The sequence below is a fragment of the Bradyrhizobium sp. USDA 3240 genome, from assembly GCF_054063295.1.
Genome location: NZ_JBSSGD010000002.1, coordinates 5,951,962 through 6,009,632 on the forward strand (window position 1 = coordinate 5,951,962; position 57,671 = coordinate 6,009,632).

The following is a 57,671-nucleotide window of genomic DNA, read 5'->3' on the forward strand; positions in this document are numbered from 1 at the left end:
GCCAAGGCGCAAGAAGCAAGCTGTGATGAAATTATGTCCGCACGAGCCGCAATCGCCTTTGGCAGTACAAGCGCGAGTCTCCTTTGCGTAACCGTGTGGAAATACGTCAGAGCCTGAGCTGGCTCCGGTTGTCTGAACAGATTTTCCGCGTCGATAAGTGGAGCCTCTGCCATGGTTAGGCTGCCAAGCGGAGTGGCAGCGGGTTGAAGTAGGCTTGATCGGGGGTGACGCCGTCAAGGCTCGAATGCGGGCGCCGACCGTTGTAGAAGTCGAGGTATCGGCCGATCGACGCGAGGGCCTCGCTGACGCTGTCATAGGCCCGCAGATACACCTCCTCGTATTTGACGCTGCGCCATAGCCGTTCGACAAACACGTTGTCTCGCCAGGCTCCCTTGCCGTCCATGCTGATCGCAATGCCGTTGTCGGCGAGCACGCCGGTAAAGGCCTGTCCGGTGAACTGCGAGCCCTGATCCGTATTGAAGACGTCCGGCTTGCCGTGACGAGCCAGGGCATCCTGAAGCGTCTCGACACAGGACGTCGCCTCCATGGTGATCGATACGCGCCACGACAGCACGCGGCAGCTGAACCAGTCGAGCACAACCGCCAGATAAACGAAGCCGCGGGCCATCGGGATGTAGGTGATGTCCATCGCCCACACCTGGTTCGGCCGCGTGATCTCCATTCCGCGCAGCAGGTACGGCTAGATCTTGTGGCCCGGCTCGGGCTTTGTCGTGCGTGGACGGCGATAGAGCGCTTCTATCCCCATCCGCCGCATCAACGTCTTCACATGCCGACGGCCGATCTTGCACCCATCGGCAGCCAGCAGCCCTCGCAACATGCGAGAGCCGGCAAAAGGGAACTCCAGATGCAGCCGGTCGAGGCGCTGCATGATCGCAAGGTCGGCGTCCGGCACCGGCCGCGGCAGGTAGTACACGCTGCCGCGGCCGATGTTCAAAGCCTCCGCTTGCCTGGTGATCGACAGCTCGTGCTCACGGTCGATCATCGCTTTGCGCTCAGCAATCCCGCCGCTCCTTCTAAAAAACTATGCGCGGCGCTGCGCTCCCCCTGTGGGATAGAAACGGACCGGCGCTAGATTGCCGACCGGGAGGGAGCGGCCGATACGATTTTGGTGGCACGTGACCCCGTTAAAAAACCTGGTCCATGGGTTGTCGCGCACTTGAGAGTGGTGACGCCATCCGGCGATCCCGTTTAGGAATCTGACGGATAGCGCAGCCCAGCCTTCCGCCGCCGTCAGCAGGAGGATTAGAGATGAACCCCAAAAGATCGAAGTCGAGGAACTGAGCTGCTGCCGGTTTGATGGAGATGAATCTTCAGCTGCACCACGTCGTCACCGACATCACCGGCGTGACCGGCCTGCGTATCATACGAGCGATCCTTGCCGGCGAGCGCGATCCTGAGGCGCTGGCGTGCTTGCGCCATTATAGTTGCCGCTCCAGCGCCGAGACGATCGCGAAGGTGCTCACCGGAAGCTACCGCGCCGAGCATCTGTTTGCGCTCGAGCAGGCACTTGCGCTTTACGACGCCTACCACGAGAAGGCATCTGCCTGCGACGCCAGAATTGAAGCCGTGTTGAAGGAACTGAGCTTCCATCGCGGTCATGGCCACGGATCAGCGCCGCAGGTCTCGCGGCGTCGGAATCGAATCGATCAGGCGAACGCTCCAGCTTTCGACGTCCGCGAGGCGCTGTTCGCGTTGCTCGGAAAGGACCTCACCGCGATCGACGGCCTCGGTCCTTTACCTCTCGCTGAAGCTGATCGCTGAATGCGGCGACGACCTCTCCTCGTGGCCAAGTGCAAAGCATTTTACCTCCTGGCTGGGACTGGCGCCGGCGGCAAAATGCTCTCGTCCCGAACGCGCCGATCCGGCGGCCGAGCGGCGGCACTTCTGCGCCTTGCTGCCGTGACCGTGGGGCGTACAGACACTGCGCTCGGCGCCTTTTATAGACAGCTCTCAGTGCGCATCGGCAGGGCCAAGGCCGTGACCGCCACGGCCCGGAAGATCGCAGTTCTGTTCTACAATGCTGTGCGATACGGCATGGACTATGTCGATCCCAAGGCCTCGTCCTACGAGACGCGTTACCGGACGCGAGTGGTCAACAATTTGCATCGGCGTGCCAAGCCATTCGGCTTTGTTCTCCATCCCTTGGAGCCGAAAAGTAGATGCTGCCGTTTCTTAGGAATCGTTCTCCAGCGTCAGTTCGCCGATCTTGGCGTGCAGCGACTTCACATCGATGGCTGCTTGTTCCGCTCCGGAGCCGCCGCCGGGACCGAACGCATCGGCGGCCTTGCTTTCAAGCTGAGCCTTCCACGCCGTGATCTGATTGGGGTGGACGTCGAACTGCTCGGCAAGCTGAGCCAGCGTTCGATCGCCCTTCACGGCGGCGAGCGCCACCTTCGCCTTGAAGGCCGGTGTGTGGTTCCGGCGTGTTCTTCTGCTCATTGTCGCTCCTGATTCGCAGGCACAGCGTGCCCGCTGTCAGGCCGAAACTCCACTTATCGCCCTGTGCAGAATTCCGGGGCCGGCTCCGTTGACTCTGAGTACGTGATCGACTGCGGGCGCACCTTCCCAAGCGTGAACTCTGCAAGCAGCCGCTTGGCTTCCGTCCGAGCTTGGGAGAGGGAAATCGTGGGGAAACGGCCGATCGTAATGAGCGAGTTCTTGCGGTTGAGGACGAATGTCTTGGAGCCGCCCTGCGACACACGAAAGCCAAAGGTCGGAAGCTTATCGTCCCAATAGCAAATCTGGCCCTTGGGAGGCGGCGATATGCTCCGGAGGCCAACATCAGAAAACGCCATCTTAGCCATCGGCTAGCTATTACCAACGAGGGGAATGGAGCGGCAATCTATGATGCACCAAGGCGGTAATTCTTCAATAGAATTAAAAAAGGTAGCGGTCGCTATGGCGCAGTATGTTTTAGGATGTAGATGCGAAAATTAGGAATCATAATCCTGGGGTCGGGGGACCAATCCCATTGAAAGCACCTTCGCCACCGTGCGCCACCACACGATCCGATCGAAGGGCTGCCTGTCCAACACGACCGCGCTAGCCCGTCCTATTCGTGAGAGTGCGTTTTTTTGGTCCGATTGATGTGGCCGCACATCTGCTCTGACGAGGCGCGCGGGATTGCCTTCGGCCTTTCACCGCCTGACGACCGGTACTTTGCAACGCGCTTGAGGTGTAGGTTGGGCGAACGGGGGGCGGACGCCCCGCCGGTCAAGGACCGAGCGGCAGCAGCGCGCCTGGCAAGCCGCGGATCAGGTCGGCTTCGGGACATGCCGCGGCAAACGCGGCTCGTGGTCTCGACGACACGGGCAGCGAGTTTCAAGAGACGAAGACGCAGCGTCGCGAACTCGGCTGTGGCCAATTCCCGGGCTTTGGGAATCGCGTCGCGCACGGTCAGCATCAGCCAATAAGCGGCGGTGTCGAGAACGAGGCGGACTTGATTGGCGAGCGCCGAACGGCAGCTGGTGCGATCGGAGGCGAGCTGCGTCTTATGCAGCTTGATCAGATTCTCGGCTTGGCCGCGCGCGCAATACAGGCTGTCGTAGATCCACTCGGCCGAGCCGACATCGAGGCTGGTGACGACGAAACGGATGTCGAGGCCGAGCATCGTCGCCTCAATACGGGCGACGGTACGTCGTTCGCGATCCCAGGACTTTGCCTTGTGGCGCGTCTCGGTATAGCCACGCAGAACCGGCAGGTTCTCGATGGCGCGTCGCGTGCGGATGCCGTCGGCGGCCTCGTCGACTTTTCTGGCGAGCGGCTTGGTGCCGGACAGACCGAAGATGTAGTCGATGCCGTTGGTCTCGCACCACGCTCGCCAGCCTCTCAGGCGCCCTCTGACGAATAAGACGGGCTAGGTGCCAATTGGTACACACACCGTTCGGACCCGGCTGCCAGGCCCTTAGCCGACATGACCAAACGCGCCTCTTTTGTCCGCTTCTGACGGTAATGCTGACGTCGTTCGGCGGGCAGAGTTATGGGTACACGGACCCGCTAGCGGCCGGCATCGTATCCGTGAGGGACAAACGCCATGGCTAAGAAGAACGAGATACTCCTCAGTATCGCGCTTGAGGGCGACGCGGAGGTCAAGGCCAAGCTCGAGGCCATCGGCGACGCCGGCAAGAAATCGCTCGGCGACATCCAAAAAAAATTGGCGATGCCGGTAAGACATTCGGCAAGGCGGCCGAAAGCGGGCGGCGGTGGCCTGAAGGAAGCCGTTGCGCCACTGCTGGAGAAATCTGGTCTCCAGGGTGCATTTGCCACGCCAGGCGCCTTCGCTGGCGTCGCGCGCGGGGCTTCATTGAGCGCGGCAAAAAGATTGTAGTGGCGGACGTACACAGCGCGACCGCTGTCGGTTCTGTGACTCCACTTCAAGGCTTGCCAACGGTCCGGACCGCCCCCGTGTGACCACGACTTCAAGTCACATTACGACACGCCGGGTCACGAGCAATCCTGAAGACTCAGAAGATTGTCGGGAAGAAAACGATCGTTCTCGGTCTTGAGGTACTCGCGACCATCGTGTTCTTCGACGATCACATTGACCGTCTTGCCCTGCTCAGTGACCTCATAAGCGCTTTTGTCGCGTTTGACGTTTGCAATGGCTCTTTCTTCCGAGTCTTGCCATCCTGAACCACCGACTGCTTGAATACGCCGATGGCGGTCTTGATGGGTAGGCAGCTTGATAATGCAGGTAATCCGGCGAGTCATGGCTCACTCCTATTCGTCTCCAGCGGCAGAACGGCATCACAGCAAATCCCGAATCAACCAAGTGAGGATACGGGGAGCAGCCTTACGGCCCAACGTGCGTCACTATTATCCCGACCAGCAGGACGGCGCTTAAGACCGCAAGGCCAATACAAACGCGAGTCGGGGTTGAATAAGAACGAGAAGTGTGGTTGTTCGAACATGCCGCGCACCTCTTGTCCTTGACGCGAGCGGGGTACCGCTCCTGTATTTGTGTCTCCATGCCGGCGAGTTCTTTCTTTGGGCGTCGCTGCTTCGGGATCGCGGCCTCTCACTGCGCTTAGCTCTCCCGCGTCTCGGCAAGGTCTCGTCCGAGAATACCGACCCGTTTGTTCAGCGCGTGGCGCAACGCATTGCCCTCACACGCCGTCATCCTGCCAGCAGATCGCTCGGACATACAGTCCATCATGACCCGTTGAATCTCGACTAGTGTCATACCTTCGATCTGGGCAATGCGCCTCTTAACTGCGGCGCGCAAGTGAGTAGTAGTTTTTCCAGACATCGACAGATTCCTGATGCTCCACGGGAGCCCAGCCCGAAAGGCTAACGGCGGCTGACGTTACTGCATCAACATTGGATCGGGCTCCTACCTACTTTAGGGGGCAGCCAGGCAGAGGGCAGGACGACAACCGACGCGACGGCTCACGCTATTCAAGGGGCAATCCGTTGTGTGGTGAGCCTTGGTGATGTCGTCCGGCAACGTCGTCGCCAAGGCTCTCACGTAGCTTCCGTCAATCGGCGCGGAAGCGGAAGGCGTCGTAAGCGTGGAGTGGGCCGCCTCAGGCGACGGCCTTGGCCTTGCCGCAAGGCGCCTAGGTAAGCTTACGCCGTTCGCTCTCAGCCCTATTTGCCGCCTTGAGCTGGCCTGCGATGTAGTCGGAGATATCGCCGATCTCAGCCTGCAAGTCCGCTTCCGGGATACCTTGTTCCTTAGCAGCATCGATGAGGCGGCGGGTCAGTTCGGTGACATCCTGCGACGCGCCGACAGTCCGATACTGTTCGATAGCGTGAACGCTATTCTCGATCCAGAAATCGACAAACTCGCGCGCCTTGCTCATCGTGCATCCTCTCCGCAAATCCCAAGACCAGCGTTAGCGCCGGTGAGCAAACGCAGCAAGGGCTACTCGAAGCTTCGGACGAGCCGACGTTCGGCAGTCAGCCGGAGACGCGCCTTTGGCGAAATTGATCACTTCGCACAGTCTGCGGCGGGCGGGGCTCGATCATTTAGCCCGTCTTATTCATCAGCGGCTTGTTGAGAGGCTGGCGAGCGTGGCGTAAGCCGCTGAGATGGCGTAGGATTCGGTTGCTGACACCCACCCTCCGCGCATCCGGGCCGCCACACTCGCCATGACCGATGATACGAGTCTGCCGTTCTCATTTCCAGCCGTTTCCCGCAAGAAGATCACAGCCTCGTTCGACGGCGGCAAGCTGACGTCGGATGGCGGCGTCATGCTTCTGGCCATGGCGGACCGGCGCCTCGGCTTGGCCGTGAAGTTGTCCTGCGTATTCCCCGAGCGGCGCGATCCGGGACGCATCGTGCACAGCCTTGCGGATATGATCCGCGCCCGCATCTTCGCCATCGCGTGTGGCTACGAGGATGGCAATGATCTCGATCGTTTACGCGGCGATCCGGCGTTCAAGCTGGCTTGCGGCCGACTGCCGGACACTGGCCGGGATCTGTGTTCGCAGCCGACCCTATCGCGCCTGGAGAATGCACCACACCTGCGCGAGGTGATCCGGCTGAGCTCTGTGCTGGTTGACCTATGGATGGACAGCTACGCGCGAGCGCCGAGCGCAATCACGCTCGACATCGACGACACGGTCGACGTGGTGCATGGCCGTCAGCAACTCTCGCTGTTCAACGCCCATTATGATGAACACTGCTTCCTGCCGATCCACGTCTACGACACCGAGCACAGCCGGCCTGTTGCGGTCATCCTGCGCCCCGGCAAGACGCCGAGCGGCCGCGAGGTGCGGGCACACCTGCGCCGCCTGGTTCGGCGCATTCGCCGGCGCTGGCCCGATACGCGTATCACCTTCCGCGGCGACAGCCATTACGCCGGCCCCGAGGCGATGACTTTTTGCGAGCAAAACGGCGTCGATTACATCTTCGCGCCAGCCGGCACGAAGCCGCTCGCCAGAAAGGTCGACGAGGTCTGTGATGCATTTCGAACCGAACGTGCGATCGAGAACAAGATCGTGGTTCGCGGCTACACCGAGACCCGCCACGCGGCCGGCTCCTGGCATCGTGAGCGCCGCGTCGTCGCCCGCATCGAGGCAACCCAACAAGGGCTCGACGTCCGCTACGTCGTCACCAGCCTGGATATCAGCTCGGCTGAGTGGATCTATGACAGCCTCTATTGCGCTCGCGGACAGGCCGAGAACCTGATCAAGCTGCACAAGACCCAGCTCGCCTCCGATCGCACCAGTTGCCGCTCGGCGCTCGCCAACGAGGTCCGCCTCGTCTTCCACACCGCCGCCTATTGGCTCATCCTCGCCGTGCGCGATGCCATCCCAAAGCCGCGCGATCTGGCAACGGCCGAGTTCAACACGATCAGGCTCAGGCTTCTCAAGATCGCAGCCCGCGTCATCGAGACCGCCACCCGCGTCCGTCTCGCCTTCGCTGCGGCGTGCCCCGACGCCGACCTGTTCCGCGACTTGGCAAACGCTCTGGTCCCGCAAGCACCCTGACGCGCGGGGCATGAGCCCCCGGTCACCCCGCTGCCGTCCTCCAACGCGTTCACGAAGTCGGGTCGAAAAGCGGCGAAAAAGCCGAAGCGTTCGCGCGCGCCTTCACCCCGACCGGAAATGTTCCAGCTGCCCCGCCCGGCAATCATGAATAAGACGGGCTAGCTTCTTCAAATTGCTTGAGGGCGCACAGAAAAGCTGGCGACGGCTCGACGGACACAACCAGTTGCCAAAACTCGTTCTCGGTGTGACATTCAACGACGAGATCGAGGTCATCGCCAAGCCGACCGACCGTCAGCCCGCAACCGCCGCCGCCTGACCGGCCCGGTCGTCTCCAAAAATTGGCGATAGCTCATTGCGGGCTTCTGCTAGCGTGGCGCCCGAAACCCTCAGAAGTTACTGAACATCAAGGCTGCGGTGAGATGTTTCCTCACCAACGACGCGCACGCGGCAGATAACTGCATTGTCCGGCTCGGCTACGGCCCTTTGGCCATGTCAGGTTCTCGAAAGCTTGCTCGAGTAGGAGGCCTGCTCAAGGTGATCAGACATGAGGTTAGCGTGGACCGTCAAAATTTTGACCCATTTAATCTACCGGCTTGGTTACAGGTGGAGCACGCTGTCTCGGAAGAGCCCCAGACGGACCAGGCCGGGCAAGACGGCTTTGAGCAACACTTGGCCGAGGCAAACCAGACCGATTCTGCTCCCGTCGCCAGTGAGGGACGAGACAACCAGTTTTACCCCCATCTGTCTGAAGAAGACCGGGACATTATCGATAGGGCGATTACTCAGTATGCGACTCAGAAAAATCCACAACCGAGCACGATTAAGTTTTATACTCAGGCACTTCGTCGATTGGGGAATGATCTCCGCGCTCGTGGCCAAACGACTGATCTAAGGGACCACCGGTCCCTGCTCGATCACGTAAATAGCTACTTTCCGAGAGACGTAAACATGAAGACAGGGGTGGGCGTCCTTCGCGCGTATCACGATTCCGGCCATATCGTTTCTCGCGGGCGGCCGCGCACGATCCCCTCAGCGAAAGACGCGTCTAGCGAAGGCCAGCCGTTCTGGGACGAGCCGATGGTTGCACTCGCCAGGAGCAACGTCCTGCCAAGCGAGGAGGTCCTCATCAACTTTGAGCAGGAGGCAGCTCAGTCGAGAGCAGCGAAGAGGCCGAGGAAGCTAAATAACTCGCAAACGGTTGTAATTGAGCGGCAGCCGACCGAGATCGCGACTTCAGGAGAGGGGGGTGGAGCAATGCCAGCGGCCTCGGCGCTGCAGCCGGCTGAGTCAACGGGAATTGTCGGGCAGAGGGACGAGCAGCCTCTTTATCCGGAGGATGCTCCAGATATCTTGAGGCTTAAGGACGCCCTCATCGAAGGCGGGATGACCTCCGCCGCGGCGAAGCAATATGTAAGCTGTCTTCTTGGCTTTAGCCGTTGGCTGTTCGCAAAAAACAGACCGAGCATCGTTGCTCGGATGGACAGCAAGTCGCTGAGCGACGGCGGTGACATACACGAGTTCGCCGGAGAGGGTACGAGGAAGAAACTCCTTGCAGCATTAGGGCATCTCCGCACCCTTCGGTCAACTGGTGCGCCGATCGTACGCCCAGGGCGCGCTCGCGCCAACCACAATCCTCCTCCCCCGAACGTGGTCCTCACTAATCCCGAAAGCACGGCACTGGTTGGTCCGAGGCGCCTCGACGATGCCGCCGCGCAGCGCAACGCGCCGCACGAAGCTGATAGTCGGCTAGAAGAGCTGCAGGAACAACAGGATGATCAACCCGCGCCGTCGGTTTTCGGCCAAGAGCTCGCCGCATTTGATCCAGAGCAGCTTCCTCAGGAGCAGCTTCGGCGAGTGCTGGATCATCTGGATGATAAACGCATTCCTTCGCCACTCTCCGTCGTTCCAGAGGAGCTTCAGCGACTGGAAAAGGACCTCCACGAGGAGCTTCACGGACGACGGGACAACCATCCCGCGCCTTCGTTCTCAGTTGATCCTGAAGAGTTCACTTTCAATCCAGAGCTGTTCGCCCCAGGGGAGCTTTGGCGACTGCTTGGTGATGAATCCGCCTCGGAGCTTGAGGGAGGGCGTGATGATCAATCGGCTCACCCGTCGGTTTTCGTCCAGAGGCAGGTCGCGCTCGATCCAGAGCAGCTTACTCCGGAGCAGCTTCGGCGAGTGCTGGATCATCTGGATGATCAACCCATTCCTTCGCCAGTCTCCGTCGCTCCAGAGGAGCTTCAGCGACTGGAAAAGGACCTCCATGAGGAGCTTCACGGACGACGGGACAACCACCCCGCGCCTTCGTTCTCAATTGATCCAGAAGAGTTTACTTTCAATCCAGAGCTATTCTCTTCAGGGGAGCTTTGGCGACGATGAATCCGCAGAGCAGGAAGGGTGAGATGATCACCTCGCCCCGTCCGCTTTGGTCCAGGGGGATGTCGCATTCGATGCAGAGCAGAGCTCTCAGGAGGGAGCTAGGGCAAGTGCTGGATCATCTGGATGACCATCCCCCTCGCCAGTCTCCGTCCTCTCAAAGCGGCTTCCCGGTCGCATCGTCCCCGGGGAACCAAAGGCGGCGTCCCGTTTCGGGATCACTTCCAGTCGGCGCGCCGTCAAATCCGACGCGAGCGTGGTATCGCTCCAGCGTAGGCCGCCTTGCGCGGTGTGGTGCTTAGCCCGTCCTATTCGTGAGAGTGCGTTTTTTTTGGTCCGATTGATGTGGCCGCACATCTACTCTGACGAGGCGCGCGGGATTGCCTTCGGCTTTTCATCGCCTGACGACCGGTACTTTGCAACGCGCTTGAGGTGTAGGTTGGGCGAACGGGGGCGGACGCCTCGCCGGTCAAGGACCGAGCGGCAGCAGCGCGCCTGGCAAGCCGCGGATCAGGTCGGCTTCGGGACATGCCGCGGCAAACGCGGCTCGTGGTCTCGACGACACGGGCAGCGAGTTTCAAGAGACGAAGACGCAGCGTCGCGAACTCGGCTGTGGCCAATTCCCGCTTTGGGAATCGCGTCGCGCACGGTCAGCATCAGCCAATAAGCGGCGGTGTCGAGAACGAGGCGGACTTGATTGGCGAGCGCCGAACGGCAGCTGGTGCGATCGGAGGCGAGCTGCGTCTTATGCAGCTTGATCAGATTCTCGGCTTGGCCGCGCGCGCAATACAGGCTGTCGTAGATCCACTCGGCCGAGCCGACATCGAGGCTGGTGACGACGAAACGGATGTCGAGGCCGAGCATCGTCGCCTCAATACGGGCGACGGTACGTCGTTCGCGATCCCAGGACTTTGCCTTGTGGCGCGTCTCGGTATAGCCACGCAGAACCGGCAGGTTCTCGATGGCGCGTCGCGTGCGGATGCCGTCGGCGGCCTCGTCGACTTTTCTGGCGAGCGGCTTGGTGCCGGACAGACCGAAGATGTAGTCGATGCCGTTGGTCTCGCACCACGCCATTGCCTCCGGCCGGGCATAGCGCCCGTCGCCACGGAACGTAATTCGCGTGTTGTGCCACCGCGTCCGGATATGCCGTATCAGGCGGCGCAGATGGGCACGCACCTCGACGCCGCCCGGCGTCTTGCCGGGCCGCAGCACGACCGCCACGGGCCGGCTCTTCTCCGTGTCGTAGACGTGGATCGGCAGGAAGCAGCGTTCGTCATAATGAGCGTTGAACAGCGAGAGCTGCTGATGGCCGTGGACGACATCGCAGGTATCATCGATGTCGGGCGTGACGGATGCCGGCTCGCGCGGGTAGCTATCCATCCATGCGTCGAAGGCGCGGAGCATTCTCCAGCTGCGACAGCGTCGGTTGGGAACACAGATCGCGACCCGTGTCCGGCAGCCGTCCGCAGGCCAGCTTGAATGCGGGATCGGACCGCGGATGATCGAGGTCGTCGGCGTCCTCGCCCACATCGCCGACCTTCCGCATCGCGTCTGCACGAACTGCTGCCCTAGGAATGGAAGCTCCAGCACCAAGCCGACAAGCCCGGCGATCAGCAGGCTGCCTGACCTTCACACGCTATCATAGAGCTCGCCGTGCCCGCGCGCATGCGTTGATCAGGCGGCCTTCGTCGTTTTACGATTACCCACATCTTTTGCGGTGCACTGAGCCGAAAACTTGAGTCGCCAGAATCGCTAGTGATTCTTTGATGTACCAACCGCTGGTACATGCCGATTCCGAGGCCCAGAAAATTGGAACTATGCCTCATGATATTTGGATTCATGGCATGATAATTGGAACCATGTCGGCAGCGCCTTTGAGGTAGGCGATCGAGGGGTAGGCCTTTCCCTTGACCGGCGCTCCAGTCACCGGCACGCCCCTTCTGCGGGGGCATCCCACAACGCTCCGAGAGTGTGGGCGCGGATGGGCCTTTTCGTGACGGGTTGAAGGCTGGGAGAAAGCCTCCCGGCGCCGTCGCGGAGCCCCCTGCGATGTCCAGCGAAACCATACGGCCTCGACAACGCCAACCGGACGAGCCTTTAGCCTGCCCTGTTCTCCCTCTCTTCGAGGCATCTGAGAGCCCGTTGGTATTCAAATTCGCACCATGCAAGCTCGAAAGGTTCCATCAGTGTCTCTACCCACGCCTCGGCAAAGGCTGCCATTCCGACGAAAAACAGAATCCGCGACCTCCTGACTGACTATCGTTGACGTCGCCGGCGAAGTCGAATGAGATGTCCGCCACGGCCAGCGACATATGCAGCTAAGAGGATCGCCATCAGCGCTTCAATTGGACCTTGGTAAGCGTTAGGCAACTCAAGGAAGGCTCGGAACGATACGAAGGTTTATGGCGATCCGTTCGCCTGGCACTTGCCGCTTACGGGGAACAGGTTGCATTCGGGGCGAGGATAGCGAAAACTGTAGCCCTGATAAGAAGGCGGTGGCGCAGCACAATGCGGAATTGCCCGGCTAGTCTTACTGCGTCACAAATCATGACGGCGCATCGACCTGGATTTGGACTGCGCAGCACGGACATCTACGTAGCCGGCTAACCAATGCGCTGGTAAGGCGCCGCCGCATGGTAGCGATCGAATTCGGAATATGACGCTCGGTTCTGAGCGGTAGCGCCCCGCGGCTTTTGATTTTTGGGAAGCGCAAATTCTTTGACGAACGCGGGCCGACGAGGTCGTGAGGGGGGAATCGTCTCCCTTTCGGAGATCAGGAAGCCGTAGGCGGCGATGCATAACGTGGCGTGGTGATGGAAGCCGCGCCAACCACGCCCTTCATAATGCCCCAGGCCGACCTCCTGCTTGAGCTCTTGGTAGTCGCGTTCGATGCGCCATCTGAGCTTGGCGAAGTTGACCAGGGCGCGGAAGGAGATGTTTTCAGGCAGTGTCGAGAACCAGTATTTGGTCGGCTCCGCCTCGCCGTCAGGCCATTCGATCAACAGCCATTCCTCCGCACGGGGCTCGCTCAGCCAGTAATCGCGATTAGCGGGACGGACCCGAACGCGTGCAAAGCGCGAGGTCAGCCAATCAGCACTGCCTTCGCGCCATCTGACATTGCGCCAGGCCGTTCTCGGCAGCGCGAGCGCCTTGACTGAGCAGGGCTTATTTTTGTCGTCGCGCCGGATCAGCTTTGGCGGCCGCCCATTCCCAGACCATCGCTTTGGTGGCAGCTGTCTCGTGCCTGGTGGCCAGACAGAGGTGTGCGGCAAGATACCGGCAACATAGCGCAACCCCAGTGCCGTCACTTCCCCGCGCAGCGCGATATCGGCCCCATATCCCGCATCCATCAGCACAACACCGCGTGCAATGCCCGCTGCACACGCCGACCGGATCTGCTCCAGCGCGATCTCAGGCTTGGTCTTGAAGGTGACATCCTTTGGTACGCCCGCCTTCTCTCGGCGATCCTCATCCTCGGCCCAACTTTCCGGCAGGTACAAACGGTAGGCGATCGGCAAACTCGCATGATGATTGGCAATCGATAGCGAGACCGCCACTTGGCAATTGTCCTGCTTGCCAAGCTGACCGCAGTATTGCCGTGCCGCGCCAACCGAATGCCGCCCTTTCTTGGGAAAGCCAGTATCATCGATGATCCAGGCCTCGATCGGACCGTGTCGCTCGATCTTGGGCTGGACCATCTCTCGCACCTTGCTCAAGACCTTCTCGTCCGACCATCCGCCCGCGCCGACGAAATGCAATAATGTTGATGCTGGGCCGCCGTTCGCTCCGGGGCTGTTATCGCCGCCATCGGCTCGACGCTTTTGCGATCCCCGGGCAGCATCAGGCCAACACAGTAGTCCCTCAGCGGTCTCGTCCGATCCGCGTGCCCGATCACGCTCGCCAAACCCTCGACATAGGCCGTAAATCGCGATTCACCCTGGTTACCGCTTCGGCTACCCATTCCAGCTCCCCCTCGCGTGAGTCCCTCGGGTAGCCGATTCGTCGTCAAAAACGTCCGCGACTTTCTGACTCAGTAAGACTAGGTGGTTGCGGCGTAAGCGCGACTTTCTCGTCACATTGAATCTCGCATAGAATCAGTCGGCCCCTACGAGAGCCAGTGGATTCGCTGCTGGACGAGAGATTATGTTATATCAGGCCGGGTTTTCGGCGCTGCGGCTTTTGGGGAAGTTGAGAGGGAGTAGATCTTCAATATCGTCGTCGTCGCGGCGCTGGGGCAATTCGGTGAGGACATGTCGCAACCATGCGAAGGGCTCAACGCTACAGGCGCGACAGGTCAGCACCAGGCTATAGACAACGGCACTGGCGCTGGCTCCATCAACGGTATCGCTGAAGAGCCAATTTTTCCTGCCACAGGCGAAGATTCTGATGTCGCGCTCAAGAAGGTTGTTGTGGATCGGCATCTCGCCGTCCTCGTTGTAGCGCGTCAGATATTCCCACTGATTGAGCGTATAGGAGACAGCATCGCCGAGCTTGGTGTCGGGCACGACCTTTGCGGCGATTGCTTCGAGCCATGCCTTGAGAGTGTTCAGGACAGGAATGCTGTGTTGCTGGCGGAAGCGGCGCCTGTAATTGGCCCGCGTTTCGCCGTCATCCGGTTTTTCTTCACGCACCTGTCTTTCAATCCGGTAGAGTTGGTCGAAGAACTTGAGGGCTTGCGCCGGCAGCCCGCCGGGTTTCTTCCTCGCTTTGAGGGCGTCGACAAAGCGCCGCCTGGCGTGGGCCACGCATCCGATATGCGTGGCGCCTTTCAACGTGCGCCAGGCCGAGTAACCGTCACTCATCAAGATGCCGCGGTAGTCGCCAAGGAAGGTCTGCGGGTGTTCCTGCCCACGACCAGGCTGATAATCGAACAGCACAATCGGCTGCTCACTGTCCTCGCCGCTGCAATAGGCCCACATGTACGAGGTGCTGGAGGCTTCCTTGTCCTTTTCCTTAATACCTGAACCGTTGTTTCGTCGCCGTGGATGAGGGCCTGGCACGCTCGGGTGCACAACCGTCACCCGCAGCTTCTGTCCTTCTTCCATCACGTAGTGTCCACCTCACATTTGGTGGCCACCTCGTGCATCAGCTCTCTCAACATAAAAGGTACGCGAATGAGGAAGCTAAAGTCCTCGCATTTTAAATCGCCGTCCAAGGAAACGGTAGTGAAGCGATCGATTACGATGTGATGGCTGCCGCCTATCGGGCTGACAATGAGCACGGCGCTTGGAACACGCTATACGAAATGTGCGCCATTCTCGCCTTATTCGGCGCTTGCCTATACCCAACGATCGAGACGATGGCAATCGACAGGATCGAACGACGGAGCGCATCGCTCTGTGCTCACTCCGGCCATCATCGTGCCATCAACGTGTGGTCATCGCGATCGCTGTCGATCGACAGCGTTGCTCCATCGTCTCATACGTACTCTCAGCCCCTCTACTTCATGAAGCGCGATTGAAAAAGACGAACGATGGGGTTTATGCGTCGGCCAATCTCTGCGACAAGGCACCGAGTCGCCTGAAGGCACAGCCGTCGGCTGGTTTGCAAAATGAATAGGAGGCATCGGGTTGCTAATAGATTTTCCGCGCATCAATCGGTCTAAGGCTGTCTTCGATGATATTTATGCTTCGGATGATCCCAGGGCATATTTCACCGTGCTGGGAGACCTGGATTATATGATCCCGGACGTGGCTGAGCCGGTTGTGCGCCAGATTCTCGCGGCGAACGCATCGGCAACTGGCGTTAAGCCGACCGTGCTTGACATTGGCTGTTCATACGGCATCAACGCTGCTGTGCATCGGTTTCCACTGACGTTCGGGGGCTTGCGTCATCGCTACGCTCGGCGCGAGATGAGGGCAATCAGCTCTGATACACTGGTGCGTCTTGATCGCAGTTTCTATGCGTCTTGGCCGGATGTCGGACTGGCACGATTTATCGGTCTCGATGTATCGGCACCGGCGATCAGCTATGCAACAGGTGTCGGTCTCCTTGAGCAGGGTATTGTCGCTGATCTTGAAAAGGATCCGCTATCGACGGACAGCGCGCACATCATCCGCCCCACTGACGTTATCATGTCGACGGGGTGCATCGGCTACGTTACCGAGAAGACGTTCAGCAAAATTCTCGATGCGACAGAGAAGCGTCCATGGATTATCTCATTCGTGCTACGAATGTTCCCATTTGATTCTCTGGCTGCAACGCTCGCGAAGCGTGGCCTTGTAACGGAACGTCTTACCGGCGCGACATTTATCCAGCGTCGCTTTCGCGATGCTGAAGAGTTTGAAAGTTGTTTGGCCACCTTGGCGGCTCTTGGCGTCGATACTACCGGTCTTGAGTCGGAAGGGCTGTTTCACGCCGATTTGCTCTTGTCCCGCCCTGAGATGGATGCGCGCGCCACCCCTCTCGAAAACATTGTCACCGTCGCCAGCGGCAGGGGTCGGCCTATCGGGCCCCGTTATGTGCATATTGGAGGCAACGCGGGCTTGCAGGTTGCGTTGGAGCCGTGACGGGTTCCTTTTCCGAGGATAGTTGTGGGTATGCCCCAAGGAACTGTACACCGAAGTGGATCATACCCTGACTTCCTGAATGATTACTTTCTATCAGGTCGGTAGTCTTACAGAGAAGCCTTGGTTATGACTACTTCGCCGATTGCGAATCCATGTGTTGCCGTGCCGTATGATCGAGGTCGCCGCTGCGTCAGATTTCTACGATCGAGTGCGGCGTATTGCCGTTTCCAACGTATCGTTCGAAGTGCGGCAAGCGAAGAAGGTCGCACTGCGGCCGACGCCAAGGCCAGGGCGAAATCGATAGCAAAGGTCAGCACGAGCCAGCCGATTAGCGCGCCAGCCAGAGCCTGTTCCAGGCCAGCCAGATCACGCCCGCAATCGCGGCCCAGAAATGGAAGCCGGTCGCGTACGAAGACGAATTTGTCGGCCGCCGCAAGAGCCGCGCCGTTGGCCGCGGGGCATGCACTGTATAGACCGGCTTCGAACGCTCCGCCGAGGATGGACTCTTACTTACAGCATGATCTCCCGGAAAACCGGCACGACCTTTTCCGGATCATGCACCCGGAGATCAGCCGCCGAGCTGCCCCTTGGTTGAGACGCCAGCATGCATTCGCTGTGGTCTTCCATGCGAGCCTGCAGGAAGACGCCGTCTTGAGGTCTGAGGTCGAATACCCGAGCGGGTCTCGCATCGGACCCGCCTGACGACAGGAGGGGGGCGCTCCGATTCTGTCGGCACTCGACACCGCCGCATATTGGCTGATGCTGACCGTGCGCGACGCGATTCCCAAAGCCCGGGAATTGGCCACAGCCGAGTTCGCGACGCTGCGTCTTCGTCTCTTGAAACTCGCTGCCCGTGTCGTCGAGACCACGAGCCGCATTAGCCTTGCGTTTGCCGCGGCATGTCCCGAAGCCGACCTGATCCGCGGCTTGCCAGGCGCGCTGCTGCCGCTCGGTCCTTGACCGGCGGGGCGTCCGCCCCCCGTTCGCCCAACCTACACCTCAAGCGCGTTGCAAAGTACCGGTCGTCAGGCGGTGAAAGGCCGAAGGCAATCCCGCGCGCCTCGTCAGAGCAGATGTGCGGCCACATCAATGGGACCAAAAAAAACGCACTCTCACGAATAGGACGGGCTAAAGGGTAGTTTGTTGCTGATTCCCAGCGTGTCAAATTCGAGCCCGGCTTCGAAGGCCTATATTTTGAAAGTGAGAACGGATGGATTTTCCCCTCGACGAAGTGGGTGAGCACGGGCCCGCAAGAGAGTTCACCCGCGGCGCCGTCCGCAGATACGGCGACCTTTGAGCGGCAGCTGAGCGAGATCGCCAATTCAGGTGGAGGTGGTGGAGCAATGCCGGCCGCCTCGGCGCTGCAGCCGGCTCAGTCAGCTGGGGTTTTGAAAGGGCACAGGAAGCAGCCTCTTTATTCCGAGGATGCTCGCCTTATTTCGGGGCTTGAGGAGGCCCTCCGCAACGGCAACGCCGCCAACCACACCGCCAGGGATTATGCAGGTTCTCTTCTCAGCCTTGGCCGCTGGCTCTTCGCAAATAACAAAGATCCGATCGCTGCTCGGCTCGACGACCAGTCGCTAACCGATGATGCGCGCGAGGCCATCAAAAAGGGTCCTAACAGGAGACGACTCCTTCTGGCAATAGACCATCTCCGGACCTTCCAGTCGACGGGCGTCGTGCCGATCACAGGCCGGGCTGAGCTAAATCCTCACCCTCAGGACGTAGCTCTCATCAAAGAGTACAAAAACGAAGCAGCGACAGGGACCGGCAGAGGGTATGCAACTGTTCTTCGCAGTTTCAGTGACTACCTGCGTGAAAACAACAAGAAGGGCATTGCTGCTCGGCTTTCCGGCAAGGCGTTGGATGGAGATGTCGAGAGCTATAGGAAAGACGCCGGGGGTAATCGGAATATCGGTGCCGCACTGGCTGATCTCCGAAAATCGCAGGCTGGCGCTAAAGCGATGGAGCGCGAGCGCCATATTTCCCCCGTTCCTGATCCCGAAGACGCAGCACTGATGGAGCCGATGCCCGTCGGCGGCGCCGCTGCGCAGCACAGCGCGTCGCAGGACGCGGGCAGTTGGCCAAAGGAGCTGCTTCCTGTAGAAGGCTACGATCAGGATTTGCTTTGGGAGCTGATGGACGAACCCGGCCCGTCGTCATCTCTTCTTGAGCCAGCCGCGCGCCATGACCAGTCATCGGATCCCGGAGAGTCCATTCGTCCCTTGAATTGGGGCTCCGACCGCCAGCAGTTCCCGGACGAGCCGATCGGTGCACTTGCCAAGAGCAACCTCCTGCCAAGCAAGGAGGTCCTCATCAACGATGAGCATGACACAGCTGAATTGAGGCCAGCGAAGAGGCCGAGGACCCTAGACAATCTGCACGGCGTTGCCATTGAGCGGCAACTGAGCGAGCGTGGTGGAGCAATGCCGGCCGTCTCGGCGCTGCAGCCTGCTCAGTCAGCTGGGGTTTTGATAGGGCGGAGCAAGCAGCCTCTTTATTCCGAGGACGCTCGTCTTATTTCGGGGCTTGAGGAGGCCCTCCGCAATGGCAACGCCGCCAACCACACCGCCAGGGATTATGCAGGTTCTCTTCTCAGCCTTGGCCGCTGGCTCTTCGCAAATAACAAAGATCCGATCGCTGCTCGGCTCGACGACCAGTCGCTAACCGATGATGCGCGCGAGGCCATCGAAAAGGGTCATCACAGGAGACTCCGTCCGGCAATAGACCATCTCCGGACCTTCCAGTCGACGGGCGGAGTCGTGCCGATCACAGGCCGCGCTGAGCTAAATCCTCATCCCCAGGACGTGGCTCTGATCAAAGAGTACAAAAACGAAGCAGCGACAGGGACCGGCAGGGGGTATGCAGCTGTTCTTCGCAGTTTCAGTGACTATCTGCGTGAAAACAACAAGCCGAGCATTGCTGCTCGGCTTTCCGGCAAGTTCCTGGATGGAGATGTCGAGAGCTATAGGAAAGACGCCGGGGGTAAGAATATCGGTGCCGCGCTGGCTGATCTCCGAAAATCGCAGGCCGGCGCTAAAGCGATGGAGCTCGAGCGCCATATTCTCCCCGGTCCTGATCCCGAAAACGCGGTACAGTTGGAGCCGATGCCCGGCGGCGGCGCCGCTGCGCAGCATGCGTCGCAGGACGCGGGCAGTTGGCCAAAGGAGGTGCTTCGTCCCTTGAACTGGGACTACGACCGCCAGCAGTTCCTGGACGAGTCGATCGGTGCACTTGCCAGGAGCAACCTCCTGCCAAGCGAGGAGGTCGTCATCAACGATGAGCATGACACAGCTGAGTTGAGGCCCGCGAAAAGGCCGAGGACCCTAGACAATTTGCACGGCCTTGCCATTGAGCGGCAGCTGAGCGAGATCGCCAATTCAGGTGGAGGTGGTGGAGCAATGCCGGCCGCCTCGGCGCTGCAGCCGGCTCAGTCAGCTGGGGTTTTGAAAGGGCACAGGAAGCAGCCTCTTTATTCCGAGGATGCTCGCCTTATTTCGGGGCTTGAGGAGGCCCTCCGCAACGGCAACGCCGCCAACCACACCGCCAGGGATTATGCAGGTTCTCTTCTCAGCCTTGGCCGCTGGCTCTTCGCAAATAACAAAGATCCGATCGCTGCTCGGCTCGACGACCAGTCGCTAACCAATGATGCGCGCGAGGCCATCAAAAAGGGTCTTAACAGGAGACGACTCCTTCTAGCAATAGATCATCTCCGGACCTCGCAGTCGACGGGCGGGATCGTGCCGATCGCAGGCCGCGCTAAGCTGAATCCTTATCCCCAGGACGTGGCTCTCATCAAAGAGTACAAAAACAAAGCTGCGACAGGTACCGTACGTACCTATGCAGTTGTTCTTAACAGTTTCAGTGACTACCTGCGTGAAAATAACAAGAAGGGCATTGCTGCTCGGCTTTCCGGCAAGGCGTTGGATGGAGATGTCGAGAGCTATAGGAAGGACGCCGGGGGTAATCGGAATATCGGTGCCGCACTGGCTGATCTCCGAAAATCGCAGGCTGGCGCTAAAGCGATGGAGCGCGAGCGCCATATTTCCCCCGTTCCTGATCCCGAAAACGCGGTACTGATGGAGCCGATGCCCGCCGGCGGCGCCGCTGCGCAGCACAGCGCGTCGCAGGACGCGGGCAGTTGGCCAAAGGAGCTGCTTCCTGTAGAAGGCTACGATCAGGATTTGCTTTGGGAGCTGATGGACGAACCCGGCCCGTCGTCATCTCTTCTTGAGCCAGCCGCGCGCCATGACCAGTCATCGGATCCCGGAGAGTCCATTCGTCCCTTGAATTGGGGCTCCGACCGCCAGCAGTTCCCGGACGAGCCGATCGGTGCACTTGCCAAGAGCAACCTCCTGCCAAGCAAGGAGGTCCTCATCAACGATGAGCATGACACAGCTGAATTGAGGCCAGCGAAGAGGCCGAGGACCCTAGACAATCTGCACGGCGTTGCCATTGAGCGGCAACTGAGCGAGATCGTCGCTTCAGGCGGTCGCCTGCTGACGTCGGCCCCCACCCATCAACTGGGTGCATCGCCATGGCAGGCGCAGCCGACGATGCAGGGGAGTGGGTACCAAGATGCCACGGCGCTGCAGCGAGCTGTCAGTCGGCCATTGGTCCTCCCGGAAGGTTATAATCAGGATCTGCGTTTGATGGTGGAAGACGGCCCACCGTGGCCCGGGGTTCCCCCGGAGCAGGCGCAGGACATAGTCCAAGCTGGACAGCAGGAACCTGCCTGGTCCGCCTCAACCTGGTCGCCGCAGATGCCGCTCAACTTTGATTGGAGTATGTGGCCGATGCTGGAAGCATCGCCAGCGCAGGCTGCCAGGGCTCGCTCAAGCACCTACGGCGGTCTTGAGCCATTTCTTGCTCTGAATGCGCCGACACCGTCCGAGTTGGGCGACGACGCTCACTTTGCGCCAGCGCACTCTACCAGGGCTCCCTCAGACATCTACGCTGGTCTTGAGCCATTTCTTGCTCTGAATGCGCCGACACCGTCCGAGTTGCGCGACGATGCTCACTTTGAGCCAGCGCAGGCTGCCGGGGCTCGCTCAAGCACCTACGGCGGTCCTCCATTGGTTGATCTGACTGCGGCCACGCCGTCTGAATCACGCGACGATGTTAATTCTGTGCCGGCGTTTCCGAGCACCTCCTACGATGCTCAGATCGGGGCTTTAGGTCCGACAGCCTCGCCTCACGGCCGCGGGCTGGTGCTCGAGGACACGGAATGGCTGGGCGACGAGCATGTCCTGAGAGATTACCAGCTCCTGGCGCAAGAGTTGGGGGGGAACAATCCGAATCTCGCCGCCCGGACGCGGTTCGTGGATCCTCTCATAACCCTTGTTAGCCTGCGCTTGGGCACCGAGAGCGAAATGCTACGCGCATTCCAGCGCATCGTCCATGATCAGAATGGTGACGACACAGCCGACTTCCTGTTCCTGCCAGTGAACAATGCCCGTGCTACGAATCTCCCCGGCACCCATTGGTCGTTGCTGTTTGTTGATCGCCGCGACCGCGAAAGGCCGGTTGCCTATCGCTACGACTCCATGGGGGAATACAACAACACGCCCGCAGCAGAGCTCGCAGCAAGGCTGGGCGCCCGCCTGGAGTCACGCGGCATGACCCAGCAGCTGAACACTTATGATTGCGGCGTCTTCGTGGTGGACGGCACGCGGGCGCTGGTTAGGCAATTGGAGCAAGGACGAGCACCACACCTGCTGAACCTCAGCAGCCTCGTTGCCAATCGGCAGGCGCTGCAGAACCGACTCAGGGGCTGATGTCGTACGCATACGACGAAGCTTTCAATTACCCATAATTTCGCCGACTCGCGCTGATCCGCGAAATCTTGAATCGAAAGTATCACTTGTGATTCCTTGGGAGCACTTGATTCGCGAGGGGGCGCTCTATGGGGCTGACATTAAGGGATCAATCCGCAAAAGGCTGTTTGCGGTCCTGGAAAGGCGAATGTTGGATTGATCGAGAGAGTAGTGGATGCGAGTTTAGGGACGCGGGCTCGGCGACAGATTCCGCAAACTGCTCACGCAGATTGGAAGCGCCATGGGACAAAGCATCCAGCTCGTCTGCCAGGATTGGGCGAATACCAAGGCAGCCTACCGCTTCTTCTCCAATGACCGGGTCAGCGAAGCGGACATTCTGACCGGCCATTTCCAATCGACACGTGATCGTGTCGTCGCCGCTGAAGGTTTGGTTCTTGTGCTGCACGGTACAACCGAGTTCAGCTATCAACGCGAGAAGTCAGAAGTGATCGGCATCACCAAGAGCATAAACAGTGGACGGGATAAGGCGGGAATTGCGTCAAATTCCGCTTACGAAGCTTCTCGCCGAGAGCGTTGACGAGCTTCGCGAGGAGCTATCGCTGAAAGTTGGTGACGGCGGGAATCGGGAAGGCGGCATATCGTGGGGGTGCTTGACGCCTCCACTTCTCCACCGAAGGAGCGATATGCCGTGTCCAAAGATAACATCATCAAGTTGATTCAGCCAGGAAACGTCGACGATCAACTCACCGAAATCTTGCGCAATGGGGCGCGTGCTCTGTTGGCCCAGGCGGTCGAGGCCGAGGTCGCGGACTTTCTCGGCAAGCATGCCGATTTGAGGACTGCGGACGGCCACCAGCGCTCGTGCGCCACGGTCACCTGCCGGAACGCGAGGTGATGACCGGTATCGGTCCGGTCGGCGTCCGCCAGCCGCGTGTACGCGATCGCGAGGCGGAGGCTACCGATCCCGACCGCATCCGGTTCTCTCCGTCGATCCTGCCGCCCTACATGCGCCGCTCGAAATCGATCGAGACGCTGCTGCCGATCCTTTACCTGAAGGGTATCTCCACCGGCGACTTCTCCGAGGCTCTGGCGGCGCTGCTCGGCAAGGATGCTGCCGGGTTGTCGGCATCCGCCATCGGCCGTCTGAAGGACGGTTGGCTTGACGAACACACCGCGTGGCAGAGGCGCGATCTGTCGGCGAAGCGCTACGTCTACATCTGGGCCGATGGCATCCATCTCCAAGCACGCCTCGAAGACGAAAAGCAGTGCATCCTGGTGCTGATCGGCGCGACGCCGGAAGGCCGCAAGGAACTGGTCGGCTTCACCGATGGCGCCCGCGAGAGCGCGCAGGACTGGCGCGATCTGCTGCTCGACCTGAAGCGGCGCGGGCTCGGCGTGCCGCCGCGGCTCACCATCGCCGACGGCGCGCTCGGGTTCTGGAAGGCCGCCGGCGAGGTCTGGCCGAAAACGCACGAGCAGCGCTGCTGGGTACACAAGACCGCCAACGTGATCGCCAAGTTGCCGAAGAGCCAGCAGCCTAAAGCCAAACGCGCGTTGCAGGAGATCTGGATGGCCGAAACCAAGGCCGCCGCCGAGCTGGCGTTTGACGCCTTCATCGAGAGCTATACGCCCAAATACGAGAAGGCGGCCGACTGCCTGAGCAAGGATCGGGACACGCTACTGGCGTTCTACGACTTCCCGGCCGAACACTGGAAACACCTGCGGACCACCAATCCCATTGAAAGCACCTTCGCTACCGTGCGCCACCGCACGATCCGATCGAAGGGCTGCCTGTCCAACAGAACGGCGCTCGCGATGGTCTTCAAACTGCTTGAGGCCGCGCAGAAAAGCCGGCGTCGTCTCGATGGCCACAACCAGTTGCCAAAACTCGTTCTCGGTGTGACATTCAACGACGGGATCGAGCTCATCGCCAAACCGACTGACCGTCAGCCCATAACCGCCGCCGCCTGACCGGCCGCGCCGTCACCAAAATTTGGCGATAGCTCCTTCGCGAGGACGTCGGAGAGCCAGTGCTCGGCGCTGACGCTATTGAGCTTACAGGTCTCGATCAACGAAGCTAACTAATCTCAAACCTTTGAGAAGCGCTCCTTCGGCTCCCGGTCGATTAAGTTGACGATGCCCCGCTACCTCCAGCAGCACCCCAGACGCCATAGAATTGCAACCCATGGTGAGCTGGGTTTTCCTGTGCATCCGGGGAAAACGCTCTTGGTCAGCTTCTCGTCAGCCGAGCTGTCTATCCAAACAGGCTGCGCATTATGGACCTGATTGGAGGTGGAAGATGGCGGGCATTATTGGGCCTTCAGGAGCCGACAGCGCATGGGGATCGAGCAGTTCGAGCCCGGAGCCCAGTCCCGCCCCTGGGGAAGGCGGGCAATCTTTCGACAGGGAATTGGAGCGGATGCGCTCCGGAGGAACCGCGCTCATGAGTGAGCCACCCGCGTCCGGTGTGGCAGTCCGGATGCCCTCGAGTGTCGACGGAATCAAGGCAGCGAAGCAAAAAATGCGCAGCCTGCTTGAGGGCCTTGATAGTTCTCGAAATGCAGCCACACAAGCCCGGAATCCGTCGGAGACGCAAGAGCTGATCGATCAAATCGTCAAGGCGGGCTCGGAAGTTCTGGAGTATTACGCGAGCCTCCCCTCGGACATGGCGCGCAGGCTTCTTTCCGACAGTCAGGCTCGTCAAGTCCGCGCCGAAACTATCGCTGCGGGAGACGAATGCAACATCGCGGCCACCTGGATTGTCAACAACCTGGAGGCGAACAGGAGCAAAGCAGCAGCCGTGCTCGGTCGGATGCGAGATGCCGGCGCTCCGTCCGACCAGCTGGGCCGGGCGGTATCCAGCGTGGCGAAGCATTACGAAGCCTGCTTGGATTGGTGGGGAAAGAAGGTGTTGCGCTCGGAGCGGATGCGGTCCGTTTATACGGACACCGCCAACTTGCCCAGCGCCACGTCCAAGATGCGGGAGGAAGAAGAGGCCGCGCTACGCCAGCATACCGGCTGGGCACTGTATACGAAGTGCATGTACCTGGAATCGCGCATCGCTCTCGCGCGACTCTTGATCGAGTCGAAGGCGGCCACGTTCGGCCCAGCCGTGAACGACGCCCTCATGGGTGAGGATGGGCGGGTGCGACTGCTTGGGACCTTTATCGCGGATTTTTTTCCGGCATTCAACTCGACTTCCCACGCCGTTCTGGAGGGAGCGGCGCTCGACGCAGACCACTGCACCGTTCTGGAAGGAGTCATGGAACGGCTTTCGGAATTTGCCTCAGGGGTGCACGGCATCGTTACCCGACTAAGGGGCGCCGGAACGGATGCCGACCTTCCGTTGGAACTGTTGGGCCAGATCGCGGAAGGTGCATGGGTCACCGCGGACGACGTCACGCGTCTTTTGGTCGTGCAGCCAAAGACGCCCGCCATGATTGAGCCGCTGGCCCGGACTGCCGTAGTGGTTGAAGGGGGCGCGGCGCGGAGGAAGGGGAAAGGCAAGCGCGCCCCGGCCGCAGGCGAGCGAAGTTCGGCGGCCGGGCTGCGCGAGCCGCAGCTCGCCACGCCCGACGCTGCCACGGCCCCAACAGGCAAGGTGATCGTACTCTCGGATTTGGGTACAAAGAAACTCGCGAGCGCGGAGGAGGCAGACGCGAGGGTGTCATCGTCGGCGACTGGGCACCTGGAGATATTGCAGGCTCCGCCCTCCAGGAAAGCACTGACCGGATTAATCGAGCGATTGGACGAACTTTTGCAGTTCGATCTGCCCGCTCAGCAAAGCACCGTCTCGCAAGCGCGCCAGATGAAGCCCGAGGACGCCGATCACGTCGTGGATCTCGTCGTTAAGCGACTGCAGACGCAGGCCTCCGAGATTGAGGCCAGTGTAGTCGCGCTGGAGGAGCCTCGCCGACGTGTCCTACTCACGCCTGCGCAAGTGCCGGAAGTGCATGACAAAATAACCCGGCTCAAGGCGATGTTGTCCGAGGTGCAGGGACAGGCGAGCTCTTTGAAGGCGCGAAAGGTGGCGATCACGATCGATTGCATGAAGACCTACGCGTTTCCGTCCCAGAAGTATCTTGAACAGTTGCGGGCGGCCGGGGAGCTGGCGTCTGTGAATCCACCGCGCGCCTTGAAGGATGATCCGGGGACACTGTTCGAGATCAAGCTGCAGCCCAAGGCCCTGCGCAATGGCGCGATGCCAAGCCCAATGTGGGTGCACATCCATACCAAGCGGCCGGTACATGCCAGGCAGTTGGCAACGCTGAGCGATGCCGAGTTCGCCGCTTGCCACGTGAAGTCCAATGACCAACGCGGCTACAATCAGGACTGGCAGAGCGCTCGAGCTGCGACGGGGCGCGAGAACGTCGTGATCCACCGCGGGAAGCTCACGCCGGCGTTCTGTAGGTCCTTGATGAGCACCGCAGTTGGTGGCCATCCGTGGTATCCCCTTCCCGAGACGGAGCACATGTCGACCCAGATGGCGCGCCTGGGGATGTAGCTACAGGTGGTTTGTCTCGCGCCGGAGCGCCGCTGTGGTGACACGATCAAGTGGCCGTTATCACCGAGAGGAAATCCTCGATGAGCTCGAAGTCGGCACGAACTCCTCGAACAGATCGACAGCGGGGTCCGATTGAAATTCGATCGGGAGCGTCGTGACCACGGACTTCCTTTCGCTTGGCGGCTGAACCGTCAAATGCCGGCGCTCAAGTCCAGACGCATACGATCAGCGCTCCTGGCCCTTCATCTTCGAAAGTGAGTACAGATGAACTTCGTCTTAATGAATCGCGTGCGTCAACAAACGGATAGCGTGGACGCGCAAGATGCCTCTCCGGCCGACTCGTCGGCAGAGGCGGCGGCCTTTCACCGGCAGCTGAGCGAGGTCGCTGTCCCGTCCTCTCCCGTGCTCATGCAGGTCCGCGCCCATCAAGCGGATACATCGCGATCTGAGGCGCGGCCCATCATGCGGGCGAGCGGGCAACCATATACGCCGGCTACGCACGGTGAATACGGTGGAGCGATGCTGAATGCGTCGGCGCTGCCGCTCGGCCATGCAAATTTGGCCTTCGCAGGTAGCAGCATGGATCCTGTTTATTCCGAAGATGCGTCTCTTATTGAGGGGCTCGGGCCGGCACTCTTCAAGGCTGGGGCCTCCGAGCGCACCGTCAGGCGCAATGTACGTTGTCTTCTCGGATTGGGGCATTGGCTCGTAAAGAACGGAAAGCCGGGCATTGCTGCCCGGCTTTCCGAAGAGTCGCTGGACAAGGATGCCCAGGAGTTCGGCAAGCAGGAGGGGCAGGCCATCGCTACGCCACTGGATCATCTTCGAGCCGCCCAATCGCCGGGCGGCATCGCGCCGATTGCAAGCCGGGTTGAGCTGAATCCCTATCCCCAAGATGCGGATCTCATCAAAAGGTACAAGGAAGATGCAGCGTCAGGCACCGCCAACACCGTCAGGACCTATGCAGCTCTTCTTATCGATTTCAGTGATTACCTCCGTGAAAACGATAAGCCCGGCATTGCTGCTCGACTTGGCGACGGCTCGCTGGATAATGATGTCAGCCAGTATAAGGAGGCGGACCCCCGTGGCCGCAGAAAAGCCGGGGCCGCACTGGCTCATCTCCTGAGGTCGCCGGCGGGTGCTAGAGCGATCGAGCTCCGGCCTCATATTCGCCCCGTTCCTGATCTCGAAGACGCGGTTCGCGCCGAGCCGAGGCGGACCCGGGCCGCGACTGCACAGCACAGCGGCTCGAATGGAGCTATCAGCTGGCCGGAGACTCTGCCTGCGAACCAGCAGGATCTGCTTTTGGAGACGATGGACGGACCCAGCTCCTCGCCGCCTCTCGAGACAATCGCGCACCATCAACAAGCAGCGGATGCAGGAGGGTCTTTTCGTGACTTGAACTTGCCCCGCGACGACCATGGGGTTCCACCGCGGCATAGCCTGGCATTGGATCCTGCAGAATCCCTTCGCCCCTTGAACTGGCGCCACCATGATCACGAACTGTCGGATGAACGTCACAGGAACACCCTCGTGCCAGGCGAGCAGGTTCTCATCAGCGATGAGCATGATACAGGGGAGTTGAGATCAGCGAAGAGGCAGAAGACGCTAAGCAACCCCCAGGGCGTCGCCGTTGAGCGGCACCTGGTGCAGACCCCATCCCATCAACTGGCGGCGTCACCATCGCAGAGGCAAGCGCCGATGCCGTCGCGTGCGCACGAATACGCCCCAGCGGCACATTCAGTAGCGAGGCATGTCCGAGACACCGCTAGGCGGCACGACGCATCGCGTGACGCCGTCAGGAATCAGCTTTCGGTGATGGTGGAAGGCGGCCCATCATGGTCCGTCTTGGTCCCGCCTGAGCGGCTCCAGGGGGCAGAACAAGCCGGACCGCAGGAACCCGCCGGGTCCACCTCAACTTGGTCACCGCAGATGCCGCTCGACTTTGATTGGAGCATGTGGCCGAGCTCGGAAACTGCGTCATCCTTGCCTGTCCCAGCTCAGCTTCCATCCAGATCGTACCAGTTGCGTGATGATGCTACCTTTCGGAACACACTGAACACGTTTGCGCCCGAAAGCCTGCGGTCGTCGGACGGACTAATCGGCGAGCAGCTCCCGGGCGAAGACGATGAGCTCTTGGCGAAGTTTCGTGTAGACGCCGAGCGGCGCAAGCTCACCCCAGGAGCCATCAAGAACAGTGTTTCCGGGCTTGGGATATTTGTTCGCTGGGTCAACGCAAGTCATAGGGGGCCCGTAGCTTCTCGGCTGCGAGGCGGTTCATCGCTGGATGAGGAAATTGCGGCGTACAGGAGCTTGGGGCGGGACCGTCAGAACAGCATCAAATCGAATCTGAATGTTCTCCGGCGGCTCTTGCGTGGGAGTGAAGAAGCCGAAGCCCCCGAACCCCGAGTCCTTGGTCGCCCCCGTCGCGTGGTTCCTCATCCCGAAGACGCCACCTTCATCGAGGGAGCGCTCGGCCAAGCCTTGAACGATCTTAGAACCACGATTGCGGCGCAGAGGCAGTCTGCGCAGAAGCGGGCTACACGTCTTCGTGCGCTGAGTGCGTGGCTTAAAGAAAACGGCAGGGGGAGCATAACTGGGCGACTTAACGGCTCTAGCAAGGAGCAGTTAACGCTGGACAACGATGTGCTAGCGTTCCAGCGGACTGGAAGCAGAATACACGGTCCCGATTTGTCGCATCTTCGCAGCTACTTAAAACTCATCGAGGCGAACCGAGGGCTGGGGTTGCCAGGCCCTGAGCAGCCGAGCTCGCCGGCCGTGCAGTGCGATCGGCATTCCGGCTCGGCGCAGGATCTTCCCTCAACGCCAGCCAGCGCGGGAGCTTGGGCTTGGTTGGGTGAACAGCTGCAAGAATCAGCATCACCATCCAGGCCCCCGTCACATGCTAAGGGCAGGCTTGAGCCATCTGTTGATCTGAATGCGCCGACGCCGTCCGAGTTGCGCGACGATGCTCACCTTGAGCCAGCGCAGGCTGCCAGGGCTCGTTCAAGCACCTACGCTGGTCTTGAGCCATTTCTTGCTCTGAATGCGCCGACACCGTCCGAGTTGCGCGACGACGCTCACTTTGCGCCAGCGCACTCTACCAGGGCTCCCTCAGACATCTACGCTGGTCTTGAGCCATTTCTTGCTCTGAATGCGCCGACACCGTCCGAGTTGCGCGACGACGCTCACTCTGCGCCAGCGCAGGCTGCCAGGGCTCGCTCAAGCACCTACGGCGGTCTTGAGCCATTTCTTGCTCTGAATGCGCCGACACCGTCCGAGTTGGGCGACGACGCTCACTTTGCGCCAGCGCACTCTACCAGGGCTCCCTCAGACATCTACGCTGGTCTTGAGCCATTTCTTGCTCTGAATGCGCCGACACCGTCCGAGTTGCGCGACGATGCTCACTTTGAGCCAGCGCAGGCTGCCGGGGCTCGCTCAAGCACCTACGGCGGTCCTCCATTGGTTGATCTGACTGCGGCCACGCCGTCTGAATCACGCGACGATGTTAATTCTGTGCCGGCGTTTCCGAGCACCTCCTACGATGCTCAGATCGGGGCTTTAGGTCCGACAGCCTCGCCTCACGGCCGCGGGCTGGTGCTCGAGGACACGGAATGGCTGGGCGACGAGCATGTCCTGAGAGATTACCAGCTCCTGGCGCAAGAGTTGGGGGGGAACAATCCGAATCTCGCCGCCCGGACGCGGTTCGTGGATCCTCTCATAACCCTTGTTAGCCTGCGCTTGGGCACCGAGAGCGAAATGCTACGCGCATTCCAGCGCATCGTCCATGATCAGAATGGTGACGACACAGCCGACTTCCTGTTCCTGCCAGTGAACAATGCCCGTGCTACGAATCTCCCCGGCACCCATTGGTCGTTGCTGTTTGTTGATCGCCGCGACCGCGAAAGGCCGGTTGCCTATCGCTACGACTCCATGGGGGAATACAACAACACGCCCGCAGCAGAGCTCGCAGCAAGGCTGGGCGCCCGCCTGGAGTCACGCGGCATGACCCAGCAGCTGAACACTTATGATTGCGGCGTCTTCGTGGTGGACGGCACGCGGGCGCTGGTTAGGCAATTGGAGCAAGGACGAGCACCACACCTGCTGAACCTCAGCAGCCTCGTTGCCAATCGGCAGGCGCTGCAGAACCGACTCAGGGGCTGATGTCGTACGCATACGACGAAGACCGCCTGATTGAAGCGTGCGCGCGGGCACGACGAACTCTATGATGGTTTGCGTGAAGGTCAGGCGGCTTGCTGACCGGCGGGCTCGGCGCAGGAGCTTCCATCCCAGGGCAGCAGTTCGTGCAGATGCGATGCGGGAAGATCGGCGATACGGGCGAGGACGTCGGCGAGTCAGGCCTTGGGATCGACTTTGTTGAGGCGACAGGTCGTGATGATCGTCAGCATGATGGCGGCACGGTCGGCGCCACGCTGGCTGCCGGCGAAGGTCCAGTTGCGCCTTCCCAAGGCGATGCCTCTCAATGCGCGCTCAGCACAATTGTTGGTCAAGCAGATCCTGCCTGTCATTCGGCCCAAACAGGGCTCTGCGTCGAGGGTAGAGGGGGATGTCCCGATCGGTGTTGAACTACGTCGGGCCGACGTTGCCGGAATGAATGTTACGCTGCCCTCGTGACGCGGGCAACGGGCTTGGTCGTCATGCGATCGCGGTGAGCTTGAAGGGCCGCACGCAGAACCGACAATTGCTTATGCGCCTTCAATCGTCGGAAGCCCTTGTTGGCCTCGATCATGCCGGCCGCGACCCATCGCAAGGCCATACCGGCATCGCGCCAGCGTTTGATGTTGCGCGTGACGCCGCGAATGGTGCCCATCATGTTCTCGGCGATGTTGGTACAGGCGAGCGATCGACGAAGCTCCTTCGGCAGCTTCAGCCGGACGACAGTCAGGATTTCGTCGAGGCCTTCGAGGATGCTCGCCGCTACACCGGGCCATTGCTGGTCGAGTCGACGCGCGAGATTGCGGATCAATTTTTCAGCCTTGTCGGCGTCATTGAGCTCCCAGGCCTGGCGCAGCACCCGACGGGTGGCCGCATGATGCTCTTTCGGCAGGCGTTCCATGATGTTGCGCGCCTTGTGGATCTAGTAGCGCTGGATCGCAGCGGCCGAATCGAGGGTGCGGCGGATCGCCTTCGACAACGCCTTTCGTGCGGTCGGCGATGAACAGTCCTGGCACCGTCGGGTCGAGCCCGCGCGAGACCAGGTTGTCCAGCAGGGCCTGAACCGTTACGGCATTCTCGGTCGCCCCTTCCACCAGCGCCAGCGGATGCTTGTTGCCTTCGCCGTCAACTCCGATCGCGGCGACCAGCACGAGATCGTCGCCGAGATGCAGCCCGTCGATTTGGACCACCAGAAGGTCGAGCGTGGACAGATCGGCGGCCATGAAGTCAGCCAGCCGCGCCGCCGACAGCGCTACGAACCTCCGCGAGGCCGCCGACTTCGAAACCCCGATCCGGGCGGTGCCGGCACGTCACCCTCGGGCAGCACGGCCGAACCGGAGCGTCGACACATTGATCAGCATCAGGTTCATCGCCCAGCGACCCAGCCAGACCCTCCTGCGCCGCCGTTTCCCAGTTCGGGATCGTGACCTCGCCGCCATCCACGCCCCGGACCCGCGGACGCTCGACCTCGATCTTGCCGCCGTGGAAACCAATCCGTCCCCGCGTTCGACCCCAACGGTGCGCCCGCCGCGCCGCGTCGCGACCGTGGCGCGGCCCGCAGGCCGCCACAACATCCGCCTCCATCGTCGTGCCGAGCGCCTCCATCCCTGCCGCAAGGCAGAACCGATCGAAGCTCGCCCGCACTTCTGCAAACGCTTCGTCCACCGCCGCGGTCGCCGACGAACCAGCCGGTTTGATATCTCTCGTCATGGCGTTGCTCTCCTTTATGGAATCAGCACCCCGAGCCTACCGGCTCAAGGTGGGCAACGCCGACCTCTTCAGAAATTCAACAGAACCCGGGACATCCCCCCGAACTCTCCCCGCGCAGAGCTTTGTGCGGATCGGCACGTAGGCCCACAGCATCGTCCGATATTACGGGAGTGGATGTCTGCGTATGCGAGTTGTTCGGTGCCCGTGACATCCTGGAAGCGATGTAGAACCGACCAGCTTGCGCAAGAAGCGACTTAGAATGGAGGACAATTTTGAGGTGAGCCCTGAATTGAGGGCAGAGGCGTTCAGTGATGGTAGCGGCCGGTCAGGAGACCTGGTTCGCAAACTGCCCCTTTATTCGTTCGGCCTCTTCCCTCGACAGTTTCTCGGCCCTGTCCCCGTTTCTTAAAAGAGCCGGCCCCTTGCGTTCTCGATCGTAAACCATCCAACCTTTGGTGCCCTGACGAACGATGAACCGTTGTGCTGCCAATTCCCAGGCGGCCTCCAGTTGTACCTAGAAAAGAAGCTTCGACACCGGCAAAATGCCTAGGGCGAGGCGTTGGGCTGCCGAGAGCCAGAAATCAACTCAAGACCCGATCATGACCTGTGCAAAGCTGCAGTGGAGCTGGCGGCTTTATGAGGATATCGAGCGTGGCGCGCTTCTCCGGTAAATGCGACGATCGCGGGGATGCTGCTGATCAGATCCGCGCTTAATTCCTTGGGGGTGCCGGGTCGGCGAGCTCTAGTCGAAGCCTATCCGCGCGCTTCCGCCGTGCTCGGTTCCGGCGCGGTACGAAGTATTCGAGGCGCCAAAGATTGGAGGCATCGGAAATCGTTCGTCCCGTCGTTAACGGCCGAGCAGACGCCGTTGAGGCAGTGGTGTTCCGACTTAGCGACGAGTCGTCTTACATTGCATTACCGGTTCAGAGATGGTCGTGGATGGTAGTCTCACGATCGGCGTCCCACAGAAATCTGAAGCGCCCGAGACAATTTTCTGATTGCTATCGACTGAATGACGCGAACACACCGTTTTCGTGCGCGGTTGTCAATTATGTCAGTTGCGGCCACGTATCCAAAGTATTATGTCGCTCGATCCAATTACGCGCCTTGGATAATGTGGGTTTATCGTGCCAGCCAGCATGGTAGTCGAATTCGCGGATGGACTGTTCAGCAGTTCGTCTGCGAATCTCTTCGCGTCAGCCTCGCTTGGAAAGGTTCTGGTTTCTCGAATGGGGTATCGATTTGGCCCCTTCGACTGGTTGAAGGAAACATACCAAGTGTGTTGTAGCCATATCCTTTTCGTGCTCATCGGCCGATGATGGTGGTCATACCTCCATCAGCAGTCAATTGCGAGTATTGGTAGTTGATCGTTTGCGGCAATTGTCGTCGATGAAGGGGCTTGACTATTTGGCAGGTCGTCGGATCCACCCAGCGCAGAAGGTCGGCAAGAAGATCAGGTTACACCGGCAGACTTGACCACGCCTCGCGCCGCGGAAGCCTGAACAGGTTCAGGCCACGCCTGCTGATGTCCTCAAGCTGAAATGTGCCCACCAGGATGCGACGCAGCCGGCGGCAGCGAAGGAGGGTGTTCATAAGGAATGTGTAAGCAGGTTTCTGTGAGTTTACCCTACCGAGGAGACTCACATGACGACGATAACACCTGAACTGCTTGATCAACTGCTTGCTAACTATGAGAAGCCCGAGGGCCTGACCGGAGACAACGGGCTGTTCAAGCAGCTGAAGAAGGCGTTGATCGAGCGCGCGCTCGCCGCCGAGTTGAGCGAACATCTCGGCTATGAGAAGGGCGATCCGGGCGGTCGAGGGACGGGCAACAGCCGCAATGGCACCAGCAGCAAGACGATCCTGACCGAGGACGGCGAGATCGAGATTGCCATACCGCGCGACCGCGCCGGCAGTTTCGAACCGCAGCTCGTCGCCAAGGGCCAGGACGCGGTTCGATGGCTTCGACGACAAGATTCTGGGCCTATATGCCCGCGGCATGACGGTGCGCGAGATCCAGGGCCACCTGGCCGAGGTCTCACCCGATCTCATCAGCCGGGTCACCGATGCCGCCCTCGATGAGGTGCGGGAGTGGCAAAATGGCCTTCGTGTCCCGGAAGGACCGCAAGGCGATCCTGCCCGCGATCAAGGCGATCTACCGGGCCGAGCACGCCGATATTGCGCTTGTCCGCCTCGAGGAGTTCGAGGCCGAGTGGGGCAAGCGCTATCCAGCGATCGGAGCGGCCTAGCGGAGCGCCTGGGATTACGTCGTGCCATTCTTCGCCTTCGCACCGCGCACCCGCAAGATGATCTACACCACCAACGCTGTGGAGGCGCTGCATCGCTCGTTGCGCAAGATCATCAAAACGCGCGGCAGCTTTCCAAACGATGACGCGGCGTCGAAGCTGCTCTATCTCGCAATCAAGAATGCCGGCCTGCGCTGGCGACGCCCGGTCGAATGGACCTCCGCGATGGGCCAGTTTGCCATCCGGTTCGGCGAGCGCTTTCCGGGAACGACGCGATGACGAACGGCATCACGGCAACGGTCATGATGGCTCGGCACGCCCCTTCGCCGTCAAGTTCCTCGCCTGCGGCGCGCCGCTCCGCGGCTTCGGGACTTGAACGCTCGGTGCGGCCAAGCAAACTCATCCACCATGCCGCTGATGCCTTGTTCTTGATGCCGGGAGACAAATTCGCCCTTCACAGAAACCCCTGACACAAAAGTTCTGACAATCCCAGCGCCAGCGCGGCCCTGGCTCGTCTGCTGCTTTAAAAGTACGGCTTCTTGCTTCTTCTCTTCATACCGCAACTCGTGCGGGCGGTCGTCAGCAGCCGCTCGCACGCTTTTCCGAGGGCGCGACTAGTCGACCGCGCGCGTCCTGTTCTTCCCTCTCTCTTTTCGTCGTGCCCGTTTGGTACGCGAGTTGCTGAGAAACGTGCGGGCTTGGCTTCTCAAACATTCACACTCGCGACCCCATGAGATGGCCAAATCTGCTCAGCCCAGACTTGCGCTTGGGCGGTTTCTCCAAGGCAGCGCCCGCGTCATTTGTAGCCACCGCAGCAACATACTCAGGAGGCCAAATTCCCCGATCATTCTCGATCCAAATTACTGAGCTTGAAAGTTGGCTTTGGGCGAGCAACTTAGTTGCTTGATCCGAGACCCCGCGCCGCACAGTTCCCCTATTCATTGGAGGATACCGGAGTCCTACGGATAGCGACGGCGTGCGCCCTCCTCCATACTCTATGCAAGCTAGGATTTTGCATTTCCTTCCTGGGGCTAGAGCCAACGCCGCCCGCATGCATTTTGAGCGGGCGGCGTTGTGCTTTCTACAAACAAACGTCGCAGTTCAGGGCGTTGCCTCGAGGGTCGGCGTCGCGTCTCGCGTCGCAAGCGTGGTGGCCGCAAACGGGCACTGGGCACCCGGGCGCCGATGACGATCCCGCAGGATCAGAACCTGCGCTGGTCGCTCGACTTCGTGATGGACACGCTGGTCAGTGGCCGGCGCTTCCGTGTCCTGACCCTGGTCGACGACTTCACCCGGGAATGCCTGGGTCTGGTCGTCGACACCTCGCTCACCGCCCTGCGTGTGGTGCGTGAGCTTGGCCACATCATTGAAAGCCGGGGCTGCCCACGCATGATCGTGAGCGACAACGGCACCGAGTTCACTTCAAATGCGATCCTGGCCTGGCAGGAAGAACTCGGGATCGAGTGGCACTACATTGCGCCCGGCAAGCCGATGCAGAACGGCTTTGTCGAAAGCTTCAACGGCCGCCTGCGCGACGAGTGCCTGAACGAGCACCTGTTTGCCAATCTCAACGAGGCTCGCCGGATCATCGAAGAGTGGAGGATCGACTACAACACCAACCGACCGCACACGAGCCTCAACGGGCTCACACCGACCGAGTTTGCAACCCGCCCCAACAGGGGCCAAACCCAGAACAGACTCTCCTTATAAACGAGGGCAAATCGGGGAGCAGGTCAGGACACGATGTGAGATTGATCCCGCCAGCCTATGTTAAACCCTACCTACGAGGAGGAGCCAAGCATGACGCCGTTGACGCGGCTGCAATCTGCGAAGCGGTTGTCACCCGTCCCAATATGCGGTTCGTTCCAATCAAGAGCGTCGAGAACCATGGCTTCTTGATGCTTCATCGTGCAAGAGGCTTTGTTGGTCCGCCAACGGGCCACGCCAGCCTGCGCCACTCGGGCTCATTTTGCTGAGTTCGGAATCATTGCCGGGCAAGGCCGGCAACGGGCGGACGGTCTGGTGGGCTTGTTGGATGACGAGGAACTGATGCTACCGGCCCACGCCCGAATTGCACTAGCCGTCCTTGTGAACCAACTGAAGGAATTGGACCGGCAGGTCGAGGCCATCGAGCGCGAGCTAGCTCAGATCCAGCGAATAAATCCGATGGCGAAGTTGCTGTCCTCGATTCCAGGGATCGGTCACATAACGGCCACGGCTCTCGCCGCGACCGTGCCGGATGCGACAATGTTCCGCTCCGGGCGCGAGTTCGCGGCCTGGCTTGGCCTGACGCCTAAGCAGAATTTCACCGGCGGGAAGGATCGGCTCGGCCGGATTACGAACAGGGTGATTCCTATCTCAGGCACTTGCTTGTCATCGGAGCACGTAACGTCGTTCGGTGCCCAAAGGCACGCTCCCGGGTTGGAGGCGGCTGGATCAAAGTCCTGCTTGAACGGCGTCGGACATGGTCGTCGTCGCCATCGCCAACAAGTCTGGCCCGGATCGTCTGGGCGATGACTCTCTCTGGAGGAAATAATCAGTGGCAGGCAGCGAACTTGATTGCACAACATTCGACCGATCTTGATCTGAGACCGACAACATGCATGAATTAGATTCCCTTGTTAATAGAAGCACGTCCGCTGCGCAACCTTCGCCAATAGAGACTTTCGATGGAAGCTCGTCCCATCCAATAATTGAACTCTTCAAAGGCATCGAACAGATGTTGGCGCCTCTATTTCAACGTTCTTACGAATGGGGCTCGAAGGAGTGGAAAGTCCTATGGGATGCAATCTTGGAGCAGTACGAGCACAATCAAGATGCGGTACTGGCTTCGATTTCACAGGCGCAATTGTCACGGCGCCCAGCACGATCAGCCGGCTTCGCTCCGGGCCCTTATCAGCGCAATTATGGGCCATGCAGGAGCGGCCCCAAGGTCAGCGTCTTCTTCGTCCAGAGCTCGGACGAAGTTGCCGGGCAGTCCTCTCAGGGGGCCTCAGTTAAATCGGACGCCAAATGCCCACGCTGCTTTGCTTTACATTTCTGGATCTGAAATGCGGGTCAGCATCTTCACGTGCGGTCCCGCCCGCTTGAAGATCGGCTCCCAAAAGGCATAGGCCGTCTCGGCGAAACTCGCGCTTATGCTGAACTTCGTGAGCGCAGCCCGATATGCGGCCTGTCGCCCGCAGCCTTGCCTCTCGACAAGGTGCCAGATGAATTGACCGACCTGGCGCGCATACGTGCTCGGACGAGCTCGGTGGTTGGGTACGATCTCAAGCCGCATGGTCCCGGTGTCGCGCGTCTCCGGTTCGATGAGATTGGCAAGCCAAATGAAGATTGATGGATCAATGCTCGCAGCATAGCCGTCGCGCTTGAGCTGCTGATTGATCATAGAGAACGCGCTAGCGGCTTCTCTGAAGCATTCGCTCAGGATGAAGTTCGCCTGATTCTCCAGCTTGCCGCTCTGAAGATCGTCCAGCAATCTGACCGCCTCGTCAGTGAGCCGCCGCATGTATCGCAGTTGCGGCTGCCCCGCGCCGTCGGCAGGTTCCTTCTGCACGATCAACTCGGCCGCATCCGCGCGGAACTCTGTTGCGGCTTCTTTGAGAGCGGTCAAAAAGTCGCCTTCAAGACCGGAGCGGCCGATGTCTTTCGGTGCCGCTTCCCTCCCCACCCGTGTCTCTACGAGATTGGCAATCTTCACCATCATCTCAGTCGTAGCGTCGGAATCTAGAAGTTCGTCCTTGCGCGGCGCCGCCGCATTCCGAGATTCAAGCACCGCAACGGCACCCGGAGCCGTCGCTTGCCTCGCAAGCATTGTTTGATCAGGCGTCTTCTCTCCTGTGTGCTCCGATCGCGGATTGGAAGCGGCAATCCCGCTGGACAACACAAACAGGCCATCGTCAACGGCTCGGCTCGCCGCCGCGGTAAGCTCCACCAGCGAGCGTCGCGCACAGCGCGTATGGCTAGCACGACGCCTTTTTTTCGTGTGGCTCATGATCTAACGACCCCTCGACAAGCATTTTCAAGACCCAGCGCCAAAGCTCACGAACTTCCTCCGAGGCTCTTCCCTCTTGTGCAAACTCGGTTACGCCTAATCCGGCCCCAAGCGCGTCCTGGTGGACATTGCGCTGTCCGACATAGGGATGCGCAAGCACCCCGAGCGAATTGAGGGACGTTGCAGCTTCACTCAAGCGGCAGCCCCGCGGTGGCGTCTGATTGAGGACGAAAGCGAATCGGCGGTTGAGCCTACGAATAGCAATCAGTGTCGGTATCGCAGCTTCGATGTCGGCCAGACTCGGACGCACTGGGATCAGGCAAAGATCGCCCCTCGCGATGGCGAGCACGGCCAGTGCATTGTTCGTGGCGGCGGTATCGATGACCGTAAGCCAGATTCCCTCAGCTTCAAGGCTGACGAGAGCCACTTCTAGTTCGGCGGGATCGGAGATCCGAACGACCCGCGGATAGGGATGGCAACGCCGCTCTTTCCATTTTGAAATCGTGCCTTGTGGATCCGCCTCGACAATTGCGACGCGCTCCCCGTTCCCCATCGCCGCGACCGCAATGCCAACCGCCAGCGTGCTTTTGCCGCTTCCGCCTTTTTGGGTGACCAGAACAAGGACATGCATATCCTGCGCTTCCCGGATGACAACGAGATGAGACGCATGAGTCGTCGGCTGCATGGGCGTCAGTCAACTACCAACCTTGGGAATTGATGGAGAGGACGGGCACATGGCAATCTTCGTCCTATACCCGTCAGGGACGGTCGATACGAAGCTGGGTTTAGAGAATGAAAAAGGTCCTGCTGGGCACGGTAGCCCTGATCGCGTTGGTTGCCCCTTCCTCTGCCGCTGATCTGGCCGCGGGGCCCTACGTCAAAGCGCTCCCAGCGGTCATTCCAATCTATGATTGGAGCGGCTTCTACGTCGGCATAAATGGCGGCGGCGGCTCCGCGCATCAATGCTGGGACGTGGTCAACGCCGGAGGCGCGATTGTCGCTCCGCCCGTCGGCATAGGGTTGCCATAATGCGACGGGAGGCACGGTCGGCGGTCAAATCGACTATCGCTGGCAAATAGCCAATTCGCTGTTTGGCCTGGAGGCGTAGGGCGACTGGGCCGATTTCAAGGGCTCCAACGCCAACCTCGCTTTTGCAGGCGTCCAGGATGAATCCAAGCTTGATGCATTCGGCCTGTTCACGGGCCAAGTCGGCTATGCCTGGAATAACATGCTGCTCTATGTGAAGGGTGGCGCTGCGGTTGTCCGCGACAAATACCGGGTCTTCGATTTTGCGACTGGGCTGACTATCGACAACGGCAGCGAAACTTGTTGGGGCGGCACGGTAGGGGCGCGCCTTGAATTTGGCTTCGCTCCGAACTGGTCCATCGGCGTTGAGTACGACCACCTGTTCATGGGTCATCGGGACGTGGACTTCTTTTTTCACCTGGACTCGTGGGTGGTCCGGCGGCCGCTTTCGCGGGGACTGCCCGTATCAGTCAGGACGTCGATATCGGTCTGGTCCGCCTGAATTACCGCTGGGGTGGCGCGCTCGCCACGACATATTGATCTTCGCCGGAACGGAAGCGTTCGATCACACGGAGCGCTAGAGACAATCCTTGACGCGCGTTGCTCCTCTCTCAAGGTAGTCATCTGGAACGCAAGTTCGCCACATAAATCGGCGCTGGGACCTCTGAAGCAGAGCGCTTGTCGCAAATGCAGGTGTGAGAGGCCGGCCGATCGCGCCGTTGGTGCTAAGTCAGCAGGAGCGGACGTACTTGGAGAGGCACGTTCGTCGTCACCACGTTGCCCGCTCGCTATCTGAGCGGTACCGCGCGATCCTGTGGTGTGCGGACGGCTTGCCTTAGCAAGTCCGTGGCTGCCAACTCGGCCTCCATGAACACACCGTTGCCAAATGGCGCCATCGCGTTTTGAAGGATCGCTGTGATGGTCTGCTTGAAGAGGCGCGCCATGGCTGACCTCGCACCATCAACGCCGATCAGGTTGCCGCGGTGATCGAACGAACGTTGCGGCTGACGCCAGCCGACGCGACGCCCAGTCGATCCGCTCGATGGCGGCGGAAACTGGCTTTTTCCACACCACGATCCGCCGCATGTGGGCGGCGTTCGGCTTGCCGCACCGTAGCCAGACATTCAAGCTGTCGAGCGATCCGCTGTTCGTCGTCAAGGTGGGCAATATCATCGGCCTTTACCTATCCCAAACCGAGCCCTTGTCCTCAGCATCGATGAGAAAAGCCACATTCAGGCACTCGATCACGAGCATGGACGGCTTGCGGGCAAGCAAGCGCGCAAGCCAAAGATTTGCGGTCGAGCCTTTACGCATTGCCCAGCGCACGGCTGCGCTCGCACCGATGATTAATAGTCGGCGCAGAGTTCGTTCGCCCATGCGGGATGTCTCGCCGAGCTTCTGCTTTCCGCCCGTGGAGCGCTGCAGCGGGGTGAGCCCCAGCCAGGCCGCAAAGTCGCGTCCTCTCCTATTTGCCCGAGTCGTCGGCGCCAGGGCCAACGAGCGACCGTCGCTGTGATGGGCCCGATTCATGCCGCTTGGTCGCGATTCAGGTCAACATGGTTACTTTTGTATATTGACCTCGATCCTGGCAGCCGTTTGGCGTTGCTCCTTCAGCGAGCCTCTTGACCGGCTCGGGCAGCGTCCATGCCAGGCGCCGGACAGCGGCCAGTGGCAACTTGTAGGCGATGGTCTCGAAGCGCCCGAATGTATTGATCTTGATGAACTCGTTTTCCCCTGTCGAATGAGCATAGCTATCGCGTTTGCCGCAAACAGGCTTAATGCCTTCCAAGCTCGAAACCTTGTCGCTGCAGCTCCCCAATACTGTTATGCGTTTGCATTTGCTCGTTCGTCTGTTCGAGGTGGGCGCCGTTCGCTTTGAAATCCGGATCATTCTCCGACCGCTTACCTAACATGTTCGGGCGCCTGCGTCTCAATTGCAAGCGGAGAACGAACTGTATACCGAGACAGCCGTGCCATTCCTCCTCCACCGGTTCGATGTCTAAACGGCGATCCGACTCAAAACTTGGCCTGAAGAGGGGCGCGGGTAACGCTGGCAGCCCTTTCTGGCTGCGGTGGTGCTCAAAATGAGGAGATGTTTGGGTCCTCACGAATGTTGTCAGCTTTGACCCAACATCAACAAGCGCCGCTCTGTCCAACAGAGAATGTAGTGCTTGCAGAAGGACTTTCAGTTCGGCACGTCGCTTGCTTTGCTCAGAACACCATCACACCGCGACGAGAGGACGATGCGGAGAATGCTGTGCTGCGATAGTGCGCGACTGCCGCCTGCTGCTTCCGGTCTTCGTACCGTTCTTCGCCGCAGCGCTTCTCACAGCCCCACGCGCTCGCGACCTTTCTGCTGCTCGAGCAGTTATTCGCGGCGTGCTCTTCGCGGAAGCACCGTTGGCGCTCTATGGCACTGCGATGGCGGCGGTGCTCGCCCGCGATTGCGGGAGCGAGGCGGCATTTCGCCGTTCGGCGCAGGCGGGTCGAGCGCCGCTCACTCTCCGACTATGGTAACGACTCTGGTCGATGGCGCGGCGCTCCCTTATCGATGGCTGCGGCACGGCGGATGATTCTTGTGCTCCTGCTGCGGCTGCAGCGTGTCCACAAAGGGCGGAGCTTAAATGTGCGGTGGCGCGGCAGATTAATAGCGCGCGTTGGACAGCGGAAGACGGGGTGAGGAATGCGTGTTTGCGAAGTCGCCGTTGTCGGCCTCGGGCTGATAGGAAGCTCTGCGTTCCATTCGCTGCTGCGTCGTGGGACCGACGTGCTCGGCTTCGACCCTCTTGTCTTGGGCGAGGCTCGCGGCTCGTCGCATGGCTCATGCCGAGTGTACCGACGCTTCAATTTCGAGAGCGCGGCCTACACGGAGCTAAGCGATGCTGCCTTCAAGGGATGGCGGATGCTGGAGGCCGCCAGTGGACGGACAATCCTGATGCCGACTCGTGTACTCGAAGCAGGACCTCCCGGATCGAAGATGGTGGCCGACTCCCGCGCTGCCGCGCTGAAGGACGCCGTCCCCGGTCCAGCCACGGGAGCGGAAGCAAACGCCGCATTTCCCGCCTTCCGGCTTCCCGAACACTGGGATGTGGTCGTCCAGGAAAGCGGCGGGATCCTATTGGCCGAAGCTGCGATCCGCGCATTTCGCGAAGGAGCCGAGCACCGCATCGTTCTGGCTCCGGCCCGAATACGGCCGGTGGCCGCCGGCATCCGTATTTCAATGCCCCAAGAGGTAATCTTGGCCGAGAGGGCCATCATCGCGGCTGGACCGTGGATTGCCGGGCTAGTCCCGGGACTTGCACGACACTTAAAGATCACCCGACAAACGGTCGGTTGGTTCAAGCCGGCCAAACCGGAATTGGTGCGTTACGGTGAGTTTCCGGCGTTCATTGTCGAAGGGGAGAAAGGAGTGGTATACGGCTTTCCCGATTTTGAGGGACGAGGCGTGAAGGCTGCACAGCATGACCATGGGCCGGTCGTGGGGGCAGACGCCTGGCACCCGCAGCCGACCGACGCAGAACTGGAGACTGTTGGATTGACGCTCGCCGAATTGGTCCCCGGAGCGGCGGGCCCAATCGTCGAGCGCGATATCTGCCTCTACACGAACACGCTCCGAGCAGACCTGCGACCGGACGAGGGCAACGAATTCATCATTGACCGACTTCCGGCCGATCCCCGCATCATCGTCGCCTCGCCTTGCTCCGGTCACGGTGCCAAGTTCGCCAGCGCGATCGGTACGATGCTCGCGGATTTGGCGCTCGATGCGAAGCTGATAGCGCCGAAGGCATTCCAATTAGACCGGTTCAGCGGCGTCGAGCCGCCAAGCTCCTGACAGGTCAATGGCGTCCAATTCTGGTATTGCAGACAATGGCGTAATTGCGGTCGTGGGCTCGGGAACCAATGGAGCTCCCGCAAACAACCGAGTCGCCCGCAGCTCTTGCTGGCCGATTCTAGCGGTTGATTTTGAGAGCAGCACGAGATGATGCAGGTTGCTTACAGTCCAGCGCAACTCTTTGCTCGGCGTAAGACGTCCGTTCGCAGGACGTTCGCGGCCTCGAACAGATAGGTCCGAACCTGGTGGTTGCCGCGCTTGGAGATGCCGCCAGCGCGATCGATCCCGCCGATTGATAACGTGCCGGTGTCAGGCCGGGGCGGACCTGTTTCAAGGATTCGAAGTACGAGCGCCAATCCTTCGTTCCGTTGCAAGCCATCTGGAGCCGGGCCGCAGCAATCTTCGCGCCAATGGTCCGAACCGGTCGTCGGTGGCCCTCAGGATCTGGTCCTTGAGCGCGGTTCCGGCGCGCCGACCGTCCGCGATGGCCGGACGCCTTCGGCGCCCCGGTCGGTCAAACCGCGGCTGGCGATCTCGATCTCGCGTTGAAGCGCCTCGATCGTGCGAGTGTGCCTGGCCTCTTCCTCGCGGCGGGCGTTCCGTTCCGACTCGAGAAGGATCTTCAACACCCGTATCTCGCGGCGCTCGACCGGCAGCATCCGCGCGACCTGTTCGATGTCCGCGATCTGCTCGCCAACGAAGGCATCACGGACGATCTCCGCGAGGCATTCATCATCTACCTCATCAGCCATGACAGGCCGATTTCCGAGGTCGTGGTTCCTCGTCGCAAGGATATCGAGCACGAGTTCACGCACGGCTTCGAGGGCATGAGCGCCGATGAAGTAAGTCTGGACGAGTTGCTCGAAGCCCGAGAAACGCTGATCGCCGAGATCGCGGGAAAAATGCCGCAAGCTCATAAGGATTTCCTCATAGGGTTTAAGCGCGGCGAGCCGGATTGGAGCCTGCTGGGCGTCCCTGGCGCGGCGGAGCTGCCGGCGGTGTGCTGGAAGCAGATCAATCTGGACAAGCTTCCTGCCGAGCACTGGGCGAAGCTCGTCGCGCAACTCGAGGAAGTCTTGCGTAATGCCTGAGGTCGGAGGAGGGGGATCTCCGTCGAGCACGCGCGTGGCAACTCGTTCAGACGACATGTCCAGGGAGCACTCCGCCGCCCAGCAGGACTGGAGATTGCGGCTTCAGCTCAGCCGGCGCGAGCCTGACTGCGACGGTCTCATTGCCCGCATGAAAGTTCTGAATCGCTGGCCCGGATTGATTCATTTATTTAATTGGACGGTCGATTCGGTAATTGCGATTCTGGCGCATGTCCGAACTCATGGTGCAATATCTCGTGCTCGAGCGTCGCGATCCGGCCCGCAACATGGCGCGGTTCTATGTGCTCACGATCGAACCGACGCTGTTTGGCGATACGGCATTGGTGCGTGAATGGGGTCCTCTCGGTGGGCGCGGGCGACGGCGGCTCGATCTGTTCAAGGGGCGCGTGCAGCTGTAAAGGCCCTCGAGTCTTGGCTCAGGCGCAAGACCCGCCGTGGTTATCTCCAGCGAGAATTTCCGCGTTTGGAGCCAGCGTGCGACATACCGCAAGCTGGCTGATTGGCCCGCATGCCTTTGATCGCGCTTCGCGTCCCCGATGAAGTCGCGGTGGAATTCTTAATTCTTGCCGCGACCCAGGGCGGCAAGTGCGCGCTACTGCGGCGATTTTGGAGAGTGAAGCTATCCACCCCGGGGCCGACATCTCGTTCTGTGAAACCGTCTTGTGGGCAATCGACGATCACGCCAAACCACTCCGCGACAGAGTCTCATGGTCCTCTATGAGGAGCGTCCGCCTTTCAGAAGCCACTGCCGTACCCGAAATAACTGCTATGTCCGATCCAGATGAAAACGCGCCGTATTGTACGCGCTCCGCGCCTACGAGACGGAGCGGCAAAAGCAATTCGCGGCTGAAGTTGACGCGATCCAGTTCGACGTTTCGGATTTGCGCTGCGCCATGGGCCAGCTTGTGCGAGGACATGGAAAAACTCGTCGCCGAACTTGGCGGGGCCTTCCTTTCGGCCGATTTCAACCTCACACCAGAGGTGAGGGAAGTGCACGCCGCCTATATCGGATCGTGGATTAAGACCTCGAAGAACGTTAAAAGGGGCCTCTTCACCACTTGCTCGTACGCCCAAAAGGCAGCCGAATATCTGCGCAGCTTGCAGCCCATCTGCGGCGAGGCGCCTGCGGCTTCACCGCAGGACCGGGGTCTGCAACTGGTCGGCTAAATCCCGCCGCCAGCTTCGATCTGGTGCGCCCACTGGCGATCGGCAGGCGCGGTCGTGCGTCCATAAGGACTAAACCTTTGGGTGATCTGGCAAAAGAAGGGCTTGCGGTCCCCCAAACCTAGCGCCACTCTATTTTCAAAGGGGGCGGGTGCCATGGCGGCGGCGCAGGGGCTACAGACCAAGATCTTGCGGCGAGCGAAATCGTACCAGCATTATACCGTCTATCGGGCCGCGCTTGAGTGGGGGCTGACCGATCCAATCGTGATCGAAAGCCGCGACGATTTCAAATCCGAGTTCCGTTGGAAGGGCCGACTTGAGCCCTTCCACCACCAGGTACAAAACCTCATCACATTTTGCCGACGTTTGCCGGTGACCCTACTCGCAGACGATGTCGGTCTCGGCAAAACGATATCCGCTGGGCTTGTGGCAAGCGAGCTCATGGCCCGAAATCCGGTGGCGAAGATTCTGATCGTTGCGCCCAAACTGCTTGGCCCACAATGGAAGGACGAGCTCGGGACAAAGTTCGATATCCCGGGCGAGGTCGTTACCGGAAGCAAACTTGTTTCAGCCGACCCTGATGAAATGGGCGCGGTCATTACGACCTATCATTCCGCGCGCGTCCATCTCGACAAGATTCCCGATGACCGTTTCGACATGCTTGTGCTCGACGAAGCTCACAAGCTTCGTAACCTCTATGGCGTTGATCCCACGCCGCAGGTCGCGAAGGTATTTCACAGGGCGCTGCAGCGACGCCGCTTCCGCTACGTGCTGATGCTGACCGCGACACCAATCCAAAATCGGCTATGGGATCTTTATTCCTTGGTCGAACTCCTCACGGTTGCGCGCGGACACGAAAATCTATTCGGCAACGAAGGCGTCTTTGCCCGCCGCTTCATGGACGATAAGCGCGAAAATGCGCGCGTCCTCAAGCCAGAGGCGCGAGAGGAGTTTCGTAAGATCGTCTATGGCTATATGTCGCGCGTTAGACGGGGCGACGCCAATCTGGATTTTCCCGAACGGAAGATCCAGTTGCACAAAGTCACCCCATCGGAGGAGGAGCTTGCGCTCATCAATGCCATAGCCAAACCGATCCAAAAGCTCAATCGGCTCGCCCAGATCAGCATTCTGCAAGCGTTGACGAGCAGTCCACACGCGCTCATGGCGCAACTCCAGACGATGGCCCGTAACGAGATGGTGCCACGCGAACTAGCGGAAACCGTCAAAGCGATCGTCACGCCCATGAGAACGAGCGCGAAGCTCGAAGGGCTTCGTCAACTCGTTTCGATGCTCAAGCAGCAAACTCCGACCGGCTGGCGAATGGTCGTCTTCACCGGGCGGCGCGAAACGCAGACCACAATTCAGGCATTAGAACTCGGGCTCAAGGTTGGCATTATCAACGGCTCATCGGGCCAGCGGAACCAAGAGACCATCGCGCGGTTTCGTGCCGACCCGCCCGAAATGCGCGCCATCGTCTCAACCGAAGACGCCGCGCTTCTGGCCGGCAGATGAAGACGCGGCGCGGGTTCTGTGCGTCATGGCCGCGAAGCGTGGCCTTGTAACGGAACGTCTTACCGGCGCGACATTTATCCAGCGTTGCTTTCGCGATGCTGAAGAGTTTGAAAGTTGTTTGGCCACCTTGGCAGCTCTTGGCGTCGATACTACCGGTCTTGAGTCGGAAGGGCTGTTTCACGCCGATTTGCTCTTGTCCCGCCCTGAGATAGATGCGCGCGCCACCCGTCTCGAAAACATTGTCACCGTCGCCAGCGGCAGGGGTCGGCCTATCGGGCCCCGTTATGTGCATATTGGAGGCAACGCGGGCTTGCAGGTTGCGTTGGAGCCGTGACGGGTTCCTTTTCCGAGGATAGTTGTGGGTATCCCCCAAGGAACTGTACACCGAAGTGGATCATACCCTGACTTCCTGAATGATTACTTTCTATTAGGTCGGTAGTCTTACAGAGAAGCCTTGGTTATGACTACTTCGCCGATTGCGAATCCATGTGTTGCCGTGCCGTATGATCGAGGTCGCCGCTGCGTCAGATTTCTACGATCGAGTGCGGCGTATTGCCGCTTCCAACGTATCGTTCGAAGTGCGGCAAGCGAAGAAGGTCGCACTGCGGCCGACGCCAAGGCCAGGGCGAAATCGATAGCAAAGGTCAGCACGAGCCAGCCGATTAGCGCGCCAGCCAGAGCCTGTTCCAGGCCAGCCAGATCACGCCCGCAATCGCGGCCCAGAAATGGAAGCCGGTCGCGTACGAAGACGAATTTGTCGGCCGCCGCAAGAGCCGCGCCGTTGGCCGCGGGGCATGCACTGTATAGACCGGCTTCGAACGCTCCGCCGAGGATGGACTCTTACTTACAGCATGATCTCCCGGAAAACCGGCACGACCTTTTCCGGATCATGCACCCGGAGATCAGCCGCCGAGCTGCCCCTTGGTTGAGACGCCAGCATGCATTCGCTGTGGTCTTCCATGCGAGCCTGCAGGAAGACGCCGTCTTGAGGTCTGAGGTCGAATACCCGAGCGGGTCTCGCATCGGACCCGCCTGACGACAGGAGGGGGGCGCTCCGATTCTGTCGGCACCTCTTCACCGGCCTTCGGTTTGAGCCGACGAAATTCATCGACCGACATCATAATCGATCTGGTTTGCCGTGGTTCATGATTGCGACGCGGCCGGATACGGCAGCCCGCTGCATCTCCCCGGATTGCTGCTGCAAATCCTGAGAGGAGAAGGTTCGAATAAGCGCTCAATGATCTTCACGTATTTATGTATTTTTCTCGAGTAGGTGCGCGGCGCCGTTCGAGCGCCTTGCGATCCCCATTCAAGATGCGGCAGGAAGAGTACTACCACTCTGCTTTTTGTTGGGTCGCCAAGCCGAAGAATCCGTCATTGGAGGGATCCTTCGTCGGCGAAGTCTTCTGAGCAGTTTCGAACCGGCTGCACGCCGACCATTTCACGCTGCCGCACACCGGGCGATCTTCACGGCGGTAGATGCGTGCGGCCCTCAACGGGCCGCGCCTCAGCCTCTGGCTCGAGCGCCAATCGTGAGCTCAAGGATGATGTCGATTGCGGGAATCCATCTTGAAGCAGCCCCATAGAGCAATGAAAATATCCCTGCGGGACTCTTGAGTCTCATTGTTCTAGGCCACGCTCTGCGAGCAGCCGGTGCATGACCTCGCCTTTTATCTCGGCTGCGATTTGGTTTCGGACTTGGGCTCCGAGCACCCGCTCGGCATCGACGTCGCCTACCAGACCATGTTCGGCCAGTCGCTGATCCAGACGGCTTTGAAACTCTTCGCCCATGGCTTCGACAAGCCGGTCCTGCATCGCTGCATGTTCGTCCGGTGCGATGCGCCTCAGCACCGTCTCCCAAGGTTGCCAGCGCGTGGCCATATAGTCGGTGAATTGGTTCGCTTCCCGCTCCCGGACCAGGTCCAGCGCCTCCGTCGCATCATCCTCGCTTACGCGAGAGACCGCCAGGAAGCGCATGTCAGGGGCGACGTGACTGAGCTCCAGCGGCTCGCGCAGCCGATGTTGATAGGCCAAGTAGACTTCCACGTCGTCTATGTCTGGGTCGAGGCTGAGGAGCGAGTTGACCCTGTCGCGCGAGATCTCGTCAAGCGCCTCCAAGCGGAACGCAACACGGCCGCGCTGGATCAGTTCGCCAAGACGATCGTCATAGACGCCGCCCTCGACATCAGCGTTGAGGCGCGCGGTCTGCATACCGTTCCAGTGCAAGGTAACTCGATCCTCGCAGCTCGCGTTGGCCTCGGAAGCCTGTGCAAAAAACTGCTCGCGCAATCTCGGATTGGCCGCCGCCTGCCGCAGATCATCAGCCACTCTCTGCCGAAACTCGTGATTGCCATAATTAACGGTCTCTCGTAGCCTCTCTAGAAACCGTGCGTAGTCCTGCGCGCCGGGCTCATCCGCAAAGTGCTGCCATTCGGCCGGTGCCGAGGGGGCGTCTCCCAGCCAGTGCGCGGCAGCCTCATACAGAGATTGCTGCGCAAGCTGAGGTGGCGCTTCAGCCGCCGCCAGATTAGCGAGGACGTCGTCCGGCAGCGGGTTATCCCCGAACTCGAGGTTCTCCAAATGCGGGTAGCTAAAACTCGATAAAAGACCCTCAGGTAGGCTGGTCAGCCGGTTACCGCTGAGATTGAGCGATTGGAGCGTGCTCGGAAGAGGGGCGGGGAGGTTGGCCAATTGATTGCTGCTGACATCGAGTTCAATGAGCCCCGATGGGAGGGAGTCGGGGAGGTCGGTCAGCTGATTGCCACTAACCGCGAGCGAGGTGAGCCTGCTCGGGAGAGCGTCCGGCAGGCTAGTTAATCGGTTGTCGCTTGCGTTCAGGATCTCGAGCCGAGCCGGAAGGTTGGCCGGCAGACTGGTCAAGCTGTTATCGGCCACCTCCAGCCGAGAGAGGGTCGCCGGAAGAGCGTCCGGCAAACTGATCAACCGGTTATGGCTAATGAGAAGATGCTGAAGACCGGGTGGGAAGCTAGCGGGCAGGCTGCTTAGCTCGTTGTGCCTGGCGCGCAGTTCAAGCAATCTTGGCGGCAGGGCGGCGGGCAAAGCGGTCAGGGAGAGGGAGGACAAATCCAGCAAGTGCGAGCCCGCGTTGTCCGAAACCCTAATTCGTGTGCGCCCCTGTCGCCGATTCTCGGCTTCGCCCTGCCCCTCTTCGGCAACCCAGTTGTCCAGGATCTGCGCGCGCGCGGAGGCCGGGGTCCGATATCCTGTCATGGCTTCGACCAAATCCGCCACGGCTCGGCTGAAGCCGCTGAGGTAACTTTCCTGCTCCCCCTCTTCAGAAGCGTCCGAGGAAGAACCTGCACTCCGCTGTGCCTGTCCTGTGTTCATCAATTTCTCCATCGTCAGAACAAGAATGCCCCCGCTTCTCAAGGTCGCGAAGCAGGCTGGTTGTCATGATCATTCGAGAGCCAGCGCACGTGCGCTGCGGCTCCCGCCCGACTCGAGCCGGTACAGGTTCACATGAGCCCAAATGCGGCAAATGGATCGCTACTGCTGCGAGGCTTCCTGCCATTTCGTTGACCAGATTAAGTCCCGGAGGACCGTCAACGTGGCAGCGTTCTGCCCTTAGCAGGCCTACCTGTCGATCAGCTGACGAGTGTCGCTGCAGAACCCCGGGTCGCTCGGTTGCCAGCGGTGACAGAAGTAAGCCCGCCTCTTTATTCCGAGGATGCTCGCCTTATTTCGGGGCTTGAGGAGGTCCTCCGCAATGGAAGCAGCGCCGGCGCCCGCTGCCAGGACTCGCTCAGACACCTACGGCGGTTTTCCATTGGTTGATCTGACTGCGCCCACGCCGTCTGAATCACGCGACGATGCTTATTCTGTACGGCCGTTTCCGAGCACCTCCGCTGATGCTCAGATCGGGGCTTTAGGTCCGACAGCCTCGTCCCACGGCCGCGGGCTGGTGCTCGAGGACGGAATGGCTGGGCGACGAGCATATCGACAGGGATCACCGGTTCCAGGAGCAGGATTTGCAGAGGTACCATCCAAATCTCGCCGCCCGGACGCGGTTCGTGAATCCCCTCATCGTTCTAAATTATCTGCGCTCTGACGACGATGGCGTCGTGCGAACCGAATTCCAGCGCATCGTCGATGATGATAATGGTAATGATGCAGCCGACTTCCTGTTCCTGCTCGTGATTAATGCCGATCCTGAAGATCCTAATAGCCTCGGCAACCACTGGTCGCTGCTGTTCGTTGATCGCAGCGACCGGGGCCGGCCGGTCGCCTATCACTACGATTCCTACGGCGGACTCAACAACAAGGATGCAGAACATCCCGCAAGTCGGCTGGACCTCCGCCTGGAGCCGGCATGGCCCGGCAGCGGAACGGCTATGATTGCGGCGTCTTCGTGGTGGACGGCACGCGGGCGCTGGTTAGGCAATTGGAGCAAGGACGGGAGCCACACCTGCTGAACCTCAGCAACCTCGTTGCCAATCGGCAGGCACTGCAGAACCGACTCAGGGGCTGATGTCGCCGTGGGCGGATAGCTCGTCGACGATGCCGCCAACGTCATCCTCTCCGCCGTCGGTTACAATTTCCGCCGCGTCCTCGCCTGGCTAAGGGCTCTTTGGTACCTCTTCCTGGCTGCCTTCTTCTCAGTCACCAGCCACCGCACGCCACTCAAATCGGCTTCTTAACCGACGCGCCGCGACGACGACGATACTGAAGATCTACTCCCTCTCAACTTCCCCAAAAGCCGCAGCGCCGAAAACCCGGCCTGATATAACATAATCTCTCGTCCAGCAGCGAATCCACTGGCTCTCGTAGGGGCCGACTGATTCTATGCGAGATTCAATGTGACGAGAAAGTCGCGCTTACGTTCAAGCGGCACCAGCGGCAGTTGCGCATCGTGCGCAGCCGCCTGGCCCGGATCATCCGCGACATCCGCCGCAAGATCGAAGGCCAGGATGCGCTCGAAGAGGCGTTCGCACTCCCGTTGAGCCGGGCCACGCAGATCCGCTCGCAGCAGCAGCGCCAGCGCGGCTGGAAGCTGTATTCCTTCCATGCCCCCGAGGTGGAGTGCATCGGCAAGGGTAAGGCCAGCGCGCCTTACGAGTTCGGCGTGAAGGCTTCCATAGTCACCAACAACCGGCCTGCTCCCGGCGGCCAGTTCGTGCTGCACGCCAAGCGCTGCCCGATAACCCTTACGATGGTCACACCCTGCGGGACATCATCGACCGAACCGAGACACTCACCGGGTGCGCGATCGAGCGCGCCTTTGTCGACAAGGGATACCGCGGCCATGACGCACAGAACCCGCGCCGCGTCTTCATCTCCGGCCAGAAGCGCGGCGTCTTCGGCACTATCAAGCGCTAGCTGCGGCGCCGTTCCGCTATCGAGCCCGTGATCGGCCATTTGAAGGCTGAAGGACGCCTCGGCCGCTGCTACCTCAAAGGCCGCGCCCGCTGGGGCAATTCGGTGAGGACATGTCGCAACCATGCGAAGGGCTCAACGCTACAGGCGCGACAGGTCAGCACCAGGCTATAGACAACGGCACTGGCGCTGGCTCCATCAACGGTATCGCTGAAGAGCCAATTTTTCCTGCCACAGGCGAAGATTCTGATGTCGCGTTCAAGAAGGTTGTTGTGGATCGGCATCTCGCCGTCCTCGTTGTAGCGCGTCAGATATTCCCACTGATTGAGCGTATAGGAGACAGCATCGCCGAGCTTGGTGTCGGGCACGACCTTTGCGGCGATTGCTTCGAGCCATGCCTTGAGAGTGTTCAGGACAGGAATGCTGTGTTGCTGGCGGAAGCGGCGCCTGTAATTGGCCCGCGTTTCGCCGTCATCCGGTTTTTCTTCACGCACCTGTCTTTCAATCCGGTAGAGTTGGTCGAAGAACTTGAGGGCTTGCGCCGGCAGCCCGCCGGGTTTCTTCCTCGCTTTGAGGGCGTCGACAAAGCGCCGCCTGGCGTGGGCCACGCATCCGATATGCGTGGCGCCTTTCAACGTGCGCCAGGCCGAGTAACCGTCACTCATCAAGATGCCGCGGTAGTCGCCAAGGAAGGTCTGCGGGTGTTCCTGCCCACGACCAGGCTGATAATCGAACAGCACAATCGGCTGCTCACTGTCCTCGCCGCTGCAATAGGCCCACATGTACGAGGTGCTGGAGGCTTCCTTGTCCTTTTCCTTCAATACCTGAACCGTTGTTTCGTCGCCGTGGATGAGGGCCTGGCACCGGAGCCGCAGTTTCAGTACGTCGTAGATGCGCACATTGATCAGCATCAGGTTCATCGCCCCGCGACCGAGCCAATCCTCCTGCGCCGCCGTTTCCCAGCTCGGGATCGTGACCTCGCCGCCATCCACGCCCCGGACCCGCGGGCGCTCGACCTCGATCTTGCCGCCGTGGAAGCCGATCCGTCCCCGCGTTCGGCCCAAGGTGCGTCCGCCGCGCCGCCTCGCGATCGTGGCGCGGCCCGCCACAACATCCGCCTCCATCATCGTGCCGAGCGCCTCGATCCCTGCCGCAAGGCAGAACCGATCGAAGCTCGCCCGCACTTCTGCAAACGCTTCGTCCACCGCCCCGGTCGCCGGCCAACCAGCCGGTGTGATATCTCTATCATGGCGTTGCTCTTCTTTGTGGAATCAGCACCCCGAGCCTACCGGCTCAAGGTGGGCAACGCCGACCTCTTCAGAAATTCAACAGAACCCGGGACATCCCCAGTTCTTGTTCTAAATGGGCGATCTTCTCATCCAGGGACTGCAACTGGTCGACAGCAATCGTAGGATCGATTGGGCCATCGCGGGGGTATCTGCTATCCTATTCAGGAGTTTGGCCAGATTGATCCATCATTCCGATCGCGGCGCCCAGGGCGAACTCCGTCGGAACACCTGTTCTCACTCATGACAGCAATTTGTCCAGCACCTCTGCCGGTTGGCAACATGATAAGGGTCCCAGAGCGGTCGGATCGAAACCGGATCAAGTAGTCCTATCCACGTGGTCCACTTCAGATTTCCACCAGATCGGTCGTGTGTGTTGCAGGCGCGCGAAATCTTGAGCGTCGAAAAAGGTGCTTGATCACAGTCTGCAACCAAATTCCAATTTGCCACCGCTTGGGTCCAGACTGCCTATTTTGTCTTGCCCAGCTGAGGCGCCCGCGCGCCGGTTTTTGCCCGACGCGGCTGCCATTGCGACACGAATCGTAGCTTTGATCGGCCTGGGCGGCAATCAACATCTCGCAGTCGCGCAGCGCCTTGATGTTGCAGGCATAGGCTGGTCCACGGCGGTTACCTTTCTGTTGGGGATGTCCGGCTTGAAGTTGCATCGCGCGGGTCTTGTTGGCGACCAGCGCCGGGTGCGCCCACAGGTAATCCTCGCTCTTCGTCAGCAAATGCCAGCAGAGCACAGTAAGCTTGCGAGCCACGGCGACCGCGGCGATCTGATGGCCGCGCCGGGTGCGGATGCGCACGAAAAAGCACGCAGTGGACCGGGCGCCTTGGCCGCTGCCCAGGCCGCCTCGACCAGCATGGCGCGCGCGTGACTGCGCCCGATCTCGCTGATGCGACGTGATGGGCGGCTCCCAGTCCCGACTGCCGCACCCGCGGGTTCAGCCCGAAATAGCTCGCTAGGGGGCGCCGGCCGTCCGGATCGCGGTCGGCACCAGGCGCATACTCCTCCATCCTTCAAGTCAGAGGGACAAGCAGGACTCGATCGCGCCGGGGCGGGATGACCACCGAAGGACGGCTCACGCCATTTAAGGGGCAATCCGTTCTGCGGGTGAGCCTTGGTGTATGTCGTCCGGCAACGTCGTCGCCAAGAATAGGCGTCTCTCCCGCAGGACCCTGGGGGCTTGGGGCAGCTCAAAAATACCGCAACCCCGTAGGATCCCGCATTGCCAAGCCGCCAATAGAGCAGCATGTTTCCTCTGGAATTGGAGGGAGAACCGTAGTGATCTTCGCAAGCGGACGTCGGAGCGGTCGGTCATTCAGCCGTGCCGGACGATTGAGGAAGCAGAGGCCGTTGCCGCGGAAATGAACGGCGCCGGGTTTAAGAATGTTGCGATCGGGGACACAAGCCGGCCCGCGAAATGAACAGTCGGTGAGCAGTCTTCTCTAGTATGGAAATGCTGCTCGGATAGCTTGGGCACCTTGCCCACCGGCGCGCGGTGAACATCCACTGATAGGACCGATCCCTCGGGATCACCGAGCGCACGGCCGATGAAGGAGCAAAGCTTGCAGCCGTCTGGCGCTCTCCGTTTCTGTTGCCGTCTGCCGACCAGGGTGATCTGGTTGCTCTCGCTGTGGGTACGGTTTCGCTGTGGGGGACGGTCTGGAGCACGACACGGGATACCGCGCGCAATTCGGGCGCGTGCGAACTGTCGATGATCTGTTGGTAGGTGAGGAGTTCGAGCGCCGCCAGACAGAGTGCGACCTACTCGATCTGGTGCGAAACAACTACGGCTTAAAGAAAGGAGTAGCCACATGCTGTTCTTTGTCGATCTCGCCCTCGCGCCTCTGCAGTTCATGGCCTCGTTTTGCGACGAGATGGTGAGGCCGCTGACGCGGTCGGTGCGCCCTGCCATCGCGGGCCCGGCCCAGATAATCCATATCACCCCAGAGCGTCGGGCGCGCCGAAAGCGGAAGATTCTGCGTCGCCTGCAACTCGGCTATTGAGGAGGCTGCGCTGATGACCGTGGGGATGTCCCGATCGGTGTTGAACTACGTCGGGCCGACGGGAGTGAATGTTACGCGGGCCTCGAGACGTGGGCAATGGGCTTGATCGTCATGCGATCGTGGCGAGCTTGTGGGCCGCACGCAGAACCGACAATTGCGGGCAGCCGGGCGGCGCGGCTGGCTGACTTCATGGCTGCCGATCTGTCCGCGCTCGACCATCTGGTGGTCCAAATCGACGGGCTGCATCTCGGCGACGATCTCGTGCTGGTCGCCGCAATCGGAGTTGGCCGCGAAGGCAACAAGCGTAAGCGCGAAGCCGATACCCTGGCTTCAGAGTTAGAATGAATGTGCGAAGAAGCCTCCGGCTTGGAACGGAGGTTTGGATGGGATTGGACAGCAAAAAGGACGTCCATTTGGGCGGCTCACCTGTAGGGCTGGTGAGCCGGCTGGAGGTCCTCGAAGGACCGTCGGGGCGCCGTGTGTGTTCGGAGGCTGAGAGAGCCCGGATCGTCGCCGAGAGTCTGCTACCTGGTGCCCAGGTGTCCGAGGTGGCGCGCAAGCACGGAGCGACGCGCTGGCATATTTACGATTGGCGACGCCGCTTTCGACAGCGAGGCATGTTGGCGCCGTGCGAGGCATCGCAGTCGACATTCGCAGCGCTGGTCGTGGAAAGCGCGTTGGAGGAGCGTCAGGTTCCGGCGATCAAGCTTGAGATCGCGATCGGCGATGTTGTGCTGCGGACGGACACAGCCATAGATGGCGAGCAGCTGTCCCGGGTGATCCGCGCAGTCCGAGCGTCACGATGATCGCGGCCGGTGCCGATCTGAAGATTTACATCGCGACGCGGCCGATCGACTTCCGCTGTGGCCACGATGGGCTTGCGGCGAAGGTGCAGGAGATGCTTCGTCTCGACCCGTTCAGCGGCGCAGCCTTCGTGTTGCGATCGAAACGAGCACAGCTCGTTTCATTGTACGTCCCTTTGTCAGAAGAGCTGGCTCCGCAAATTCGGACAGTAGCTTGAGTGGATTTTCTGCCTGAGAGCGGCGAGGCTTCTTGCCGCGAAACAGGAGCGAAGATGACGAAGAGGAGTCGCCGGACGCATTCTCCGGCATTCAAGGCAAAGGTGGCTTTGGCGGCCGTGAAGGGGGAGAAGACATTGGCCGAGCTGGCGCAACTGTTTGATGTCCATCCGAACCAGATCACGACCTGCAAGTCCCAACTCCTGGAAGGCGCCGCCGGAGTGTTTGGGCAGGACAACGGACCGGCCGAGGCGCCGGTCGATTTGAAGCGTTACATGGCAAGATCGGCGAGCTTGCGTTGGAGAACGATTTTTTGACCGGCGCGCTCACCAAGGCGGCCCTGCTGAGCGCAAAGCGATGATCGACCGCGACCATGATCTGTCTGTCGTGCGCCAGGCGAAGGTCCTGAACCTTGCCCGCAGTACGGTTTACTACGAACCTCGGCCGGTTTCGGCCGAGGACTCGTCTTGATGCGCCGGCTCGATGAGCTGTACCTCGATTATCCCTTCGCAGGGGGGCGCATGCTGCGATCGCTGTTGCAGCGTGAGGGCATGCAGGTTGGCCGCCGCCACGTCGCGACGCTGATGAAGCGCATGGGGATCGAGGCGATCTATCGCCGTCCGAAC

Annotated in this window: 28 protein-coding genes and 25 pseudogenes (1 of these 53 running past the window's edge); 31 read left to right on the top strand and 22 right to left on the bottom strand. The window is 60.4% G+C overall.

The window, feature by feature from the left end:
• Positions 1-175 precede the first annotated feature (175 nt).
• Positions 176-1,033: pseudogene (locus tag ACVIGA_RS28720) on the bottom strand (IS3 family transposase); the annotation flags it as partial.
• Between the two features lie 281 nt (positions 1,034-1,314).
• Here ACVIGA_RS28720 and ACVIGA_RS28725 point away from each other — a divergent pair.
• Positions 1,315-2,163, top strand: a pseudogene (locus ACVIGA_RS28725) (transposase); the annotation flags it as partial.
• A 36-nt stretch (positions 2,164-2,199) separates the two neighbouring features.
• Here ACVIGA_RS28725 and ACVIGA_RS28730 read toward each other — a convergent pair.
• The 3 genes and pseudogenes from ACVIGA_RS28730 to ACVIGA_RS28740 form a co-directional block, all read right to left on the bottom strand.
• Positions 2,200-2,460, bottom strand: a pseudogene (locus tag ACVIGA_RS28730) (transposase); the annotation flags it as partial.
• Between the two features lie 53 nt (positions 2,461-2,513).
• Entirely contained in the window at positions 2,514-2,825 is a 312-nt protein-coding gene (locus tag ACVIGA_RS28735) for an Arm DNA-binding domain-containing protein (protein WP_456668711.1), read from the bottom strand.
• A 409-nt stretch (positions 2,826-3,234) separates the two neighbouring features.
• Positions 3,235-3,835 (bottom strand): annotated as a pseudogene (locus ACVIGA_RS28740) (transposase); the annotation flags it as partial.
• A 219-nt stretch (positions 3,836-4,054) separates the two neighbouring features.
• Here ACVIGA_RS28740 and ACVIGA_RS28745 point away from each other — a divergent pair.
• Positions 4,055-4,348: a hypothetical protein gene (locus ACVIGA_RS28745; protein WP_173640824.1), complete on the top strand. Its 294-nt coding sequence runs from the start codon at positions 4,055-4,057 to the stop codon at positions 4,346-4,348.
• Between the two features lie 116 nt (positions 4,349-4,464).
• Here the strand turns inward: ACVIGA_RS28745 and ACVIGA_RS28750 are convergent, their stop codons facing one another.
• Positions 4,465-4,731 carry a DUF3892 domain-containing protein gene (locus ACVIGA_RS28750; RefSeq protein WP_173640825.1) on the bottom strand — a complete coding sequence of 89 codons (267 nt, stop codon included), beginning with the start codon at positions 4,729-4,731 and terminating at the stop codon, positions 4,465-4,467.
• An 848-nt stretch (positions 4,732-5,579) separates the two neighbouring features.
• The gene (locus ACVIGA_RS28755) at positions 5,580-5,825 is read right to left on the bottom strand and encodes a hypothetical protein (protein ID WP_173640826.1); all 246 of its coding nucleotides are present in this window, start codon (positions 5,823-5,825) and stop codon (positions 5,580-5,582) included.
• 289 nt (positions 5,826-6,114) lie between these two features.
• On the opposite strand from ACVIGA_RS28755, the gene ACVIGA_RS28760 reads away from it, so the two are divergent.
• From ACVIGA_RS28760 to ACVIGA_RS28770, 3 genes and pseudogenes are all read left to right on the top strand, one after another.
• Positions 6,115-7,458 carry an IS1380 family transposase gene (locus ACVIGA_RS28760; protein WP_173640827.1) on the top strand — a complete coding sequence of 448 codons (1,344 nt, stop codon included), beginning with the start codon at positions 6,115-6,117 and terminating at the stop codon, positions 7,456-7,458.
• A gap of 157 nt (positions 7,459-7,615) precedes the next feature.
• Positions 7,616-7,774, top strand: a pseudogene (locus tag ACVIGA_RS28765) (IS256 family transposase); the annotation flags it as partial.
• 632 nt (positions 7,775-8,406) lie between these two features.
• On the top strand, positions 8,407-9,837 hold the full coding sequence (locus ACVIGA_RS28770) for a hypothetical protein (protein ID WP_231168570.1): 1,431 nt from the start codon (positions 8,407-8,409) through the stop codon (positions 9,835-9,837).
• A 466-nt stretch (positions 9,838-10,303) separates the two neighbouring features.
• On the opposite strand, the pseudogene ACVIGA_RS28775 reads toward ACVIGA_RS28770, so the two are convergent.
• The 4 genes and pseudogenes from ACVIGA_RS28775 to tnpC (ACVIGA_RS28790) form a co-directional block, all read right to left on the bottom strand.
• A pseudogene (locus tag ACVIGA_RS28775) lies at positions 10,304-11,356 on the bottom strand (IS1380 family transposase); the annotation flags it as partial.
• 1,081 nt (positions 11,357-12,437) lie between these two features.
• Positions 12,438-13,688 carry an IS701 family transposase gene (locus ACVIGA_RS28780; protein ID WP_456670907.1) on the bottom strand — a complete coding sequence of 417 codons (1,251 nt, stop codon included), beginning with the start codon at positions 13,686-13,688 and terminating at the stop codon, positions 12,438-12,440.
• Positions 13,655-13,795, bottom strand: a pseudogene (locus ACVIGA_RS28785) (IS701 family transposase); the annotation flags it as partial. The gene ACVIGA_RS28780 and the pseudogene ACVIGA_RS28785, both read right to left, overlap by 34 nt.
• A 190-nt stretch (positions 13,796-13,985) precedes the next feature.
• Positions 13,986-14,830: pseudogene (gene tnpC / locus ACVIGA_RS28790) on the bottom strand (IS66 family transposase); the annotation flags it as partial.
• A 580-nt stretch (positions 14,831-15,410) separates the two neighbouring features.
• Here tnpC (ACVIGA_RS28790) and ACVIGA_RS28795 point away from each other — a divergent pair.
• Positions 15,411-16,343 carry a class I SAM-dependent methyltransferase gene (locus tag ACVIGA_RS28795; RefSeq protein WP_173642977.1) on the top strand — a complete coding sequence of 311 codons (933 nt, stop codon included), beginning with the start codon at positions 15,411-15,413 and terminating at the stop codon, positions 16,341-16,343.
• Between the two features lie 328 nt (positions 16,344-16,671).
• On the opposite strand, the gene ACVIGA_RS28800 is transcribed toward ACVIGA_RS28795, so the two are convergent.
• On the bottom strand, positions 16,672-16,809 hold the full coding sequence (locus ACVIGA_RS28800; protein WP_371821702.1) for a DUF2628 domain-containing protein: 138 nt from the start codon (positions 16,807-16,809) through the stop codon (positions 16,672-16,674).
• Positions 16,810-17,078: 269 nt separating this feature from the next.
• Here ACVIGA_RS28800 and ACVIGA_RS28805 point away from each other — a divergent pair.
• From ACVIGA_RS28805 to ACVIGA_RS28820, 4 genes and pseudogenes are all read left to right on the top strand, one after another.
• Positions 17,079-17,303 (top strand): annotated as a pseudogene (locus ACVIGA_RS28805) (transposase); the annotation flags it as partial.
• Between the two features lie 383 nt (positions 17,304-17,686).
• Positions 17,687-22,120: a Ulp1 family isopeptidase gene (locus ACVIGA_RS28810; protein WP_456670908.1), complete on the top strand. Its 4,434-nt coding sequence runs from the start codon at positions 17,687-17,689 to the stop codon at positions 22,118-22,120.
• Between the two features lie 280 nt (positions 22,121-22,400).
• On the top strand, positions 22,401-22,697 hold the full coding sequence (locus tag ACVIGA_RS28815) for a transposase DNA-binding-containing protein (protein WP_231168567.1): 297 nt from the start codon (positions 22,401-22,403) through the stop codon (positions 22,695-22,697).
• A 111-nt stretch (positions 22,698-22,808) separates the two neighbouring features.
• A pseudogene (locus ACVIGA_RS28820) lies at positions 22,809-24,091 on the top strand (IS256 family transposase).
• A 35-nt stretch (positions 24,092-24,126) separates the two neighbouring features.
• Here ACVIGA_RS28820 and ACVIGA_RS28825 read toward each other — a convergent pair.
• Positions 24,127-24,201, bottom strand: a pseudogene (locus tag ACVIGA_RS28825) (transposase domain-containing protein); the annotation flags it as partial.
• Between the two features lie 218 nt (positions 24,202-24,419).
• On the opposite strand from ACVIGA_RS28825, the gene ACVIGA_RS28830 reads away from it, so the two are divergent.
• Both ACVIGA_RS28830 and ACVIGA_RS28835 read left to right on the top strand, forming a co-directional pair.
• Entirely contained in the window at positions 24,420-26,624 is a 2,205-nt protein-coding gene (locus tag ACVIGA_RS28830) for a hypothetical protein (protein ID WP_456668712.1), read from the top strand.
• Between the two features lie 264 nt (positions 26,625-26,888).
• Positions 26,889-30,788, top strand: coding sequence for a Ulp1 family isopeptidase (locus ACVIGA_RS28835; protein ID WP_456668713.1), 3,900 nt, complete (start codon positions 26,889-26,891; stop codon positions 30,786-30,788).
• Between the two features lie 80 nt (positions 30,789-30,868).
• Here ACVIGA_RS28835 and ACVIGA_RS28840 read toward each other — a convergent pair.
• Positions 30,869-31,147 (bottom strand): annotated as a pseudogene (locus tag ACVIGA_RS28840) (transposase domain-containing protein); the annotation flags it as partial.
• A gap of 95 nt (positions 31,148-31,242) precedes the next feature.
• Positions 31,243-32,510: pseudogene (locus ACVIGA_RS28845) on the bottom strand (IS256 family transposase).
• Positions 32,511-34,154: 1,644 nt separating this feature from the next.
• On the opposite strand from ACVIGA_RS28845, the pseudogene ACVIGA_RS28850 reads away from it, so the two are divergent.
• From ACVIGA_RS28850 to ACVIGA_RS28860, 3 pseudogenes are all read left to right on the top strand, one after another.
• A pseudogene (locus ACVIGA_RS28850) lies at positions 34,155-35,035 on the top strand (transposase).
• Between the two features lie 849 nt (positions 35,036-35,884).
• Positions 35,885-36,466, top strand: a pseudogene (locus ACVIGA_RS28855) (IS3 family transposase); the annotation flags it as partial.
• Between the two features lie 26 nt (positions 36,467-36,492).
• Positions 36,493-37,368: pseudogene (locus ACVIGA_RS28860) on the top strand (IS110 family RNA-guided transposase); the annotation flags it as partial.
• 419 nt (positions 37,369-37,787) lie between these two features.
• Here ACVIGA_RS28860 and ACVIGA_RS28865 read toward each other — a convergent pair.
• Both ACVIGA_RS28865 and ACVIGA_RS28870 read right to left on the bottom strand, forming a co-directional pair.
• The gene (locus ACVIGA_RS28865; protein ID WP_210285313.1) at positions 37,788-38,750 is read right to left on the bottom strand and encodes a hypothetical protein; all 963 of its coding nucleotides are present in this window, start codon (positions 38,748-38,750) and stop codon (positions 37,788-37,790) included.
• Positions 38,719-39,435: a ParA family protein gene (locus ACVIGA_RS28870; protein WP_231168563.1), complete on the bottom strand. Its 717-nt coding sequence runs from the start codon at positions 39,433-39,435 to the stop codon at positions 38,719-38,721. The genes ACVIGA_RS28865 and ACVIGA_RS28870 overlap by 32 nt, the downstream gene beginning before the upstream one ends.
• Before the next feature lie 107 nt (positions 39,436-39,542).
• Between ACVIGA_RS28870 and ACVIGA_RS28875 the strand changes: the two are divergent.
• Both ACVIGA_RS28875 and ACVIGA_RS28880 read left to right on the top strand, forming a co-directional pair.
• Positions 39,543-40,316: pseudogene (locus ACVIGA_RS28875) on the top strand (outer membrane protein).
• Between the two features lie 155 nt (positions 40,317-40,471).
• Positions 40,472-41,027: pseudogene (locus ACVIGA_RS28880) on the top strand (helix-turn-helix domain-containing protein); the annotation flags it as partial.
• Here ACVIGA_RS28880 and ACVIGA_RS28885 read toward each other — a convergent pair.
• Both ACVIGA_RS28885 and ACVIGA_RS28890 read right to left on the bottom strand, forming a co-directional pair.
• Positions 41,019-41,302, bottom strand: a pseudogene (locus ACVIGA_RS28885) (transposase); the annotation flags it as partial. The pseudogenes ACVIGA_RS28880 and ACVIGA_RS28885 sit on opposite strands and share 9 nt — an antisense overlap.
• 20 nt (positions 41,303-41,322) lie before the next feature.
• Positions 41,323-41,565, bottom strand: coding sequence for a hypothetical protein (locus tag ACVIGA_RS28890; protein WP_173640830.1), 243 nt, complete (start codon positions 41,563-41,565; stop codon positions 41,323-41,325).
• An 894-nt stretch (positions 41,566-42,459) separates the two neighbouring features.
• Here ACVIGA_RS28890 and solA point away from each other — a divergent pair.
• The 6 genes and pseudogenes from solA to ACVIGA_RS28920 form a co-directional block, all read left to right on the top strand.
• On the top strand, positions 42,460-43,608 hold the full coding sequence (solA, locus tag ACVIGA_RS28895) for an N-methyl-L-tryptophan oxidase (protein WP_456668714.1): 1,149 nt from the start codon (positions 42,460-42,462) through the stop codon (positions 43,606-43,608).
• 545 nt (positions 43,609-44,153) lie between these two features.
• Positions 44,154-44,699, top strand: coding sequence for a nucleotidyl transferase AbiEii/AbiGii toxin family protein (locus tag ACVIGA_RS28900; protein ID WP_166104020.1), 546 nt, complete (start codon positions 44,154-44,156; stop codon positions 44,697-44,699).
• Positions 44,700-44,926: 227 nt separating this feature from the next.
• A complete protein-coding gene (locus ACVIGA_RS28905; RefSeq protein WP_456668715.1) occupies positions 44,927-45,115 on the top strand; it encodes a WGR domain-containing protein in 189 nt (62 codons plus the stop codon).
• 517 nt (positions 45,116-45,632) lie between these two features.
• Positions 45,633-45,884, top strand: coding sequence for a zincin-like metallopeptidase domain-containing protein (locus ACVIGA_RS28910; RefSeq protein WP_231168562.1), 252 nt, complete (start codon positions 45,633-45,635; stop codon positions 45,882-45,884).
• 153 nt (positions 45,885-46,037) lie between these two features.
• Positions 46,038-47,393: a DEAD/DEAH box helicase gene (locus tag ACVIGA_RS28915; protein WP_456668716.1), complete on the top strand. Its 1,356-nt coding sequence runs from the start codon at positions 46,038-46,040 to the stop codon at positions 47,391-47,393.
• Positions 47,394-47,424: 31 nt separating this feature from the next.
• Positions 47,425-47,727: pseudogene (locus ACVIGA_RS28920) on the top strand (class I SAM-dependent methyltransferase); the annotation flags it as partial.
• Positions 47,728-48,055: 328 nt separating this feature from the next.
• Here the strand turns inward: ACVIGA_RS28920 and ACVIGA_RS28925 are convergent.
• A complete protein-coding gene (locus ACVIGA_RS28925; RefSeq protein ID WP_371821702.1) occupies positions 48,056-48,193 on the bottom strand; it encodes a DUF2628 domain-containing protein in 138 nt (45 codons plus the stop codon).
• An 820-nt stretch (positions 48,194-49,013) separates the two neighbouring features.
• A complete protein-coding gene (gene nopM / locus ACVIGA_RS28930; RefSeq protein WP_456668717.1) occupies positions 49,014-50,741 on the bottom strand; it encodes a T3SS effector NEL-type E3 ubiquitin ligase NopM in 1,728 nt (575 codons plus the stop codon).
• 641 nt (positions 50,742-51,382) lie between these two features.
• Between nopM and ACVIGA_RS28935 the strand changes: the two genes are divergently transcribed.
• The 3 genes and pseudogenes from ACVIGA_RS28935 to ACVIGA_RS28945 all read left to right on the top strand — a co-directional run.
• Positions 51,383-51,826 carry a hypothetical protein gene (locus ACVIGA_RS28935; RefSeq protein ID WP_248577186.1) on the top strand — a complete coding sequence of 148 codons (444 nt, stop codon included), beginning with the start codon at positions 51,383-51,385 and terminating at the stop codon, positions 51,824-51,826.
• An 84-nt stretch (positions 51,827-51,910) separates the two neighbouring features.
• A pseudogene (locus ACVIGA_RS28940) lies at positions 51,911-52,051 on the top strand (IS5/IS1182 family transposase); the annotation flags it as partial.
• A gap of 173 nt (positions 52,052-52,224) precedes the next feature.
• Positions 52,225-52,817, top strand: a pseudogene (locus ACVIGA_RS28945) (IS5/IS1182 family transposase); the annotation flags it as partial.
• On the opposite strand, the pseudogene tnpC (ACVIGA_RS28950) reads toward ACVIGA_RS28945, so the two are convergent.
• Together tnpC (ACVIGA_RS28950) and ACVIGA_RS28955 are read right to left on the bottom strand one after the other, a co-directional pair.
• Positions 52,799-53,623: pseudogene (gene tnpC / locus ACVIGA_RS28950) on the bottom strand (IS66 family transposase); the annotation flags it as partial. The pseudogenes ACVIGA_RS28945 and tnpC (ACVIGA_RS28950) sit on opposite strands and share 19 nt — an antisense overlap.
• Positions 53,624-54,360: 737 nt before the next feature.
• Positions 54,361-54,822: a hypothetical protein gene (locus ACVIGA_RS28955; protein WP_456668718.1), complete on the bottom strand. Its 462-nt coding sequence runs from the start codon at positions 54,820-54,822 to the stop codon at positions 54,361-54,363.
• 1,012 nt (positions 54,823-55,834) lie between these two features.
• Here ACVIGA_RS28955 and ACVIGA_RS28960 point away from each other — a divergent pair.
• From ACVIGA_RS28960 to ACVIGA_RS28980, 5 genes and pseudogenes are all read left to right on the top strand, one after another.
• Complete coding sequence (locus ACVIGA_RS28960; RefSeq protein ID WP_166104006.1) at positions 55,835-56,026, top strand: hypothetical protein; 192 nt, start codon at positions 55,835-55,837, stop codon at positions 56,024-56,026.
• A 168-nt stretch (positions 56,027-56,194) separates the two neighbouring features.
• A pseudogene (locus ACVIGA_RS28965) lies at positions 56,195-56,329 on the top strand (IS256 family transposase); the annotation flags it as partial.
• A gap of 80 nt (positions 56,330-56,409) precedes the next feature.
• Positions 56,410-56,832 (top strand): transposase, encoded by a 423-nt coding sequence (locus ACVIGA_RS28970; RefSeq protein ID WP_173640833.1) that lies wholly within the window; start codon positions 56,410-56,412, stop codon positions 56,830-56,832.
• Positions 56,829-57,047, top strand: coding sequence for an IS66 family insertion sequence element accessory protein TnpB (gene tnpB / locus ACVIGA_RS28975; protein WP_456668719.1), 219 nt, complete (start codon positions 56,829-56,831; stop codon positions 57,045-57,047). The genes ACVIGA_RS28970 and tnpB overlap by 4 nt, the downstream gene beginning before the upstream one ends.
• Positions 57,048-57,101: 54 nt before the next feature.
• Positions 57,102-57,671: pseudogene (locus tag ACVIGA_RS28980) on the top strand (IS3 family transposase); it runs 561 nt beyond the window's last position.

What these genes read in the sequence shown, in the direction of transcription:
- ACVIGA_RS28735 (WP_456668711.1), bottom strand. Translation starts at nt 2,825, where the DNA reads ATGGCTAAGATGGCGTTTTCTGATGTTGGCCTCCGGAGCATATCGCCG.
- ACVIGA_RS28745 (WP_173640824.1), top strand. Translation starts at nt 4,055, where the DNA reads ATGGCTAAGAAGAACGAGATACTCCTCAGTATCGCGCTTGAGGGCGAC.
- ACVIGA_RS28750 (WP_173640825.1), bottom strand. Translation starts at nt 4,731, where the DNA reads ATGACTCGCCGGATTACCTGCATTATCAAGCTGCCTACCCATCAAGAC.
- ACVIGA_RS28755 (WP_173640826.1), bottom strand. Translation starts at nt 5,825, where the DNA reads ATGAGCAAGGCGCGCGAGTTTGTCGATTTCTGGATCGAGAATAGCGTT.
- ACVIGA_RS28760 (WP_173640827.1), top strand. Translation starts at nt 6,115, where the DNA reads ATGACCGATGATACGAGTCTGCCGTTCTCATTTCCAGCCGTTTCCCGC.
- ACVIGA_RS28770 (WP_231168570.1), top strand. Translation starts at nt 8,407, where the DNA reads ATGAAGACAGGGGTGGGCGTCCTTCGCGCGTATCACGATTCCGGCCAT.
- ACVIGA_RS28810 (WP_456670908.1), top strand. Translation starts at nt 17,687, where the DNA reads ATGCCGGCCGCCTCGGCGCTGCAGCCGGCTCAGTCAGCTGGGGTTTTG.
- ACVIGA_RS28815 (WP_231168567.1), top strand. Translation starts at nt 22,401, where the DNA reads ATGGGACAAAGCATCCAGCTCGTCTGCCAGGATTGGGCGAATACCAAG.
- ACVIGA_RS28830 (WP_456668712.1), top strand. Translation starts at nt 24,420, where the DNA reads ATGGCGGGCATTATTGGGCCTTCAGGAGCCGACAGCGCATGGGGATCG.
- ACVIGA_RS28835 (WP_456668713.1), top strand. Translation starts at nt 26,889, where the DNA reads ATGAACTTCGTCTTAATGAATCGCGTGCGTCAACAAACGGATAGCGTG.
- ACVIGA_RS28865 (WP_210285313.1), bottom strand. Translation starts at nt 38,750, where the DNA reads ATGAGCCACACGAAAAAAAGGCGTCGTGCTAGCCATACGCGCTGTGCG.
- ACVIGA_RS28870 (WP_231168563.1), bottom strand. Translation starts at nt 39,435, where the DNA reads ATGCAGCCGACGACTCATGCGTCTCATCTCGTTGTCATCCGGGAAGCG.
- solA (WP_456668714.1), top strand. Translation starts at nt 42,460, where the DNA reads ATGCGTGTTTGCGAAGTCGCCGTTGTCGGCCTCGGGCTGATAGGAAGC.
- ACVIGA_RS28905 (WP_456668715.1), top strand. Translation starts at nt 44,927, where the DNA reads ATGTCCGAACTCATGGTGCAATATCTCGTGCTCGAGCGTCGCGATCCG.
- ACVIGA_RS28910 (WP_231168562.1), top strand. Translation starts at nt 45,633, where the DNA reads ATGGAAAAACTCGTCGCCGAACTTGGCGGGGCCTTCCTTTCGGCCGAT.
- ACVIGA_RS28915 (WP_456668716.1), top strand. Translation starts at nt 46,038, where the DNA reads ATGGCGGCGGCGCAGGGGCTACAGACCAAGATCTTGCGGCGAGCGAAA.
- nopM (WP_456668717.1), bottom strand. Translation starts at nt 50,741, where the DNA reads ATGAACACAGGACAGGCACAGCGGAGTGCAGGTTCTTCCTCGGACGCT.
- ACVIGA_RS28960 (WP_166104006.1), top strand. Translation starts at nt 55,835, where the DNA reads ATGCTGTTCTTTGTCGATCTCGCCCTCGCGCCTCTGCAGTTCATGGCC.
- ACVIGA_RS28970 (WP_173640833.1), top strand. Translation starts at nt 56,410, where the DNA reads ATGGGATTGGACAGCAAAAAGGACGTCCATTTGGGCGGCTCACCTGTA.
- tnpB (WP_456668719.1), top strand. Translation starts at nt 56,829, where the DNA reads ATGATCGCGGCCGGTGCCGATCTGAAGATTTACATCGCGACGCGGCCG.